This window comes from Candidatus Pristimantibacillus lignocellulolyticus (assembly GCA_023639215.1).
In the GTDB taxonomy this organism is placed as follows: Bacteria; Bacillota; Bacilli; order Paenibacillales; family Paenibacillaceae; genus Pristimantibacillus; species Pristimantibacillus lignocellulolyticus.
Map to the genome: position 1 here is coordinate 1,045,589 of CP097899.1, position 57,671 is coordinate 1,103,259.

48 protein-coding genes, 1 tRNA gene, 1 other RNA gene, 1 pseudogene and 1 riboswitch (1 of these 52 cut by a window edge) are annotated in these 57,671 nt (G+C 38.8%); of the genes and pseudogenes, 11 read left to right on the forward strand and 40 right to left on the reverse strand.

Annotated elements, in window-relative coordinates; translation table 11 throughout:
- The 5 genes from NAG76_04205 to NAG76_04225 form a co-directional block, all read left to right on the forward strand.
- On the forward strand, nt 1-64 hold the final stretch of the coding sequence (locus tag NAG76_04205) for a LysR family transcriptional regulator (protein URN95468.1). It extends 854 nt beyond the left edge of the window; only the last 64 of its 918 coding nucleotides appear in the window; its start codon lies beyond the left edge, outside the window; the stop codon is at nt 62-64.
- Between the two features lie 259 nt (nt 65-323).
- On the forward strand, nt 324-1,178 hold the full coding sequence (locus tag NAG76_04210; GenBank protein URN95469.1) for an ABC transporter ATP-binding protein: 855 nt from the start codon (nt 324-326) through the stop codon (nt 1,176-1,178).
- A complete protein-coding gene (locus NAG76_04215) occupies nt 1,171-1,824 on the forward strand; it encodes an ABC-2 transporter permease (protein ID URN95470.1) in 654 nt (217 codons plus the stop codon). The genes NAG76_04210 and NAG76_04215 overlap by 8 nt, the downstream gene beginning before the upstream one ends.
- Complete coding sequence (locus NAG76_04220; GenBank protein URN95471.1) at nt 1,824-2,189, forward strand: GntR family transcriptional regulator; 366 nt, start codon at nt 1,824-1,826, stop codon at nt 2,187-2,189. Before NAG76_04215 ends, NAG76_04220 begins: the two co-directional genes overlap by 1 nt.
- 430 nt (nt 2,190-2,619) lie before the next feature.
- Nucleotides 2,620-3,360: a hypothetical protein gene (locus NAG76_04225; protein ID URN95472.1), complete on the forward strand. Its 741-nt coding sequence runs from the start codon at nt 2,620-2,622 to the stop codon at nt 3,358-3,360.
- Between the two features lie 110 nt (nt 3,361-3,470).
- Here the strand turns inward: NAG76_04225 and NAG76_04230 are convergent, their stop codons facing one another.
- The 10 genes and pseudogenes from NAG76_04230 to NAG76_04275 form a co-directional block, all read right to left on the reverse strand.
- Nucleotides 3,471-4,112: a 2OG-Fe(II) oxygenase gene (locus NAG76_04230; GenBank protein URN95473.1), complete on the reverse strand. Its 642-nt coding sequence runs from the start codon at nt 4,110-4,112 to the stop codon at nt 3,471-3,473.
- A 181-nt stretch (nt 4,113-4,293) separates the two neighbouring features.
- Nucleotides 4,294-4,623, reverse strand: a complete 330-nt coding sequence (locus NAG76_04235) for a hypothetical protein (protein ID URN95474.1) — start codon at nt 4,621-4,623, stop codon at nt 4,294-4,296.
- 217 nt (nt 4,624-4,840) lie between these two features.
- Nucleotides 4,841-5,617 carry a hypothetical protein gene (locus tag NAG76_04240; GenBank protein ID URN95475.1) on the reverse strand — a complete coding sequence of 259 codons (777 nt, stop codon included), beginning with the start codon at nt 5,615-5,617 and terminating at the stop codon, nt 4,841-4,843.
- A gap of 167 nt (nt 5,618-5,784) precedes the next feature.
- Complete coding sequence (locus NAG76_04245; GenBank protein ID URN95476.1) at nt 5,785-11,604, reverse strand: DUF4430 domain-containing protein; 5,820 nt, start codon at nt 11,602-11,604, stop codon at nt 5,785-5,787.
- Nucleotides 11,605-11,753: 149 nt separating this feature from the next.
- Nucleotides 11,754-11,938: riboswitch (cobalamin riboswitch) on the reverse strand.
- 116 nt (nt 11,939-12,054) lie between these two features.
- Nucleotides 12,055-13,143, reverse strand: a complete 1,089-nt coding sequence (locus NAG76_04250; GenBank protein URN95477.1) for a beta-lactamase family protein — start codon at nt 13,141-13,143, stop codon at nt 12,055-12,057.
- 329 nt (nt 13,144-13,472) lie between these two features.
- A pseudogene (locus NAG76_04255) lies at nt 13,473-13,613 on the reverse strand (EamA family transporter).
- A 241-nt stretch (nt 13,614-13,854) separates the two neighbouring features.
- Nucleotides 13,855-16,239: a polyprenyl synthetase family protein gene (locus NAG76_04260; protein ID URN95478.1), complete on the reverse strand. Its 2,385-nt coding sequence runs from the start codon at nt 16,237-16,239 to the stop codon at nt 13,855-13,857.
- 226 nt (nt 16,240-16,465) lie between these two features.
- Nucleotides 16,466-17,203, reverse strand: a complete 738-nt coding sequence (locus tag NAG76_04265) for a MerR family transcriptional regulator (GenBank protein ID URN95479.1) — start codon at nt 17,201-17,203, stop codon at nt 16,466-16,468.
- 9 nt (nt 17,204-17,212) lie between these two features.
- Entirely contained in the window at nt 17,213-17,947 is a 735-nt protein-coding gene (locus NAG76_04270) for an ABC transporter permease (GenBank protein URN95480.1), read from the reverse strand.
- Nucleotides 17,944-18,663 (reverse strand): ABC transporter ATP-binding protein, encoded by a 720-nt coding sequence (locus tag NAG76_04275; GenBank protein URN95481.1) that lies wholly within the window; start codon nt 18,661-18,663, stop codon nt 17,944-17,946. The genes NAG76_04270 and NAG76_04275 overlap by 4 nt, the downstream gene beginning before the upstream one ends.
- Nucleotides 18,664-18,891: 228 nt before the next feature.
- Between NAG76_04275 and NAG76_04280 the strand changes: the two genes are divergently transcribed.
- On the forward strand, nt 18,892-19,248 hold the full coding sequence (locus NAG76_04280; protein ID URN95482.1) for a collagen-like protein: 357 nt from the start codon (nt 18,892-18,894) through the stop codon (nt 19,246-19,248).
- Between the two features lie 298 nt (nt 19,249-19,546).
- On the opposite strand, the gene NAG76_04285 is transcribed toward NAG76_04280, so the two are convergent.
- From NAG76_04285 to NAG76_04300, 4 genes are all read right to left on the reverse strand, one after another.
- A complete protein-coding gene (locus NAG76_04285; GenBank protein URN95483.1) occupies nt 19,547-20,305 on the reverse strand; it encodes an ABC transporter ATP-binding protein in 759 nt (252 codons plus the stop codon).
- A 4-nt stretch (nt 20,306-20,309) separates the two neighbouring features.
- Complete coding sequence (locus tag NAG76_04290; GenBank protein URN95484.1) at nt 20,310-22,619, reverse strand: FtsX-like permease family protein; 2,310 nt, start codon at nt 22,617-22,619, stop codon at nt 20,310-20,312.
- A 40-nt stretch (nt 22,620-22,659) separates the two neighbouring features.
- A complete protein-coding gene (locus NAG76_04295) occupies nt 22,660-23,286 on the reverse strand; it encodes a TetR/AcrR family transcriptional regulator (GenBank protein ID URN95485.1) in 627 nt (208 codons plus the stop codon).
- A 348-nt stretch (nt 23,287-23,634) separates the two neighbouring features.
- Complete coding sequence (locus tag NAG76_04300; GenBank protein URN95486.1) at nt 23,635-24,438, reverse strand: esterase family protein; 804 nt, start codon at nt 24,436-24,438, stop codon at nt 23,635-23,637.
- Between the two features lie 284 nt (nt 24,439-24,722).
- Between NAG76_04300 and NAG76_04305 the strand changes: the two genes are divergently transcribed.
- The gene (locus tag NAG76_04305) at nt 24,723-25,454 is read left to right on the forward strand and encodes a metal-binding protein ZinT (protein ID URN95487.1); all 732 of its coding nucleotides are present in this window, start codon (nt 24,723-24,725) and stop codon (nt 25,452-25,454) included.
- A 508-nt stretch (nt 25,455-25,962) separates the two neighbouring features.
- On the opposite strand, the gene NAG76_04310 is transcribed toward NAG76_04305, so the two are convergent.
- The 16 genes from NAG76_04310 to NAG76_04385 form a co-directional block, all read right to left on the reverse strand.
- On the reverse strand, nt 25,963-26,772 hold the full coding sequence (locus NAG76_04310; protein ID URN95488.1) for a glucose 1-dehydrogenase: 810 nt from the start codon (nt 26,770-26,772) through the stop codon (nt 25,963-25,965).
- A gap of 266 nt (nt 26,773-27,038) precedes the next feature.
- Complete coding sequence (locus NAG76_04315) at nt 27,039-27,653, reverse strand: TetR family transcriptional regulator C-terminal domain-containing protein (GenBank protein URN95489.1); 615 nt, start codon at nt 27,651-27,653, stop codon at nt 27,039-27,041.
- Between the two features lie 552 nt (nt 27,654-28,205).
- Nucleotides 28,206-28,991 (reverse strand): nucleotidyltransferase domain-containing protein, encoded by a 786-nt coding sequence (locus NAG76_04320; protein ID URN95490.1) that lies wholly within the window; start codon nt 28,989-28,991, stop codon nt 28,206-28,208.
- Between the two features lie 684 nt (nt 28,992-29,675).
- Nucleotides 29,676-30,476 carry a class I SAM-dependent methyltransferase gene (locus NAG76_04325; GenBank protein ID URN95491.1) on the reverse strand — a complete coding sequence of 267 codons (801 nt, stop codon included), beginning with the start codon at nt 30,474-30,476 and terminating at the stop codon, nt 29,676-29,678.
- Nucleotides 30,477-30,730: 254 nt separating this feature from the next.
- Nucleotides 30,731-31,095: a transfer-messenger RNA gene (ssrA, locus tag NAG76_04330) on the reverse strand.
- 251 nt (nt 31,096-31,346) lie between these two features.
- Entirely contained in the window at nt 31,347-31,829 is a 483-nt protein-coding gene (gene smpB / locus NAG76_04335) for an SsrA-binding protein SmpB (GenBank protein URN95492.1), read from the reverse strand.
- Between the two features lie 149 nt (nt 31,830-31,978).
- Complete coding sequence (locus tag NAG76_04340; protein ID URN95493.1) at nt 31,979-32,179, reverse strand: cold-shock protein; 201 nt, start codon at nt 32,177-32,179, stop codon at nt 31,979-31,981.
- Between the two features lie 243 nt (nt 32,180-32,422).
- Nucleotides 32,423-35,182, reverse strand: coding sequence for a ribonuclease R (rnr, locus tag NAG76_04345; GenBank protein ID URN95494.1), 2,760 nt, complete (start codon nt 35,180-35,182; stop codon nt 32,423-32,425).
- Nucleotides 35,183-35,397: 215 nt separating this feature from the next.
- Nucleotides 35,398-35,634, reverse strand: a complete 237-nt coding sequence (gene secG, locus NAG76_04350; GenBank protein ID URN95495.1) for a preprotein translocase subunit SecG — start codon at nt 35,632-35,634, stop codon at nt 35,398-35,400.
- Between the two features lie 88 nt (nt 35,635-35,722).
- Nucleotides 35,723-36,688 carry a sugar phosphate isomerase/epimerase gene (locus NAG76_04355; protein URN95496.1) on the reverse strand — a complete coding sequence of 322 codons (966 nt, stop codon included), beginning with the start codon at nt 36,686-36,688 and terminating at the stop codon, nt 35,723-35,725.
- Between the two features lie 204 nt (nt 36,689-36,892).
- Nucleotides 36,893-38,185, reverse strand: a complete 1,293-nt coding sequence (eno, locus tag NAG76_04360; protein ID URN95497.1) for a phosphopyruvate hydratase — start codon at nt 38,183-38,185, stop codon at nt 36,893-36,895.
- A 70-nt stretch (nt 38,186-38,255) separates the two neighbouring features.
- Nucleotides 38,256-39,791: a 2,3-bisphosphoglycerate-independent phosphoglycerate mutase gene (gene gpmI / locus NAG76_04365; GenBank protein URN95498.1), complete on the reverse strand. Its 1,536-nt coding sequence runs from the start codon at nt 39,789-39,791 to the stop codon at nt 38,256-38,258.
- A gap of 1 nt (nt 39,792) precedes the next feature.
- Complete coding sequence (tpiA, locus tag NAG76_04370; GenBank protein ID URN95499.1) at nt 39,793-40,548, reverse strand: triose-phosphate isomerase; 756 nt, start codon at nt 40,546-40,548, stop codon at nt 39,793-39,795.
- Between the two features lie 212 nt (nt 40,549-40,760).
- On the reverse strand, nt 40,761-41,942 hold the full coding sequence (locus NAG76_04375; GenBank protein URN95500.1) for a phosphoglycerate kinase: 1,182 nt from the start codon (nt 41,940-41,942) through the stop codon (nt 40,761-40,763).
- Nucleotides 41,943-42,081: 139 nt separating this feature from the next.
- Complete coding sequence (gene gap / locus NAG76_04380; protein URN95501.1) at nt 42,082-43,086, reverse strand: type I glyceraldehyde-3-phosphate dehydrogenase; 1,005 nt, start codon at nt 43,084-43,086, stop codon at nt 42,082-42,084.
- A 67-nt stretch (nt 43,087-43,153) separates the two neighbouring features.
- On the reverse strand, nt 43,154-44,203 hold the full coding sequence (locus NAG76_04385) for a hypothetical protein (GenBank protein URN95502.1): 1,050 nt from the start codon (nt 44,201-44,203) through the stop codon (nt 43,154-43,156).
- Nucleotides 44,204-44,436: 233 nt separating this feature from the next.
- Here NAG76_04385 and NAG76_04390 point away from each other — a divergent pair.
- The 4 genes from NAG76_04390 (at nt 44,437) to NAG76_04405 (ending at nt 47,494) form a co-directional block, all read left to right on the forward strand.
- Nucleotides 44,437-44,511, forward strand: a tRNA-Arg gene (locus NAG76_04390).
- Nucleotides 44,512-44,960: 449 nt separating this feature from the next.
- Nucleotides 44,961-45,545: an ATP-dependent Clp endopeptidase proteolytic subunit ClpP gene (gene clpP, locus NAG76_04395; protein ID URN95503.1), complete on the forward strand. Its 585-nt coding sequence runs from the start codon at nt 44,961-44,963 to the stop codon at nt 45,543-45,545.
- Between the two features lie 223 nt (nt 45,546-45,768).
- Complete coding sequence (locus tag NAG76_04400; GenBank protein ID URN95504.1) at nt 45,769-46,572, forward strand: formate/nitrite transporter family protein; 804 nt, start codon at nt 45,769-45,771, stop codon at nt 46,570-46,572.
- Nucleotides 46,559-47,494 (forward strand): L-lactate dehydrogenase, encoded by a 936-nt coding sequence (locus tag NAG76_04405; protein URN95505.1) that lies wholly within the window; start codon nt 46,559-46,561, stop codon nt 47,492-47,494. The genes NAG76_04400 and NAG76_04405 overlap by 14 nt, the downstream gene beginning before the upstream one ends.
- Before the next feature lie 259 nt (nt 47,495-47,753).
- Here the strand turns inward: NAG76_04405 and NAG76_04410 are convergent, their stop codons facing one another.
- From NAG76_04410 to hisH, 10 genes are all read right to left on the reverse strand, one after another.
- Nucleotides 47,754-48,023, reverse strand: coding sequence for an HPr family phosphocarrier protein (locus tag NAG76_04410; protein ID URN95506.1), 270 nt, complete (start codon nt 48,021-48,023; stop codon nt 47,754-47,756).
- Between the two features lie 94 nt (nt 48,024-48,117).
- Complete coding sequence (gene whiA, locus NAG76_04415; GenBank protein ID URN95507.1) at nt 48,118-49,059, reverse strand: DNA-binding protein WhiA; 942 nt, start codon at nt 49,057-49,059, stop codon at nt 48,118-48,120.
- A 6-nt stretch (nt 49,060-49,065) separates the two neighbouring features.
- The gene (locus tag NAG76_04420; protein ID URN95508.1) at nt 49,066-50,052 is read right to left on the reverse strand and encodes a YvcK family protein; all 987 of its coding nucleotides are present in this window, start codon (nt 50,050-50,052) and stop codon (nt 49,066-49,068) included.
- A 12-nt stretch (nt 50,053-50,064) separates the two neighbouring features.
- On the reverse strand, nt 50,065-50,907 hold the full coding sequence (rapZ, locus tag NAG76_04425; GenBank protein ID URN96763.1) for an RNase adapter RapZ: 843 nt from the start codon (nt 50,905-50,907) through the stop codon (nt 50,065-50,067).
- 58 nt (nt 50,908-50,965) lie between these two features.
- Nucleotides 50,966-51,916 (reverse strand): ROK family glucokinase, encoded by a 951-nt coding sequence (locus NAG76_04430; protein URN95509.1) that lies wholly within the window; start codon nt 51,914-51,916, stop codon nt 50,966-50,968.
- Nucleotides 51,917-52,136: 220 nt separating this feature from the next.
- Nucleotides 52,137-53,879: a tetratricopeptide repeat protein gene (locus tag NAG76_04435; GenBank protein ID URN95510.1), complete on the reverse strand. Its 1,743-nt coding sequence runs from the start codon at nt 53,877-53,879 to the stop codon at nt 52,137-52,139.
- Nucleotides 53,880-54,021: 142 nt separating this feature from the next.
- The gene (locus tag NAG76_04440) at nt 54,022-54,972 is read right to left on the reverse strand and encodes a ribose-phosphate pyrophosphokinase (GenBank protein URN95511.1); all 951 of its coding nucleotides are present in this window, start codon (nt 54,970-54,972) and stop codon (nt 54,022-54,024) included.
- Between the two features lie 127 nt (nt 54,973-55,099).
- The gene (gene hisIE, locus NAG76_04445; protein URN95512.1) at nt 55,100-55,762 is read right to left on the reverse strand and encodes a bifunctional phosphoribosyl-AMP cyclohydrolase/phosphoribosyl-ATP diphosphatase HisIE; all 663 of its coding nucleotides are present in this window, start codon (nt 55,760-55,762) and stop codon (nt 55,100-55,102) included.
- Nucleotides 55,759-56,517, reverse strand: a complete 759-nt coding sequence (gene hisF, locus NAG76_04450) for an imidazole glycerol phosphate synthase subunit HisF (GenBank protein ID URN95513.1) — start codon at nt 56,515-56,517, stop codon at nt 55,759-55,761. The genes hisIE and hisF overlap by 4 nt, the downstream gene beginning before the upstream one ends.
- Nucleotides 56,518-56,781: 264 nt before the next feature.
- Nucleotides 56,782-57,402: an imidazole glycerol phosphate synthase subunit HisH gene (gene hisH, locus NAG76_04455; protein ID URN95514.1), complete on the reverse strand. Its 621-nt coding sequence runs from the start codon at nt 57,400-57,402 to the stop codon at nt 56,782-56,784.
- Nucleotides 57,403-57,671: the final 269 nt, after the last annotated feature.

Below are 57,671 nucleotides of genomic sequence, written 5' to 3' on the forward strand. Positions count from 1 at the left end.
CGAAGCGAAGCTTTACATCGAGGGAATTAACCAAACTTTGATTAAACATAGTAGCATGATCTAACTAACTTCAAATCGTCGATTGATATCACTTCATTCCACTCTTATAAAATTACTATCATCATTTCAGTTAGTAATTTACTACGATATCATCTTTATAAACAACACAAAACACCATCCACATGTGGATGGTGTTTTTCTAGGTGAAGGCGATAAGCAATTCACTTCATAAAAAATGGTTTTCAAATCAATTGTTGACAGCATAAATTCCGGGTGATATATTGTGTATATACGGTATACACAGTTTTAAGGGAGGTTGTTATATGTTAGCCTTAGATATTAAGCATCTGAACAAGAAATATGATAGTTTTCAATTGAAAGATGTATCTTTGCAATTAGAAATGGGCTATATTATGGGCTTTATCGGAGCCAACGGTGCAGGGAAAACAACAACGATTAAATCAATACTGAATATAATTCAAATCGATAGTGGTGAAATTAGCATTTTAGGCAAAGATGCCATAAAGCATGAGATTGAGTTGAAGCAAGAGATTGGTTTCTCATTCGGCGGCATTGATTTTTATACTCGCAGCAAAATCAAAACATTAACTAATGTAATTAAGAAGTTTTATAAGAATTGGGATGATGAAACCTATTACAGCTATATAAAAAGATTCAATTTGGATGAAAATAAAAAAATAGTCCAGTTATCGACTGGTATGAAAGTAAAGTATAGTTTGGCTCTTGCTTTATCCCACGGAGCTAAAATTCTCATATTAGATGAACCAACAAGTGGGCTAGATCCAGTTGCAAGAGGTGAACTATTAACTATCTTTCAGGAGTTAGTAGAACCGGGTTATATTAGCATCCTCTTCTCAACTCATATCACATCAGATTTAGAAAAGTGTGCTGATTATATAACCTTTATCCACAAAGGACAAATTATCAATAGCTGCGAAAAAGAAGATTTCATTAACTCGTATCGCTTGATAAACGGTAAAGAAAGTCAACTTTCTGAAGTCAAAGACCAATTAATATCCTACAAAACAAATTCATTTGGCTTTACAGGATTGATTCATACTAAAGATCTTGATCCTTCTTCCGATATTAAATCAACTTTGCCTAATCTCGAGGACATTATGATCTATGTATCAATGAAGGAGGATTTGAATGTATAACTTACTAATGAAAGAATTAAAACTCGGAGTAAGTCCTTTTTTTTATGCATTACCCTTTTTGACTGGAGCCTTAATGCTCATTCCAAGTTGGTTATACTTTCTTGTCATCTTATACTTTTGTTTTATTACGGTTCCTAATATGTTTGGTGTGTTTAAATCACAAAATGATTTGATGTTCACGATGATGTTGCCTGTTACAAAAAACAATATTGTAAAAGCAAAGATAGGTGTCGTAGTCATTCTCGAATTATTGCATATCGTTGTTGCAGTTATCTACGGAATGATAAGTACTCGCTTATATCCTAATTTGACCTACTATTTCTTTGAACCAACTTTAGGTTTTTGGGGACTATGTTTTGCCATGCTTGCAATCTTCAACATTATCTTTTTCTCCATGTATTACAAGACAGCTTACAAGTATGGCGCAGCAGCGTTCACATCTGTTGCAGCAGCTATACTATTTGCTGGTGGGGCAGAATGGTTGGCAATACAAAGTAATGTAGTGTTTGACCTTTTCAAGGGTAGTGGTGCCGAGAACATTCCATTACAAATATCCATCCTAATTGCAGGAATTGTATTATTCGCAACATTTACCATTATCGCTTATACTATTTCTATTAAACAATTTAAGAAAGTAGAAATATAATGAACATCGCACTTTCCAACACATCTGAAAAACCAATCTACCAGCAACTTTTCGAACAAATTAGCTCTCAAATTCTAAAGGGTGAGTTAGAATCCGGCTATAGTTTACCACCAATACGACAAGCAGCTATAGAACTTGGGATTAGTATCATCACCGTAAAAAAAGCTTGGGAAGAACTTGAACGTTCTGGACTTATCTATACAGTAACGGGAAAAGGATGCTTCGTAGCTGAACTTTCACCCGATGATATGCTTCAAAAACGCAATGAAATGATCTTGAAGCAAATGGTCGAGAGCGCTTCATATTATAAATCGTTTGGCGTTACCATAGAAGAAGTAATTGAGTTATTGAAGAAGATTTATTGATAAAAGTTTTGGTTACCACCCTTCTATCGGATATATAACATGTTATTACTTCAAGCCTATTCAATTCTCATCTCAATATATATCTAAGCTATTATACAGAGAATAAAAAACACCCTCCTCATAAGGCTGGTGTTTTTTATTGGTCACAGAGGAGTTGTAATCCTGTCCGAAGACTACAGTACACAAGTTTCTGAGAATGTAAACAGAGTTTTGATGTCACTTTAAGATAATTAAAAATATCCGTTTAGATAATTTTTCTAGTTCAACTGGACAATGCTATCACTATATATATCTTTTGTTCAACTGAATTTATGGTTTAAGCATATCGAATACTATATAGCATTTCACATTGTAATTTTCATCTTCAAATGCTAGACTTATGGATAATTGTATAATATTTTATTAAATGTATTTTCCAGGAGGGTTATTCATGAAAGTTTGTCAAAAATGCGGAACTAAAAACGTTATCGCAAATAATTTCTGTGAAAGTTGTGCTTTTCCATTGAATGCAACCGCCACAACACCCACTCCATCTCAAATACCACAATATTTTGAGGGACCAGTGCAACAAGAATTAATTATAAAGCCCGGTAAAAAGAGAAGGATTGGTTGTCTCGTTTTTATTATACTCATTCCTTTAGTAGCAATGATTGTAGGCTTAGTGGCAAATAATAACTCTAAAAATCAAGACCCTAATGCTAGCCCAACCCCAACTACTTCTGCGTCCGCTGCTGAAACAAAAGCAAACATTGGTGAGCAGGATAAAATCGTATGGGAATTTTTTAACAAAGTTAAGGATGCTCATAATAACTTAATGGAGGCAATGGAGTCTTACGCTGAAGGTAATGCAACTAAACTTGATTTTTATAATTATTGTAAAGATGTAGAGGCCTTTCAGGCTAGTATAAACGTCGCAACCTTTAAAGATACACCTGATATAGCACCTGAGTACATAAGATCAATTAAAGATATGGCATTGAAGTCTCAACTTACTGCAAAAAAGTTAATGCAATATTTAGATAGCGGTAAAACAAGTGATTTATCAGAAGCACAAGTAGAAATCAAACTTGTAAATGCATCTATTAACATTATTGCACAAAATCGTGTTAAAGTTTTGAGCGATGCTGGGTATACTGTGGATGAGATTAAAGTATTGGCAGAAGCAGAATGATAAAAAAGCTACTTTTTCTTGGTACCTAACTACAATATACGTTTGAATAAGATTTTCTAAGCAAAAACACCATCCTAATGCGGATGGTGTTTTTGCTCATATATCCCAAACTAACGAAAAGATTGCCTTCTCATCCACATCGTAGCAACCCACTTTTCGCCCCTAATCACTGGTGTACCTGCATGCAAAGTTAATTTATTCAATTCATCATTATTGTAAAAATATTCGAAGTAGACTGCCATCCCTTTACTAGGAAAAACTGATATATTCAGCATCGGAAAAGCCGTTTCTCCGCCTTCCTCCACATCATTCAAATACATCACTAGTGTACTAATTCGATTGTTATCACTTGCTCGACTCGTTTCTGCGAAAAAATCATAATGAGGTTGATATTCTTGACTAGGTGTATATCGGAGAACTTGTAAGCCATCTCCATGTTCGATAGGAATATTCATAATTTGAGAGAGTCTTTTCTCGATTTTTACAATCGTCTCATTCTCCTCAACGAACACCCCACTACTCGTTCTAATTTGATTAACTTCATGATTTCCAACTATTTTAGAACTTTGTAATTGTTCCCTAGAATGAGTAATTAGCTCGTCACATTCCTCATAACTAAGCACATTTCCTAGTACAACAATTAGAGGTGCCTCGTATTTGGCGACAATTCGTATTTCTCGATCTTCTGTCTTAATTGTATTTCCAACATGAGCAAATATCGTCTGTTCTTTCTCAATTGTATCCCCTATCATCGTTATACACCCCCATATTATGACACTCATCAGAATACCATAAAATGGTACATAATACTCTATTAATTTCTGAATAATCAAAATATTTTACTGGTTTCCAACTTGAAATGTTATCTCTAGAAAAAAAGCTCCGCATCTATAGAACATAGAAGCGGAGCTAAGGCTAATGTTATGTAAGTAATTAACCTTGGAAATGCGAAACATTTTGATTTTGATTTTGATTTCTGTTTTTTTGAGCAGCAGTTACCATAAGGAAAATTGCTGTTAAAAGATGCATTATCCATCCTAAGATAGGTATCCAAGCTAAAAGTGAAGTTATAATACCGAGAATTGAACCATACTTTGGCTCTCTATTAGAAGCCGAAAGCACCAATGTTACGATGTGTAAAATTAACATTACACCTAATACAGAATAATAACTTGAAATAACAATTGCGCCTCCGATAATAGGTATTGCTAAAACTAATTCCAATGCACCTGTTACCCATTTCATAATTCTAGAACCTGACAAATTAAAACCTCCCTAGGTAATATATACTATTTATTGTAACAAATTTGTCACGATTTGGATATACCTTTTTACCATATATACCAACATTTATTATATAAAATTTAGTTCTAAATTTTTCTAAGCACATCAATTCATTGATCCTTTAAGCCAACCATACTATTAGGAGATTAATTTAGAACATTTGATCTAACTGACTATATTATTGATTACTTTCCAGCTACGCAATTTTCGATCTTATACTGCCTTCCACTTGAATATAATGCATCACGAAATGTATCACCAGAACGATTACAAGTGCTTGAGGTCTATCGGAATAGCAGGAAAGGATTAGTAAGAAGATAGTTATCGTATGAAAGCTAATCGTAACAATTACTTTCCTTTTACTCCATCCTTTATTAATGACTCCAGAGCGTGCTTTCCTATAAAAGTATATTGCGGTCAATAGAATATAGATAAGACCCTCAATTAGAAAGGTTAGAAATGAGAAGGTATGCTTAATCGCATTACCTTCCTGATCGGTAATTTGCATAAGGTAATTAGAATACTTTAAGTAGTGGACCGTAACCTTATCGCCGATGTGGATAGAATCTAGCTTTAAGCCCTCAAATGCGAATTGTTCACCATCGAGCTTTACATAGTCAAACCCCCACGATTTTCTCGAATTCCTCTCCCAGTCATATGCGATATCAGTAACTGTATCTGTTTTCTCTTCATATTGCTTGAAGACAACGGCTGGTACGTCCTTCCAGTGAGGCATTGCAAACGACCAAGTTAGAATAATAAGACCTAACATCACACCAAAAATGAAAATAGCTATAACGATATTACTTACTATCGATTTTAGACTTTCCTTCTCTTTCTTTTTCTTGTGGGGTAGAGGTTCCGGATACCACCTCTTATGTTGGATTGGCTTGACAATTAAAGCATAGACGAGAACAAATGGTACAAACATGCCTAACATTATATTAATGCATAGTATAGTTAGAAATAACATACAAATCCCTCCAGTTTCCAATAATAAATGGCTATACAATATCTGTCAAATTATGTCCCAGCCGGAGATTGGTTATCTCTTTGCAGTTCCCTCCTAATGTTCAACTAAGTCGGTCGTATACAATTACACAACAAAACCTCGACCGCATGGTCGAGGTTTTGTTCTTTCTACTTCACGCTTTGACTCTCATTATATTGATACGCTCTCATTACTATAACAATAGCCATTTCTCTAGTTGCAATTGCCTTCGGATTAAATTGATTATTGTAACCAGTCATAATGTTTAACGCGGACATATCAGCAACCTGTCCCTGTGCCCATGACGCAATTTGGTCACGGTCTTGATAGCTAACGATTGATTGTACAAGCTCCCGCTTCATTGCTCTTGCAATCATAACCGCCATTTCTTCTCTTGTAATCGTGTCATTCGGTAGAAATTGACCCTGGTACCCTGTCACAATTCCAGCTTCATACGCGGCGTTAACGTATGGATAGAACCAATCCGTAGCTTTAATATCACGGAATGAATTAACAGCCTCTTTATCTACTTGAATGTTAAAGGCTTCGACAAGCAACTTGGTAAACTCGGCTCTAGTAATCTCATCTTTTGGACTTAGTTTGCCATTATTCCCTTGAACAAACCCTTTCTTTGTTGCTTCCAAAATGAGATCATAAGCCCAGGAAGATACGTTCGCACTATCCGTATAGTAGTCTGCTAGAACCTTTTGTTCCTGCTCAGGTTCGTTCGTACCTGGCTCGCTTCCTCCGTCACCTGGATTAATTCCTCCCGTACCCGGACCATCTTCCCCTCCCGGGCTACAATTATTACCCAGATCTTTACCTAAATTGGTCGTATAGCGCCATTCTACCTTGTCACCTTGTTTCAGCTTATACAAACTCGCGCCGTAATTCGGGCAAGCATTATTAACACTATACATCCAACCGCTACCACTGCCATGATCAAATTCTCCATCGCCAGCAATAGACTCCACATAAACACTGCTGTATTTATCTGAGAAGGAGTTTACATAAGCTATACCGCGACTATCTAACTCTCTCTTCAAAACATCCCAGACCGATTCGCCCGGTGTAAATTCAACCGTTGTTGGTGACAATACATACCCTTTATTAATGGTTAACTTGTCAATTGACAATTGAATTGTTCCTTTTGCAGGTTCTGGACTGCCTCCACCATTGGTATTGTCCTTAACCGAATAAACGACAAAGTCTGTAAAGTGATCTGTTTTAACGATGAGATCACTACCACTTTCATACGCATATTCATGTTTTCCGCTCGCCAATCCTTCCTTGTCGCTAGCAAACTTTTGAATTGGGGTAAGTTGACCATTTTGAATAAACGCAGCTTCCTTGCCTTTCATGCCTGCAAAGGTGATCTGCACAAAACCTTTGACGAAGTGAATCGAACGATCTCCACCCATTGTAAAGTATTCGTGAATTTCATCTAGTTGTTGATTTGAACCAATTAAACCAATCAGGCTCGTATTAAGTGCCGTATCATTTTTATTAATGAAATTAATCAGACCTAGTGTTTCTTTCGACCCACTATTCATTGTAATCCCTTGAGGGAATTCCGCAGTGATGCCTCCTCTTGAGATACTCAGGTTTGGCAACGCCACATTGGCTGGCAATTCAATAAATGTTCTAGATTGTGCAGAATCAGGCAGTTCGATGGACACCTGTTTCTCGCGATCCGATTCTTTCACGCGTATCGTATAGTCATTGCCATCATTCGGAATAACGACAGTCTGACCGTCGTCTGGAAGACTAATCGTATCATCCGGTTCTGTCACATCAATAACAACATCTGTCATATCGTACAGACTAGTTTCTCCGTTCAAATAACGGCTATAAGCGACAAGGGCATATGTCCCTTGGTCCGTTGCCATCCCATCGACTTTGCCGCCTTTCGGATGAACAAATCCACCAGTCGGTACCGCATAAGTCAGCAAATTGTCAACTGCGGAATGGCCGTTCTTGTTGAATCTATGATCGGTATGCGGATCAATACCGAGACTAGTTAAAGCAACGATGACTTGGGCGACACTTTGGACATTTTCTGCACCAGCACTCGTGTAACCACCAGCCCCATTCTGAACCGAAGAAAGCCAAACAACTGCACGATCTACAGCAGCTTTAACCTCTTCCTGCTCCCCGTAATAAGGAGCTAAAGCTTGAAGTGCCATTCCCGTAATATCCGGATCGGCAGCACCATACAAGGACCAACCTCCGCCGGCAACTTCCTTTTTAATAATAAAGTCAATTAGCTTGTCTCGTGTTGTTGCATTTGTAACCCCATTTTGCACGGGAATATCATATTGATGGCTATCGAGCGCAAGTAGCGCAAAGATCGGCCCATTAATTCCTTGCTTGGTAACGTAATTAAAATCAGCTAACGCTGCGCTAATATCATATCCCGCTACGTTAGTGATGTCTTTGCCGATAGCCGTTAGGCCTAAGATCAGTCTGGAGTGCTCCGTGCCTTTAGCAGAATGTAACTTTCCTGCTGGCATTAATTTTTCTACTTCACGAACCACATTATTGTAATAAGTGGTGTAATAACCTTCCGGTACCTCATATTGCGCGCGAGCAAGAGCAAGAATACTCCATTCCCCGCCGCCTGTGCCGAATGTAGGATTGTTTACGCTGTTAATCAAATAAGCCAACTGCTTATTCAATTGTTCGTTTACATTGATAACTGCTTTTTTCGAACCTAATTGTTTAACATTGTTAAACAATTCTAGTTCTTGGTCTAGAGCAAGTACTTTGGCATCAACTTTATTCTGACTAGCATTTTCATCCGCTATTATTGCTTGGGCAGATTCAATAAGTTGTGATAATTGACTGTATACTTCTCCCGTCACCCAATAGTCGCTTTGAAGTACATCGCTTCCGTCTGTGCTTACAGAAACCGATCCCAGTTGTTCATGAGCCTCATCAAGGGCAAGCTGTAGGGAAGCTTTATCCGCTTCCTTAACAATTACAATTTTCGGAAAAATACTATAGTATCCTTCTCTACCCAACGCAGTGAAATTAGGATTAGCCCCTACTAAAGGATCAATATTACGATGATCGCCAATAGGACTACCGAAGAAGCCTAATTTAAGATGCCCATCATTAAGGCTATAACCGCCTTCCAGATCTTGAGGCACTGTGAATTCCACGCTATTGCCCTGTGTCGTAATATTATATTGTTTAGCAGTATTGGTAATTAGTGTACGATTTGATCCCGCAAAAAAGTTAAGCTGTGCATTAAAATTGTATATACCAGATAGTTTGTTGGCAGGGAACGATAAACCTTGAAATACAACTTTGACTCGATCTCCCGGGCCAACTTCTTCTTGTGGTCGAGTTAAGTTTTCTATCGTCACATTGAGCGGTCTTGCCGTCATCACCTGATATTCTGCCTGACCGTCTCTTTCGATCTTAACAATGTTGCGCCCTTCCTTTAGTAGCACACTGAACGATCCGTCAGGATGGGGAGTCACATCGTCTGCAGAGAATGTGCCGTCTCCATAGGATACCGTTCCAGCCGCATGATTGATGTCAGGACGAAGAACACTAACTTCACTACCTGCAGAAGGGGTAAACGTATAAGTAGCACCCGGCTCCGTATCCACATAGTACACGCTATCTATATCCGCATCGAAAGCGCCATTTTGAAGGTTCATCACTTGATTGCCCGTCTTGCCTTCATTGGCCTTTTGATTACGTTCTTTATTGCTTTCAATTCCGGTAGTAATAGTTGTCTCGTCTTGACCAACCGTGACAACAAACAAACCGACATTTTCCGGCCATATTGAGCTAAATGCATTGTTTGCTTCACTAATATAATTCGACCCATTTACTTTAAGAGCATCATAAGTTACTTTAACAATTGCTGTTCCGTTGTCTTTCGCAAGAATCGTTGAATAGCTGCCAGGTTCCCCCTCAGCAATTGCAATGACGTCCTGACCAGAAATAATTTCATAATGAAAATCAGGTTCAAAGAAGTAGTTACCAATACCTTCAGTTAAAGCCTGCCAACTCCGCAAACTTAATAACTTGAACTCATCACCTGGCTCTGAAAGCTTCAAATGATTTTGTTCATTAATATTGAGATAGATATTCCCTTCCAGGTAGGTTCCTCGGTTTAGAATCGAATTGGGTGGAAGAACATCTAATTGTTGTTCCGTAATCTCCATTGCTGCATTCGCTTCAGTCGCATTAAATATCCCGGTGTTTGTAAGCTTACCTTCTTGACTTACCCGGTAGTTATATTGCTGACCGTTCATCAACTTATAGCGAGATACTCGCTTACCGTCCTGAATCGTCGTTTCCGTAGGTTCAACTTTTTCAAACGAAACAAAATGTTTGATTTTACGACCTACGAACAAAGTAGCTTCCTCAGGTACCGTAAATGTAATCATTCGAGATAAAGGAATTGCTCCAGTAACCGATTGTGCTTGCGTCGATAAAGTAACCGTGACGCTGTTGCTAAGTGTAATATAACCTTCGATTACACGCGCTTCACTTGGCTCAAAAGAATAAAAATATGTATTTCCTGTAAGAACGAGTGCCGGATATTGACTCGCTGAAGTCTTCGTTCCTAAAGTTAGAGATGTGTCACTTGGGCTGTTCTGACCGATCCTTACTGTATAATCAACATCAGCGTTCCATCCAGAATTGCTAGCTTTTAGGTTTAATTGACGGAATTCAAACTTCTGATCCTGATCCGACGTTACCGTTAGCTTCCCTTCGCCAACATTGTTTCCACTAGCGTCAATTCCTTTGTAGCGATAGTCACCGACAGGCAAAGTAGCTTTATATACTTTATAAGTTCCCGCTTCCCCTGCACCAATATCAACGAGTTGATCTTTAGAATTATAAAGCTCTAATTGCGTCGCTTTAGGAGCTACTGTAAATGTAATATTAAATGTAGGTTGAATTACTTCTCCTATTAGCCCTTGTTTCTTAGCATTATTGAAGGACGTTTGAGCTTGATCAAGTGCCAATACTTTTGCATCAACTTCTTCTTGTGAGGCATTCGAATCTGCAACTAACTGCTGAGCCGATACAATTACTTCGACCAATGCGTTAAGCTCATCTTCGACAACCCAATAATCTGTTGGGCCTACATCGTATCCATCTATACTTACTTTAACAGAAGCTTTATTTAGCTCTGCAGCTTCTATAGATGCAACCAATTCAGCCGTATCCAGTTCATTACTCTCATCCAGTGCTTCAACTAATTCTCCTAGTGCAGTGTCAACGACATACTGACTGCTTTCCATATCCGTTAGCGCATCATATGCGTTATCATAAGCAAGTCGTACAGTATCATCGGCAAGTATTTCTATTTTATCGATGGAGCTGTTAATCTCTGCTACTTTTTCAGTTAATGCATCCTTGTTGGCAAGGTCAAAAAGCTCACCTTTACTTCCTACGTCTTCTCCCAACCCATAAATGGTATATTGCCAACGAACGACATCACCGTTTTCAACAGGGGTATCCGAAGCTCCGACATTTGGGAAGGAATTGTTGACAGCGAACATCCATCCCGACATTTGGGTATAATCAAATTCACCTAACCAATCCGCGTCTTTCCGATCGCCGATATGCCCTACTCCTCCAATGGCTTGTAAGATGTAGGCTGGAATATTAACTGCACCTGCGCCCGGGTCGTATATGCTAGACAAATAGAAACTGCTCTCTATGCTGCCTCCATGTTTGTAGCGGTTTTCTCCTAAAAGTTCAGAAATAACTGCTGCTACATTGTCTCCTTCTTGGAAAGGTACACGAACCGGCTCAACGATATAGCCTTGTCCCAATGTGAACTTCTCAACCGATACTGTTACATATCCCTTGATCCCTGCTGCCTCTGAAATACCCGCTGCTGCCATCGCAGTTGTGGGGCCCAGTAATGAAAATATCATTAATAATGTTAAGCATAATGCCATTAATTTCTTACCTGTTTTTTGCAGTAACATGTTCCATCTCCTAAATCTTAATTTATTTTTGTACAACAAAAAAACACCTCTCACTAGTTATTGTGAAAGGTGTTTGACACACGGACATAAGGACATGCGAATGCCCATATAAATGCACAGTTAAACATCTCTCCTTTCATCCTCGTGAAATCGTAGAAAAAGTAAATGGCATGTATCCTGGCTTAGCTTCATCGTATAACTAACTCCTTCCCGTATATCATACAGTGGAAACACGTTAGCATACTCAGCGTTACAGTGGCGGGACCGCGTCAGATTTGCACTGATCTTCCATTTTAAGCTGTGTAAAAACAGCACCATTTACTTAAGTGTATGAAGTTGTAGTTGAATATGTAGACTTGCTAGAATCTACTAATTGGAATGAAACTCAAAAAATACTAATTGGTCGCTTATTGAAGAATACCCCATTTATGGAGGGAGTGCAATCGTTAATTACTCAAGTTCGAAAAGCATTTTTGCCAAATCTGTCTGGACTTTGTCATCATGCAATTTCGGTGGCACCACATTCCGAATAACTATAATGAGCGCTTGTTCTTCTGGATATCTAACGATATTTGACACTATCCCATAGACAATACCCGAGTGTTCATAAATTGTTCTCTGCTGGTTATCCTTATTAATGAACCAGCCATAACCATATCCTTTGCCGTAGTCAGTATACATGCTTTCTATTAATTCCTTTGAAAATACATCATCTTTATAAAGCATCTGATCCCACAAAAATAAATCATGAGTATTCGTATATAACCCTGCTGCACTGTTATAATTCAGGAAAAAAGGCTCTTTTTTTGTATTCCCTTGCTCGAACTTCGTGTATCCCCAAGCACGATTTTCGAATACTTTGTATTCTTTGTGCTCTATACCACTAGAACTCATACCTACCTTATCAAATATATTCTTTTGCAAATATTGCTCATAAGTCATTTGTGAAACTTGTTCTATAATATATCCCAGAATACCGTAGCCAGTATTACTGTATGCGAATTGATCACCTGGCTTGAAGTCTAGCGGCTTCTTTTTGTTTTGCTCAATAATCTCCTCAATATCACCACTTGATGTGACCACTTCTTGATTTTGTGGCGTGCCAGAGGTGTGGGTAAGTAAGTGTGCAATCGTCATTGCATCACCATCTGGATATCCATTTATGTATTTACTTATAGGATCTTGTACATTTAGTAATCCTTCTTCCTGCAAAAGCAATATCGCCATTGCTGTAAATTGCTTAGTAAAGGAACCGACTCTAAATACCGTATCCGAATTATTGGGGATGCTTTGTTCTAAATCCGCCATCCCATATCCTTTATTGACAATAATGTTGCCTCTTTGAGCAATAAGCACAGCCCCGTTAAATTCTTTGCCCTCTAAATACTTGTCTACACTATTCTGAAAATCTGTATAATCTAATGTGATTTGGTCGTCTCTTTTGATGAATATGGTCAGTTCAATGATTAAAATTAATAGAATTAAAAAACCGTAAAAACTCACTCTAATCCTGTGAGATGATTTATTTTGACTATCCATTCAAAAATCCCCTTAACTGTATTTTTATCCAATGAGATCATATTACTTTTTAATTATCTCTTATTTACCATTACACTCAAATTTTCAATAATTCAATTTATACATACATATTTATTATCTTTTTTCCGTTCTTATGACTAGGTTTGTCTGCAATTTTAGCAACACAAAAATACCATCCTCATGCGGATGGTATTTTAATCTACTACATAATCAGCCAGCTGATTGTTTAACTCGCATTTTCCGTTGATAAGTAGATAACATAACTCCTGATAGAATAAACAAAGCCCCTAGTATACTCGCTTGAAATGCTTTTTATACGATGTTACGCCAATTAAAAATAATACAATAAATAAAAGTCTTAGCGATGTTAACAGACTAGGGGAGAAGTCCTGGACTAAAATCTTTCCAAAAACAAAATTACTACCCCATATGACTACACATAAAGTGAGCCATCTATAAGCTTTTAACATTATTAATCACCTTTCAATAATTGCTGCTATTTAACCTGTCCCATAAACGCTCTTTAAAACAAAAAAATAGACCACCCATCGAAAGGTACCCTTAATGCTTTATTCATGCACCGCACTTAATATGGGAATAATGAACAAAAAAAGGATACCTATAAGGTATCCTAATCCATCGTATTGGTGGAGGCGCCCGTAGTTGAGCTAAACCACAATTCGCGTAAAAATTATTACTTAATCAAAACACCTAACGGTCCCGATGAACCATATAGTTCAGTAAATGCTTAAGAAATACGTTGTCACGCTGCCTCTTACTCAACACTTCCATGGCCAAACAGTAGTGTTCCCACATTTGTTTGCTAGCACCTTCCTGACCAAGGATCGTTACGAAAGTAGAACTATTATTTTCCATATCCTTGCCAACAGGTTTCCCTAGTAACTGAACATCTCCTACTACATCTAGCAGATCATCTTTAATCTGAAAGGCGATACCAGCATGATAAGCAAATTTTTTCAAAATAGTGATTTCCTGCTCATCAATCTGTGCGAGAATAGCTGGCATAACTAGAGCAGCCTCAAATGCAATTCCGGTTTTGTAAAAGCAAATCGAATTCAATTGCTCGAGCGTTAATACCTTTCCTTTGGAGTTCAAATCCATCACCTGTCCCATGCATAGGTCCTCAGCAGTTTGGGCTGAATATTTTATCAAGGCAAGCACAGTTTTAGCATCGAATGATTTGAGTGATGCTTGTTCCTGAATTGCCTTCTGCATCAGTAACAGACCGGTTATTTCTGCAGTGGCACTATTATGTACTTGATGTAGCGTTGGACGCCCTCTGCGGGTAGGCGCGTTATCCTGGGTTGGCAAATCATCGAAAATCAGAGATGCAGTATGCATATATTCCAATGATCTCAGTAAGGGTGCGATTGCTTGTGCTTGCAGTCCATAATCTTGTACACTCATAACCCATGTCAATATTGGACGAAGACGTTTCCCATCCCCTTCGAGACTGTAATTTGCTGCATCAATCAGTATCTCTTTCATCGGCGGCATCCCGTCAGACTTGACAATTGACAAGTTGTTGTTGATTTGCTTACGTGCCATTTTGATAGTCTCTATGAACTCTTCTTTCTCCTTGCGGTTGTTTTTCAGAACGGTAACTAGTTGATCACGAAGCAATTTATCCAAAAAATCTACATCACTCGCATGTTGAACCATATACTGGACGAGCCGTTTGAATTCTGGGCTTCCGCAAGCAAATATCTCCATAATGCTGTTGTACTTTTCATTGCCTATCCGTGCTTTACAACGTTTCAAACCATTGATTGCACGGTCGAGGATCACCTCTCGTGCCTTTCTGTCGGAGTGATATACTTTATGAATCAGATGGGAAATGACGGCCCAGTATAATTCAAAGGGATTAATAAGATCCGAACGCTGATCATGGTAAGTTAAATAGTAAGTATAAGGAGTTACCGCGCCATCTCTCATATCATCAAACATATCTGCAAAATCGTCAGCAAGTTGGTTGTAGATACCATAAAAGAAGGTCCGATTCTCAAACCCCTCGTCATCACTAGCACTTAGAACCGAACGAGCGATCAACCTTGAAGAAGCCGACTTTATGATGACGGGAATATACAGCTCTTCGTTGGTGTACGTTGGATTAGATAGAACCTTGGCACGGTCTGATTCCTGTGAGTGAAAGAAAACGTAAGTCTGCTCGAAAAACAGCTGTTGAGTCTCTGGTAGCTGATGACTTTTAATATATTCAAAAGCCTCTGTCAGCTCGGCATGCATGAATTGAATCATTGCTTTGTTAGTCCCATTCCACTCGCTTAATTCTGGTACCGTACCTGTCAAAAGCGCGACCCGGATGATATAGGAATATTGTTCTTTCTCTTGAACTGTTAAGATCTGCGAATCCAGAAGATCGTCAATGAATGGATAGGTCAGACCATAGGAATAACCAAGTCTAATGGCTTCGTCAAGTTTCTTAGCTCGTTCCGCAGGCGATCGTTCGTCAACCAATTCTTCAAACGCATGCAGGACCACTCCAATAATGATCTTAATCAGCTTGCGCTGAGCGTGCTCGGGGTTCAATTGCTCTGGGATATGGTCCGATACATTCTTAAGCTTACCGATCACCCATATTACAGCCGTTTCAATACCTTCCTTTTGGGCCCACCGATATATGCCTGCCAAACTAATAAACTCTGGCTGGTCATCTTGGTTCGAATCGGTAGAATGAATCAAACGTTGCTTGATGTAAGCAGCTACACTCTGAATTCTAGCCTGTGTTTGGGGTGACTCCATCGCTTTTCCTAGATCTCTCATATACATATACGACACGCTTCGATCAAGATAATCATCTAATTTTCCCGTATGATTTAACCACTGGATATGTCGTTGATAACCCCCGTCATCAGATGTTCTCTTTCCCCGAGACAAGAAAGACAGCCATGACCAACGATGAATATGATCTCGTTTCCAAAGTTGAATATCGTCAGATAAAGCAGGCACATACGTCTTTTCTCTAACTTGCTCGAAAAGCGATGCAAAGTATTGGGCTGCCTTCTGCTCAGCCATCCGATAATAAGTATCAGCATGAACTCTTAATTCCTCATTCATAAAGTTTATACCTCAACTTCTATAGTTGTTATATGAAAATTCTTATTTGATAGATGTCGTTTCTCCATAACTATTAGGGATTCGTCCGATTCATTTCGTATCTTAAATACGGAATAGGATTTTTAAGGTTGCGAATAATTTCTTCTTTTATTTATCAGCCAGAGTACTTTTTACTGAATTGATATTACTGTCCATATATATGAAAAAGAACATATAAAAAGGACACCTACAAGATGTCCTTTTCTCTCAATAAAAATATAAGCTCCTTCGCTGACACAATGGCTTGCTCTAAAGAATAGGTTAATCGATCTGTCACCGAAATCATATCTTCATGATCTTCAGGTGTTTCGAGTACTTTCTTAATATCTAAATCAGTTGCTCTCATCATCTCTGCTTTATTCATCAACCGAAGTATGGCACTCATTGAATAATGTGCTGCCCTTAGCGTACGAATAATTTTTAAGCGATTTATTTCATTCTCTGTATATGAGCGCGATCCATTTGAAAGTCTAGGGACTGTTATCAAGCCATTCCGTTCCCAATTTCTTATAACTTCAGGTGAGAGGTCCAGTAGCCGAGCAGCCTCATTTCGTGTATAGGTTTGAATAGATTCATATTCTAATCCATACATCCACTGCTCCGAAAGCTCAATTGCCTCTAATGCCCGATCATATTCTTTTTCTAAATGTAACAGATAAGATTGTGCATATTCCAGTGCTCGAGCAAAATCCTCTTTGCCGCTAGCTTCTACAATAGCTCTTGCCTTTGCCCGAATGAGTCCTTGAACAATTTCACAACGAAAAGCGACTCTAGCTATTTTTAGTTGAAATAGATGCAAGTCTGAATACATGCGGTAGCCATTATCGCCTCTTGGGACAGATGAGATGTATGTCCAGTCTTCATAAATCCGTACCGTATTGGGATGCACACCAACTAATGCTGCGATTTCTTTCGTTTTGTACATCCCGCTACCCTACTTCCATTTAAAGAATTTGAACGCCCCAACCAAACTAATAACAGTACAAACAGCTAGTATCAACAGGGGAATTGCCATTCCTGCCGTGGCTCCACCTGTAGTCACCATTTTTAATAAATGAATACCATGTGCCAATGGTAGTATATCCATTACCCATTGAACGAAGCGCGGCATCACTTCATATGGTATCGTCGCACCTGAGAACAACAACATCGTAAAGTAAGCGATAGAACTCCACATATTCGCTGCTTTTTGATTCGGTACGACACTACCTATGAAAATACCGATACTATACATAGCTAATATAACAAAAGCATATACAATCAAAAACATAAACCAGGAGCCTGCTAATCGATAATCAAAAAGTAAATAATACACCAATGTAACACCTATAAATGAAACAAGGGCAGAAGAAAGCTGAATTAGACCTTGCGCAAATAATATCTGTAAAGGCGATACTGGCGTCACTTGGAATCGTTTCAGAATGCCTCGGTGTCGATAATCAGCAATGGTTAATGGTAAACCCATTACCCCCGTTGCAAGTACGCCAATAGTTATAACAGCCGCATAAGATAATTCAAAGTTTGAAGAACCTGCCGATGCATCTTTACTAAGCAAGTAGCCAAACAGGGCTGCCAAAATAATCGGAAAACATATCCCGAATATTAATATATCAATACCTTTCCATACTAGCTTACCTTCTATTTTCAAAAGTGCAACCATTGTACTCATCCCCATTGTTCCCCCTCACCTGAGAAAAGTAAATATGCGTCTTCAAGCGTTGTTTTCCCACTAGCGATTAAAGCTTCCTGGATTGTGCCATGAAAGACGGTTTGACCTTCACGCAGAATTAATATCTCATTACATAACGCTTCAACCTCATCCATGTAATGTGATGTTAAAATAATCGCTAAACCATTTCCTTTCATGGTTAAGAGCTGTTTCCACAACATACGACGAGCTTTAGTATCGAGCCCTGTCGTCAGTTCATCTAGAAACACAAGCTTCGGTTCAGCAATTAGGGCAAGCAGTACAGCTAGTCGCTGTCGCTCTCCACCAGAGAGCAATTTTATAAGTTGCTTTTCCTTACCTTCCAGCCCAAAGGTTTGTAGTAAAACCGATAAGTCCGCCGTTTTTCTATAAAGTGACTGCCACTGTTCACACGCTTCAGAAACAGTTAATTTATCTTGGAAATTAGTTTCTTGAAACTGCACCCCTACTTGTTCAAATACCTCCTTCCGATTACGCACTGGTGATTTATCAATAATGATCAGCTCATCATGAGTGCTTTTTTCAATACCTAGCACTGCAGCAATTGTTGAAGATTTCCCTGCTCCATTGGCGCCTAGTAATCCTAATACTTGCCCAGGCTTCACTTGAAAACTAATCCGATCGACCGCCGTTTTCTGACCGTATATAACCGATAAATTTCTGACCTTCAATACCATGCTTTACCTCCTAAATTAATCTTAGGACGTAACTATAACAAATGAACTATAGGGTGGTGGCTTAATGGAGGGTTTGAATGACATGAATGATAATCGCCTGTTCCAAATATGTAGAATTTAAGTTGGCAGTTAGTATAAAGGTGTAAAGAAAATATAGAATATGCCCACTCACATATCTCCGCTCATACATACAATGTTTTAGCCCATCAATTAAGGAGTGACAAGATCATGCCATTCTCACCACCTCCAGGCCCCCCAGGATTTCCGGGATTTCCGGGATTCCCAGGATTTCCAGGACAACCGGGTCCGCCCTCAGGACAGCCTAGTCAAATGGGGCCTCCTAGTTCACCCCCTCCGGGATTCATCCCTCAGCAACCAGCGGTTTCTCCATTTGCTGTCGACCCTGGAGCGATTGTTCGTTGTTTATTTCGGAATACGTACGTATGGCTCGAGAATAGAAATCAATTCTGGTTTTACCCAGTTTTTGTGGGTCGCAACTCGGTCGCGGGTTTTCAGTGGAACGGTAGGTTTTGGATGTATACTGGATTGAGTTTGCAGTCGATTCAATCATTTACATGTTTCTAAATGAGCTTGAGAAAAAGCGCTCCATTCCACTAGGGATGGAGCGCTTTTTCATGTTTGTTTACAACCAACTTTTTCGCAAATAATCTCTCTTCATCCTTACACACTTTCTTTCTGAATTAATCGTACAGAAAAAAGTTACTTGTCTAAGCTTGGATTGAAATGCATCTTCCATACTTTTTGTAACAAAGAAAAACTGACCTCATTCGTTCGGGCTTATTATCGTGGAGGCGAGGGGAACTGAACCCCTGTCCGAAGACTACGCCACTCTAGATTCTACGCATATAGTTGTCTTAACTAATCATATCCCTATCTCCAACATTTTCACCGTAACCTTCTCGACCCTGCCATCCATATTTGTACCGTCAAACTTTGGAAGGTTCAGTTCGCTTACGATTTTTCCGTCACGCATAAACATAATGCGCTCTGTCCGCGCTGCAACCTTTGCATCGTGAGTTACAAGCATAACCGCAGTACCCTCCGCGTTAATTTCAGAAAATATATCCATAATCATATCCGCAGATTTTGAGTTAAGTGCACCCGTCGGCTCATCACCAAAAATAATTTTTGGACTGTTCATAAGCGAGCGGCATATTCCCGCACGTTGAAGCTGACCTCCCGAAACTTGTGTAATATCTCGATTTTCAAGCTCCGAAATGTCCACTTTTTTCATAAGCTCTCTTGCCTTCTCCGAAATTTTTATGACGTTTTTTCTGTTGTCGCGCATTGACGGAAGAATTATATTATCAAGGATATTCAAATTTTTCAGCATGGTCGGCTGTTGAAAAACAAATCCCATTTTTGTTCTACGTATATCTGAAAGCTCATTCTCAGAGACCTCTGAGAATTCCTGACTGTCAAAAACGACCTTCCCTGCGTCAACTTTGTCCATTCCACTCAACATAAACATTAAAGTCGATTTTCCCGATCCAGAAGGTCCCATAACTGCAACGAATTCACCCTCGTGTATTTCTACGGACACTTCATCAAGAATTTTATGCTGTTCATCGCCCTCGCCGAAAGACTTTACAATATGATCACCGATAATAATCTTCTTCATATGTCTACTCCTTTATATTTTCGGATATTTTTATTTGACCCGCGCCCGATGTTCCAAGCATTGTTGCGATAAGAACCGCGCAAATCATCATTAGCGGACTAAGCAAATACGCCGAAATGGGATTTACTGCAAAATTAAAAATCGACGCTCCAAATGATGAAATAGCCAATCCCGCAAGCATCTCTCCGAGAGTGTTTGCCAGAAGTGTGCCAAGAACAATTCCGACAATGAGAACGAATACAGTTCGAGAAACATACTGCGCCTTTATATCCGAGTTTGTAAAACCGAATGCTTTCATTACTGCAATAGAATATCTGTCCTTTGCCACAAGCATTTTCATAAATAACAATGTGACTAGTACCGTTATAACTAGTGCAACGATAACCGCTACGTAGGAAGCCATTTCGACGGAGCTTATTGTCGAGCCAAGAGTTTGTGTAACAAATTCATCAATGTCTGATATTTTTGCATCATCAAACTTGTCTGTATATTCCGCTACCTTCGCGTCAACGAGTGATTTATCCAAAAGTTCAGCGCTGACAATGCTCCACATAATGACCTCTGAATGGTCGGTGAATGTGGCCTTGGCAGTTTTTCCGCCATTGGTAATATCAGAATAGATTCCGCTTACCGTTAGATCTTTCTCCATTTCATCAATCACTAGCGTAATGACATCGCCGACCTTTTTGCTCATCTCATCGGCGTATATAGTCGAAAGCGCAATTTGATCGTCTACGGTTGGTGCTTTACCCTCAGAATATTCGATAGGAAATATAGAATGGTCGCCGAGTTCAATTTTAATATTTTCCTCTGTCCCCACACCCGTTATTGCCTTGAATGTTTTTGTTGTAAGGACAGCAACCTTTGAAATCTCTTGATCGCTTTTCACGGTCTGTTCGATTTCATAGATATTATCGATATTGCCTGACAACTGTATGCGCAGGTCGTAGTTTCCAATCCCCATATAACTAATGAAGCTTTTTGAGGAAATCGTGTTGTACAAGTTCTGCGGAACAATCAAGATAAATGACGAAATTACAAGCACAGCTAGCATTGTGGCGTAAAGTTTTTTCCTTGAGAGAACATCTTTAATACCTAGAAAAATATTCGTGTTAAATTGCTTGTTTCTGCTTAAGGTAAAACGCTTAGCACCCGTGTTATTATCCTGAGAAGTGCCAAATCGTATGGCTTCTGCGGCTGAAATTTTCTTAAAGCGTTTCAGTACTCCGTTAACATAGGCAATAATGGCAAGGAAAACTAGCAATATACCGATAATTCCTAATACATTAGCAAAAGATAAATTTTCACTTACTCCCATATAAAGCCGTATATTTTTAAGAAGCATATCTTTAAATACAAAAGAAAGAGCATAACCGACAATAGAACCTGCTGCAGCAATTGCCGCGTATTTCGCTAAATAAACCTTTTTAATATCGGAGACACGCAGCCCTATGGCTTTCATAACACCAATTTCACGATAATCGTCTTCAATTTTAGCAAGGAGCGTAAAGCGTAAGCACATAAACGCAATGGAAACGACAAGCAGACTTACGAGAAGGATAATCCCAATCATCATACCGTCGGAAATTGCATTCATCATTCTAAAAAGCGAATATGTAACCGTTGGCCCGTTCATTTCAAGTCCTGCGGAGGCATATGCGGTTTCAAATGCGCCTAATGCCGACATATCCTTTAATCTGAACTCGATCAAATACTCTTCAATTCCAACATTTTTTATCTCCGCATAATCATTGCTGCTTACAAGAAATCTCTTTGAGGCAGCAAGTGAAGAATTCATTGTTGAATCACGGAGAAATCCCGCAACGATAAATTCTTTACCGCTTATTACAGCCTTGTCACCGATCTTTGCACTGTTATCTTTCATATAACTTACCGGAACATAAATCTCGCCGTTAGATACGTTAATGACGTTGCCATCCAAATCAAGAAGATAATCGAATTTTTCGCTCTGTACGCTTAAACCATTGTCCTGAACGCTATTTGCAAGTGAATTATCGCCCATTATTATCCGAGTACCGTCAATGTTCAGAAATTGTACGACTTGAAATTCATCGACGTTGCTGTTTTGTTCCGCAAAAGCAGTAAGTCGCGAAGTATTAATCTCACCCGAATGCATTTGCATAAAATGTGGAGTTTTCGCTTGAGTCATTAATGTATCCAGCGCGCCAGAAAGATTAACGATCAGTATGGCCGCGAGTGAAACAAGCATTGCTGAGGCAGCGACAAATATCATTGTGGTAAGTGTAATGGCTTTGCTCTTTAAGATGTCATTGCGGATTATTCTGTAAAACATAAGTCACCTCTGTTTTCACGAATGATTAGTTGCCACTCTATTAATTACCAAACATTTGCATTACGTCTATAAGACTTCCGCTTTCGACACCAAGCAGTCTTTCTACATTAAAAACAAAAGCCTGTATGCGTGAAGCGCGCTCCTCGTTAGTCATTTGAACCATATCATCATCAAAAATAGTATTCGCATAAATCACAACCATTTCCATACATTCATACGGGTAAGGCGTATGGAATAGTCCCTGCTGGATGCCCTCGTGAATGATACCCGTCAGTATTGGCGTAACACCATTGATGATGACCTTTTCTATTTTCTGATGCATAAGTGCGTTCTGCGGCTTGTGAATATGCTCCATAATTTCCTTACTACTTCCGCCATTTAAGTTCAGCGCCATAACTACGCGGATAATGCGCTCCACTACAGGTATGCTCTTGTCTATTGCAATTTCTTGCGCTGTGCCTAGAAGACGAACACTATACCTCTCAATCAGCGCGTCCATTAAATCCTCCTTCGATTTGAAGTGATGATATAACGTTCCTCGTGCAATTCCGACCTTTTCAATAATATCGTTTGTACTTGTGCCGTCAAAGCCTTTCTGACCGAAAAGCTCATCAGCTGCGTCAATGATTTCGTTCCTGCGTTCCTCAGCTTCTTTTACAACTCTCATCTTTACACCTCCTTTACAAACCGACCGACTGTCTGTCTGTATACTTATTAAATAATATCACATTAATGTATCATTTTGTCAATATGCCTTATTAATAATAGGCAACTTAAATTCAAGTGATCAACCTTGGATAATACAGTAACTTCAAACAGTCAGTAGTCAAAGTGAATCTTTGATCATGTTATTAAAAAAGCGATTAAAATTATACTCCACATTTTTTTATAACACAGAAAAGTCAAAAAACCCGACATCAAGCTGTCGGGTTTAATTATGGTGGAGTGCATACACTGTTGAAGATCCTGTTATGTGTTGTAATTGGGCTACACTCATTGAATTGGAAAAGTCACCCTAAAGGTTTACATTGGCAATCCAATTTAGTGCATCTTCAATTCCTTCATCCCAATATTCCCACGTATGTGCACCGGACTTTTCAATATACGTATGCTCAATAGCTTCGTCTAGTAAAAATTGATGATAACGTCTGTTCATGTCAATAAGAAAATCCTCCGTTCCACAAGATAGAAAAATGTGTGGAATAATTTCCTTATTATCACGTAGTTGTTTTATTAACGCCTCTGGATCTTTATCACTTCCAAGAAGTTGTGATAAATCACCAAATACACGTTGCAAATAAGAGAATTTAAACGTCCTATATTCAAACCCTGGTTTTGCATTCGCAATTCTATATGGCAGTAATGCTGAAGATAAACCAATAATTGCGCCGAAACGTTCGGCATATTTCAACCCATTTCTAACCGCCCCATATCCACCCATCGATAAGCCACCAATATAGGTATCTTCTCGTTTATGAGATAAAGGAAAACATTGCCGTGTAAACTCAACTAATTCCTCACCGACAAATTGTCCATAATATTCCTCTCTTTCTTCATCATCTACATAAAAATGATTTTCACCTCCTGGCATAAAAACTGCTATATTATGTAGGTTTGCTAGCTTTCTAATTCGCGTATAACTAACCCAATCCGTATGGTTACCTGTCAATCCGTTCAACAAATATAATGCTTTTAAAGGTGCTTGCGAAGATCTACTTGAATAGTCTGGTTTATCGGAACCATCCAATGGTAACAAGGCATTAATTGTTACGTCTCTATTAAGACGCTTTGAGAAAAAGTTGATTGTTAAATAAGCCATAATGATCCCCTTTCAATTGTATTTATTAGTTATACCATATCATGTAAGCACGTAAAAGTAGTAACTTGTGTACTATAGATAAATAAAAGAGGACAACTTTCACCTACCATACGAAGCATGCCTCTGAGCAAGCAAACTCTGATTAATTCTATGAAATACTATGGGTTTAGAGTTAATAGAGTATCAAAGTCAATATAAATCGTAACGTTTACGATTTATATTGACTTTGATGCGAAAATGCACTATTGTTTAAATCGTAATTATTACGAATTGGAGGAAGAGAAATGAAAAAAGTTATCACTTGTTTTAGTCTCTTAGCTTTATCTGCTATTTTGTTTGGATGTAGTGAACCGAAAAGTACAAGTTCAGTAAATACCAATACGAATATTGAGATTGAACATCAACAGCATCAAGGACAGGAACTTGACCACAATCATGGTGATGATCATGAACATGCTCATCAATTAGACGAGGAGCAGAAAAAAATCTATAATGGATATTTTGAAGATGAGCAAGTACAAGACAGACAATTAAGTAATTGGGAAGGTGACTGGCAATCTGTATATCCTTACTTAGAAGATGGTACGTTAGATGAAGTATTTGAACATAAAGCTGCCCATACTGAAGAACAAACCTTTGATGAAGTTAAAGCTTATTATGATATTGGTTATAAAACTTCGACCGATCGAATTGTCATTAATAATAATTTTGTAACATTTTTTGATCATGGCCATGAACATAAAGGAGAGTACGAATATGATGGATATGAAATTTTAACATACGCCAAAGGGAATAGAGGAGTACGTTACATCTTCAAACATGTTGGAGATGAAAAAGGAGTACCAGCATACATACAATTTAGTGATCACATTATCGCACCTCAAAACTCTAATCACTTTCACTTATACTGGGGGAACGATCGTAAAGGATTATTAGAAGAGATCACTAATTGGCCAACTTACTATCCCTCTAATATGGATGGTCATGCTATTGCTCATGAGATGATTTCTCATTAATTTTCACCTTTATATGTCTTTTTCATAAATTATTTTAATTATCTTTGCATGTTGATATCTTTTAAAACAAAAAACCCGACCTCATGCGGTCGGGTTTAATCGTGTTGGAGGCGAGCCATGGCTGTGCAAAACCACAATTCGCCTCCATCTATTCCACCCCTTAGTTGATTATCCAGTTGTAAGGTGAATACGGGTTCAACTTAAGAAAAGTTAAAGTTAAGTTAGATTGAGCGTTTGGCCTTATTACGATAATCTCGATAATGAATCATATTGCAATGTGCTAATCATGTAACTACTCCGCGCATCGAAATAGTAAATTAATCATTATTATTTCCTCCATTATACAAGAAAACAGGACACCCTTCCGCTTATAACACCGGGATTGGTATCCTGTTTATGAGTTTCGGACTTTTTCAGAGGCTCGCCAAGCAGCTATGCGGTTAAGCATGACAAGCATTAATAATCTCTGAGGCAAATCAACATTTTCTGCAGATAATAAATCTTTAAATTACCAATTCAAATTTTGTTTTTGCACTTCGGCAACAGCTGGATTTTTTATTAGCAAACCACCATCTGCACTAATGATTTGACCTGTAATAAATGTAGATTCATCACTAGCTAAAAACACAGCTAAATTAGCAATATCTATAGGATTACCAATACGAGGTGTACATTTTACATCTGTATAGATATCTATTAATTTTTTTAATGGCTCTGGCGCATGTTCTACAATCGTATCGCTTAGTACCATACCTGGTGCAATTGCATTGCAACGAATATTTTGTTTACCATATTGAACTGCCGTTGACTTAGTTAATGATATAACCCCCGCCTTTGCAGCTGCGTACGCGGATTTTCCAAGCTCACCAACTAATCCTCCCATTGAAGTAGTATTAATTATCGAGCCACCACCCGTTTCAAGCATGACAGGAATCGCATATTTTGTTCCTAAAAGAACCGATTTTAAATTAAATCGCATCGTTTCATCCCATTCGAACAAATCCATTCCCACTACATCTACATCACCTTTAAAATTAAGGCGAGCTGCATTATTGTGAAGAATGTCTAGGCGACCAAATTCATTCTTAGCTACTAAAACCATTTCTTCTATTTGTTCAGGCAAACCAATATCAACGTATTGTGCAAGTGCTATTCCACCGATAGCTTCAATTTCTGCAACAACTCGTTTTGCACTCTCAATGTTAATATCAGCAACAACGACTTTAGCTCCTTCGTTTGCAAACAACTTAGCTGTCGCTTCTCCCATTCCAGAGGCTGCTCCTGTTACGATTGCTACTTTATTCTCTAAACGACCCATATTAATTCCTCCCATTGACGGTTTATTAGCATATATAATATACATAGCATATCATCTAATTTACATTGTGTAAACTAATAAGCGCAGATATTTACGCAATAGATAATTTAATAAATCAACTTAAAATTATAGTAAATAACATTATATCCACTGGTGGCGAACATTAGTGTAAAACATAATGTAACTTCCAATGAAAATTGGAACCTTGTGATTACAAAAAAAATCCCTTGATGACACGAAAAAAATTCGTGTCATCAAGGGATTTTTTATTTTTCTAATTTAAACAATCGCTGAATTTCGTCCGTGAATGGACCTTTTAATGATATTCGTAGCAATAATATAGTCATTTCGTCGGCAGAAAATTTAAAGTTATTCTGTATCCACCATAAAATACTCTCAAAATAAGCACCAACTGCATAATTAATTGCAAATTCCAATGGTATACTTAACTTATTTTCTTCCGAATCTGCAATGCGAAGTCCGTCCTCAATGTAATTTTTTAATATGCTCTTTAATTCATTAATGAAATCAGAGTCTGGACTTATAAGTAGGAATGAATGATAAAATATAGCATTATCTAAAATATGTTGAAATAAATTCACCATATTAATCGGTAAATTTCCAACTCTAACATCTTCCACTCTCATCTGTTCTTTAATCACTAACATTTGATTTAACTCATGTAACATTTCCTTATACATTGCAGTTCTCAAAGAATAGACATCATTATAAAGCTTATAAAAGGTTGGCCTTGTCACACCTGCTTCATCACATATTTCTTTAATTGAAAGAGTTGATTTTGTAGCAGTTATTAGTGCTAGATACGCTTCATGAAGCTTCTTCTTTGAACGTATTTGTCTTGGATCAAGTTTATCACTCAAAGCACTATCCTCCTATAATCTAACGTAAATACTTTTACTGTATTATATCATTCAACAATCATTTTATTAAACACTCTATAATTTATATACACTTGGTGGTAGGTTTCTTGTCCGAGAAAACTTACAATACAGTCTTGCAACATCAGTTGATCGAACTAATAGATCATCATTAATTTCTAAACCAACTAGCTTACGATAAACAAAAAAAATAAATAAAGACCTATATCTCGGCAGTTCTGAATGTAATGTGTGATGGTCGCGAACCCTTGCATGCCCTAAATAAACCTTTAAGAATTTCCTCTTTGTCGCATAGACAAGATGGCTATGTTCATAGGTCATAACAAAAAACCCGACCTCATGCGGTCGGGTTTAATTATGGTGGAGGCGAACCGTGGCTGTGCAAAACCACAATTCGCCGCCGCATGATGGTCAGGATTTTGGTGAGGTGGCATAGATCTTCAACAAGTCTGGCCGTTTCCTCATCGAAACAATGCCTCATCCTGCTAGCCATGAAGCTATCTATTCAACTGTCATTCCCGTTAGCGGAACAGTTTATAAATCGAGAACCGGAACCGGTCCGTCCATCCAGTTCAGCTGGCTATCCATCATGAACTGAACCGACCAATGATGCTCTGCCTGATACCAGTTATTAAATTCCACAATACTCTCGTACAGATTCTCGACGGCTTCCGGCGTTCGTTCTTCCAGCACCCGATGGATGTCCGCCAACAAATTCTCCGGCTTCTTTTCAACCCCTTCCAGAACCTCAAAGAACCACTTATAAGAAGGGAACAGCGTTTCGTTGTGTACCAAAATCAACCTACCTGCGAAAAAGGCATATTGGGTCAAACAGTAGTCGATTAATAAACGATTGTTGCGTTTTAGTCCTTCGTAATAATACCATTTCCAGGTTTCGAATTGTGCATAGAACTTCTGCATGTTCTCTGCCTTTTTCTCCACCGGATATCGGGGAGCGTCTTGGACCAACTGTTCCAACCCCTCGATATTGGAATAGGTGACGAACGCATCCTGGAATGCGAACTTAGCAGGATCGCTGCCGGATTCGGCCACTTGCTTGATGTAGGAAGCGGATACAACTTTCCCGTCCACGTAACCGCCTTCATAAGAACAGGATTCCGTTTCGAAATACCCAAGATTATGGATGGAACAAGCTTTCTTGTAATCCTCTTCAGAAAGGACGATCATAATGTCGATATCAGAGGTTTCGTTGGCAAAGCCATGCGCCACGGAACCTCCGATGATGATCCCTTGTACGTCGGGTCTGGCTTTAAGCTTGTTGGTGATGGCATCAATAGCAGCTTGATGATGGGGATACATAATACATCCACTCCGATAAAATTAATATAAGCATTAATTAGTAAGCAAATATGTTAATCATAAGTAAATAATATTCCATTTTTGAAATTTCCGCAATCCCCCGAATGAATCAATCGTCTTATAGATAACTGCCAGTTAGTTTAGTTCCATCTAAAAATCAACCAAGCTCCAGAGACATTTCCACTTTGAGTATAACAACGAGAACCCCTAATTGTCCCTAAAAAAGCGACGGTAGCGACCGGAGCGAAACAAAACGCAGCCGTCAGTACCGCCACTATTTTTGACCCAACCGAGTTGAACTCCTGTCCCCATAAGCGGATTAAACCCTTGCTGGGAAAGGGATTCAGGAATCCGAGGGGATTTGAACCCCCGTCCGAAGACTACGCCACACAGGCTTCTACGAGTGTAGTCACAGTTTTATTGTCGATTAAGCAAACTCCCCGTAACCGGCTTCTGCAGGAACCAGCCTGATTATCTTCTTCAGCACACCCCAGGCGGAGATGTGACAGCGTATCCGACTATGAGTTAGCCCCTATCCCGATCACATGGGCGATGCCGAGGAGGAGCACGCTAACAGGTTATCTTCATGTGTGAACAATGTAATCAAAATTTACAATACTCCGTCAGGATTATAATTGAAATGTAGAGGAGTTGCTAATATATTGTATTCATTTGTATTTTTCACTATTTTTTCTGTGCCATTAAGCTGAGAACTAATGGCAGTTTCCCCTCTAATTCTGGATAGTAAGAAAGTCCATTTTCATCCCTTTCATTACCACCCATTCCAGGTGCACAACGATCATATTCTTTAAAAAAGGTTACATATAAACCTCCACTTAAAAGCCCATTTATTATTGTGCTTAACATATGTCCCCAAAAGTAGTTTTCTGCTGGTTTAAGTTCTGATGCGTAGCCTCCAATAGATGTATCTAAATCAGCTGTCTTTTCAAAGTATGGATACTTCGGCACTAAATGTCCATTAGGTAACTGACTCTCATCAAAAATCAACATAAATGGATGTGAGTCGTGTAAATAGAAAAATCCATCCTTCTTCAGAAAATGTGATACTACTTTTCCCCATTTATTTAAATCCGGTAACCAACCAAGTACACCGTCAGTAGTCATAACTATGTCATACTCTCCTTGGTGGACATCCATTAATTTTAATACATCCGATTCAATAAACTCTGCAGTATTTATTCCGAAGTCTTCAGTAAGCTTTTTGGCGTAGTAGATATTTTCAGGAACTAGATCTACACCAGTAACAATTGCTCCTTTTCGTGCTAAGTGAATTGAGTCTGCTCCTATGTTGCACTGTAAATGTAAGATTCTTTTTCCACGTACATCTCCTAATTCTTCTTCTACTATTTGGTTAAGCTTAAAATCATCTTGATTTAATCGCGTCTTAAAATGTTCGTAGTGATCTTCAGCGACTTTACCCCACGCCACTTTATTTGCTTCTATTTTATTTTCATCCATATTCATATATTTCACTCCATTTTTTGTAATTATAAACAAAATGAACAATAAATGTCTATACAATATTTTTTGTTTATTTATAATGCAATAGTCATTTAATTTATTTAACCTAAATACATTAACTGTGATATCTATACTCACTTAAAAAGCACTAGACATTTTGTCTAGTGCTTTAACATAACTGGAAGTGTATTAACCCGATGTCTATTTTTCCACATAAAAAAACAAAAAACCCGACCTCATGCGGTCGGGTTTAATCATGGTGGAGGCGAGGGGATTTGAACCCCTGTCCGAAGACTACGCCACACAGGCTTCTACGAGTGTAGTCACAGTTTTGTTGTCGATCAAGCAAACGCCCCGTAACCGGCTTCTGCAGGAACCAGCCTGATTATCTTCTTCAGCACACCCCAGGCGGAGATGTGACAGCGTATCCCACTATGAGTTAGCCCCTATCTCGATCACATGGGCGATGCCGAGGAGGAGCACGCTAACAGTTTCTTAGGCTGCTAATGCGTAGTTTGTTTGTTGTTTGCCGTTTAATAGGCTTTAGCGTTTTAAAGTGGACGACTCCCCACTACTCGCGACCCGCGCTCGTCCAGTCCCCGTCGAATCCATAAACGCCCCCTAAATGGCATAAAGCTCACTTAAGCTTTAGCTTAGGAGCGCTCGCTTCAACAAGAAGTAAGCACGGATTAATGTACTCATTAGCCACCGACTAATAAGATTTGATAATTGATAGTATATGCAAACATGTATCAATTTCATGCATAACCGATTCAATACATTTAGTATATCATGATTTTCGTCAATTCACACTGTATGATCATTGGAAAACAAGAAATTCATTACTAAATAATCAGAACGTTTACACTCTACTTAACGAATTACTTTCTGCTTCTCACGTAATATACGTTGAATATCACGCTGGGAATCACGTTTGGCTGCAGTATCACGTTTATCGTATTGCTTCTTACCTTTACCAAGTCCAATCAAAAGCTTAGCATAACCATTTCGCACATATATTTTTAAAGGCACAATGGAGTATCCTTCTTGCTTTGCTTGACCCAGAAGTTTAACAATTTGAGACTTGTGGAGCAATAGCTTTCGAGCGCGCGTAGGATCAACTGGATTATGAATATTCCCTTGCTCAAACGGACTAATATGCAAATTGTGTACAAAGATTTCGCCATTGCGAATCGTTGCAAATGCATCATTAATATTAGCTCTACCAGTGCGCAGAGACTTGATCTCAGTACCTGTTAGAACCATTCCAGCCTCCAAGGTTTCTTCAATAAAGTAATCATGAGATGCCTTCTTATTTTGTGCTAACGGCTTACTCTCTGTTACTTTTTTACCCATACCAATCACCTCTCTACTTCTAATCTCATGGAATTATATTGTAGCAATTAAACTACACAAAAGCAATATTGTCCTAGAGACAAGAAGAACCGCCTAGCCATAAATGGTCTAGGTCGGTTCTTCGTTCACGCATTAGCGTAAGTCAGCTATTAAAGCTTAACTACGTTTTCTGCTTGTGGTCCACGGTTGCCGTCAACTACGTTGAACTCAACTTGTTGGCCTTCTTCAAGAGTTTTGAAGCCTTCGCCAGTGATTGCGGAGAAATGTACGAATACATCGTTGCCGCCTTCAACTTCGATAAAGCCGTAGCCTTTTTCTGCGTTAAACCATTTAACTGTACCTTGTTGCATGTGAAATAGCCTCCTTTATGAATGAATAAATAATATGCGCCTATTTCGTTGTAAAACAAAAAATTCACACATTGAAAAAGGTTCATGAAGATGATGATACCCTTTTCAATATGTGAATACAGGTGAATCATATCAGTTAGCTTGAGTTTACTATAGGAATTGGGAAAAAGCAATAGTTTTAGCCCTATTGCTTTTTCCCTTTATTCATATAAATGTATTAATATTCGGTAAAGAAATTATGCATTATTTCTTTTTCCGAACAAAACCACCCATAGCTTTCTTAGCTTTATCTTTTTTCTTCTTTGCCTTTTTCTGTGCGGGGTCTAATACAATACTTGATGACTTAGAACTATCTTTACCGCCATTGAACACACCGCTTGATGATGTCTTCTTACGTAACTTCTTATTGCCACCTTGAGATGAACCAGATTTTTTCTTTTTTGGTGGCTTGCCAGCGAATGGATTAGAGAAATATGTTCCACTTTCTTCACGATCTGATGGAGTGGTTCCCTTTTCTTTGTCCACTGCATCAAAATCTAGAACTAAGCGAGTGTCTTCAGTCCATGGATTAGTTGCCTGACCTTCAGTTACGGCGCTTGTACGTGGCCCACGTTTGAAGTCCTTTTTCTTCCCTTTAATACCTCGTGCATCACTTCCTACAGAGCGCTTATCACCTTGACGAGGACGATTGTCTCCCCCTTCTCTTGGCTTACGTCGATCTGTACTATTCCCTCCAGTAGCTGAGGCTGGTTTGCGACCGCGAGCTGGTTTGCGATCACCTGACCGATCACCTGCTGGCGCTGCATCTTGGCGTTTACGACCTGCTCTACCAAAGTAGCGGTCACTATTACCTTTCGTCCCTGCAAACACGAAGTCAATCGTATGGTCGCTCATATTCACGCGATTTACGGTAATTTCTACTTCATCACCGATTCTATATATTTTGGAAGTACGTTCACCAACAAGAATCATATGATCTTGATGGAAATTGTAATAGTCGTCTGTCATATCGCCAAGTCGAATTAATCCCTCGACAGAATTTTCAAGTTCTACGAACATACCGAAGCTTGTTACGCTCCCAATAATACCAGTGAAAGTCTCTCCTACTTTATCAAGCATATATTCACATTTTTTCAATCGATCCGTGTCACGTTCAGCTTCTACAGCAATACGCTCTCTTTGCGAAGAATGTTGCGCAACATCCGGCATACGAATCGCTAAAGCTTCCTGACGTTTAGCGCTTAGCGTACCCCCGCCTTCAATGACCTCACGAATGATGCGGTGTATGGCAAGATCGGGATAACGACGAATTGGTGATGTGAAATGAGAATAATACTCTGCTGCAAGCCCGAAGTGACCTAAACTTTCCGCATCGTATTTCGCTTGCTTCATAGAACGAAGCATCATCGTAGAGATTACTGTTGCTTCCTTCGTACCTTGAATTTTATCAAGTAGCGTCTGCAACGCACGTGGATGAACAGAATTACCTTTTCCTTTCACTACATGACCAAAGTTCGCAGCAAATGTCATAAATGTTTGTAGTTTTTCTTGATCTGGATCCTCATGGATACGATATAAGAAAGGTACTTTCATCCAGTAAAAATGCTCAGCTACCGTTTCATTCGCAACTAACATAAACTCCTCAATAATTTGCTCAGCAACGGAACGCTCACGTTTCACGATGTCTACAGCCTTGCCGTTTTCATCAACAATAATTTTCGACTCTTGGAAATCAAAATCAATTGCACCACGTTTCATGCGACTCTTACGTAATCTCATTGCCAGATGTTCCATAAGCTCAAACATATCTAATAATGGCGCGTAGCGCTCTTTCAATTCCGTCTGAGGCTCTTCCTCTGTAGCTGTAAGAATATCACGTACATCTGTATATGTCATACGCTCTGTTGTACGAATAACACTTGTAAATATGTCATGTCGAACTTGCTTTAATGTCTCTGCATCGAATTCAATTTCACAAGAAAGCGTCAAGCGATCAACTTGTGGATTCAATGAACATATACCGTTAGACAATCGATGTGGTAACATCGGAATTACTCGATCGACTAAATATACACTGCATCCACGAAGGAACGCCTCTTGATCAAGTGCAGAACGTTCTTTTACATAGTAACCTACATCAGCAATATGTACGCCAAGCAATAAGTTACCGTTTTCTAAACGCTTCACATGAACAGCATCATCAAGATCTTTAGCATCTGCGCCATCGATAGTTACGATTACTTCATTACGCAGATCACGACGATTTTGACTCGTAATTTCTTCTTCAGTAATGACATCAGGAGCAGCTTCAGCTTCTGCCATAACTTCCTCAGGGAATTGTTCCGGAAGTTGATGTTTGCGAATGATCGACAGTATATCTACACCTGGATCATTTTTATGACCAAGAATTTCAATAACTTCACCTTCAGCAGCAGATCTCCCTTCAGGATAAACATTGATTTGAACGACAACTTTTTGTCCAGAAACTGCACCTTTAGCTTTGCCTTTAGGAATAAAGATGTCTCGATTAATACGTTGATCATCTGGCATAACGAATGCGAAAGCTTCGTGGTGCTCAATAACACCTACGACTTGAGTAACCGCACGTATCACAATACGTTCGACTTCTCCTTCCATTCTTCCACCATTTTCACTTTTACTTGTAATACGGATAAGGACAATATCGCCATTCATTGCACTTTTCAAATCGTTGGCATGAATATATACATCGCCATGTTCCTTATCATCTGGAATTAAAAAGCCAAAACCTTTAGCATGTGCTTGTATCCGTCCACGTAGTAAATTCATTCGTTCAGGTACACCATAACGTTCAGAACGCGTTCTAAGTATTTTACCTTCATCTTCTAATGCAACAAGCATTTTCAGAAACGCTTTGAAATCTGAAGCTTCACTAATTTGAAAATGCTGTTCTAATTCTTGATATGTCATCGGCTTATAGGCGATTTCTTTCATAAATTCGAGCAATTGACCCTCGTTCACCATAAATTTGTCTCCTCATTCTTATATATAATTGTATTATTAAGTGCAAGTTCGTTTCCTATTCGATAGCGATTAACCTTTCTGCATTATTTCGTTATCGCATTCTACAATTTGATCTACTACTATAAGTATACACAACATGTGTTTAAATCAATCCTATTATATGTACATCACCAACAAAAAAAAGCGAGGGAATCCCTCGCTTTTCAATGCTTTAATTATACACCTACAAAATACGATACTACCAACGCCAAAATAAAGAAACCTGCAGCCAAAACCACAGTAAGACGCTCCAAAAATAGGTCTAAACCACGAGCCTTTTGCTTACCGAATAAATGTTCAGCACCACCAGTGATTGCACCAGTAAGTCCCGCGCTTTTACCTTTTTGCAGCAATACTGCTCCAATCAAACCAATAGCAAAAACAATTAGTAAGATTTGCAAAGCAATTTCCATTTCTTCCACCTCCAGCATAGCCAATCCATACAAAAATAGATAATATGATTCTAACATATATTAGGCGTCGATACAATAGGACAGGTTGTTATGAAAATTGGTATTGCTTTGGTGATTGACGTCGTTGGATTTGCTCTTTAACAAATTCAAAATTATCCCGAGCATGCTCTAATCCATGATTCTTATCAAATTGTTGTTCGACATACAATATTTTGTTATCTAAATGAGGTAATTGATGTAATTGATTCACATAATCTATTTTCCCTTGTCCAAGCTTACAATCTCTTCTTCCTATCGTCACATCACGTAAATGTATCAATGGTGATCGATCCTCATATTCTCGATATATTTTAAAAGGATCAATACCTGATATATAAATCGTTCCGAAATCAAGTTCCAACTTTAATTGATCTTTATCAAATGGACCTATTAACTCTTTTAATACAAATTCACCGTCAATTAATTTAAATTCTCTGGAGTAATTATGAAGAACAAGCTGCAATCCATTTTTTTTCGCTACCGAAATACAAGAACCGATTAAATGCACAAGATATTGCACTTCATTTTCTTTGAATTTCTCACTAATCGGTAGCCAAGGAATAACAATGTACTTTGCACCAATCTCTGCAGCAAATTCTGCAGACTTCTCGTAATCGACCATTATTTTTTCTTCATCATAAATACGTAACGGAACGTGTACAGATGGAATTTTAAGATTGAAACGTTTAGCATTTCTTCTTATTTGTTGAGGAGTATAGGTATAATATCCAACTAACTCCACTGCTTGATATCCTATTTTTGCAATGTCTTCTAATGTTTTAGTCATATCATATTCAGCAAGTCGAATCATCGAATACATTTGCAAACCGATTATTGGTTCATTATGTTGTTCGTTATTCTGCTCATTATTTTGTTCGTTCGTTAGTGCTGTCTTTTGATCACTTACTGATTCATCTTTATGTTCTTTGTTATTTACATTGTCAGATGCTTTATTTTGTTCATTGTTAGATGCCTTATTAGATGCATTATTTGGATCATTCTTTTGCTCATTCATCGTTAATCACCTACTCATCAGTATTATTAGATTCATTATTACCTAGAGCGGTGCTTTTCATGTGATAAATAAGGATTATACAAAGGAAACATTTATTAACACAATTCACTGATAAGTAAACCAGACAACTAAAAAGGGAAGTACTCCCTCATCCGTTAAGATGTAAGAAATACTTCCCTTATTTATAATAAGTTAAAAATTAACTTATTTGAATTTTTTCAAGTTGTAGAATGCAGTTTTACCAGCGTATTGAGCTGTAGAACCAAGTTGATCTTCGATACGAAGCAATTGGTTGTATTTCGCAACACGGTCAGTACGAGAAGGAGCACCAGTTTTGATTTGCCCAGCGTTAGTCGCAACAGCAATGTCAGCGATTGTGCTATCTTCTGATTCACCCGAACGGTGAGAGATAACAGCTGTATAACCAGCACGTTTAGCCATTTCGATTGCATCGAAAGTTTCAGTCAATGTACCGATTTGGTTAACTTTAACTAGGATTGAGTTACCAACGCCTTTTTCGATACCATCGTATAGACGCTCAGTGTTAGTAACGAACAAGTCATCACCAACCAATTGAACTTTCTTACCAAGTTTGTCAGTAAGAAGTTTCCAACCTTCCCAGTCATCTTCAGAACAACCATCTTCGATTGTAAGAATTGGGTATTTATCAACCCATGAAGCCATTAGGTCAACGAACTCAGCTGATGTATAAGATTTACCTTCGCCAGCAAGAACGTATTTACCATCTTTGTAGAACTCAGTTGAAGCTACGTCCATACCAAGGAATACATCTTCGCCTGCTTTGTAACCAGCACGCTCGATAGCTTCGATGATTGTAACGATTGCTTCTTCGTTAGAACCAAGGTTTGGAGCAAATCCACCTTCGTCACCAACAGCTGTGTTAAGACCTTTGTCATGAAGAACAGCTTTAAGGTTGTGGAAGATTTCAGCACCAATGCGTAGAGCTTCTTTGAAAGTTTCAGCACCAACAGGAAGAACCATGAATTCTTGAACGTCAATGTTGTTATCAGCATGCTCACCACCATTGATGATGTTCATCATTGGAACTGGCAATACTTTAGCGTTGAATCCACCAAGGTATGTGTAAAGAGGTACATCAAGAGCATCAGCAGCTGCACGAGCAGTAGCCATAGATACCGCAAGAATAGCGTTAGCACCTAGTTTAGCTTTGTTAGAAGTACCATCTAATTGAATCATTTTACGGTCGATAGCAACTTGATCAAGTGCGTCAAGACCAATAATTTCTGGAGCGATGATCGTGTTAACATTGTCAACAGCTTTCACTACACCTTTTCCTAGGTAACGAGATTTGTCGCCATCACGAAGTTCAACAGCTTCGTATGCACCAGTAGATGCACCAGATGGAACGATTGCGCGGCCTTTGCCACCAGATTCAAGAGAAACTTCTACTTCTACAGTAGGATTACCACGAGAGTCAAGAACTTCACGTGCGTATACGTCAACGATGATAGACATTAAGTTACAACTCCTTTAGTTTATAAGTATTAATTAATTACTTTATATTTATATTGTACATGTATTGGTACTACTTAATCAATGTAGAACCTGTCATTTCTTCTGGTTTTGCTACTTCAAGTAATGTTAGCATTGTTGGTGCGATATCCGCTAAGATTCCGCCTTCACGTAATTGCACATCATTAGAAGTCACGATAAATGGAACTGGGTTTGTTGTATGTGCCGTATGAGGACGACCATTCTCATCAAACACCATATCAGCATTACCATGGTCAGCAGTAATTAAACATACGCCACCTTTTGCAAGAACAGCGTCTACTACTTTACCAACACACTCATCAGTAGCTTCTACCGCTTTAATTGTCGGTTCAAGCATACCAGAGTGACCAACCATATCTGGGTTTGCAAAGTTAATGATAATAACATCATGTTTATCTGATTCAATCTCACGAACTGTTGATTCTGCTAGTTCATAAGCACTCATCTCTGGTTGCAAGTCATATGTTGCAACTTTTGGAGAGTTAATCAAGACACGAGTTTCACCAGGAAGCTCTTTGTCACGACCACCACTGAAGAAGAATGTTACATGCGGATATTTTTCAGTTTCAGCCGTACGAAGTTGTTTCAAGTTGTTTTGCGCTAAAACTTCACCAAGTGTATTATCAAGGTTTTTCGGCGAGTATGCAACTAATCCTCCAACTGTCTCACTGAACAATGTCAAACATACATAGAATAGATCTTTTGGCACTTTTTCACCACGATCAAATCCAGGGAACTCTTCATTCGTAAATACTTGCGAAAGTTGAATAGCACGGTCTGGACGGAAATTAAAGAAGATTACGGAATCTCCAGTTTCAACTAGTCCAACAGGGCTACCATCTTCTTTAAGCATTACAGTAGGAACGAAGAATTCATCGTATACGTTAGCAGCGTAAGAATCTTTAACAGCTTGCAGTGCATCTGTTGCAGAAGGGCCATCACCATACACCATAGAACGATAAGATTTCTCTACACGATCCCAGCGTTTGTCACGATCCATTGCATAGTAGCGACCTTGAACTGTTGCGATTTTACCAACGCCTACTTCTTGAATTTTCGCTTGTAGTCTCTCTACATAGCCAAGTCCGCTATCAGGAGCTACATCACGACCATCTAAAAACGCATGAATATATACTTCAGAGAAATCGTTACGTTTCGCAAGATCAAGTAACGCGAAAAGATGATCGATATGGCTATGCACACCACCATCGGATAATAATCCATAAAGGTGAAGTTTTTTGCCGTTTTCTTTGGCATGAAGCAATGCTTTAAGCAAAGTTTCATTTTCAAAGAAATCGCCATCACGAACAGATTTCGTAATACGAGTCAAGTCTTGATATACAATACGTCCAGCACCGATGTTCAAATGACCTACTTCAGAGTTACCCATTTGGCCCTCTGGCAGACCCACTGCTTCACCACATGCTGTTAGAGTTGTATTCGGATATTGAGTCAAGTAACGGTCATAGTTCGGCTTATTAGCTTGTGCAACGGCGTTACCAACAACATCATTACGAAGACCAAAGCCATCCATAATAATAAGTGCTACAGGTTTACGATCAGCCATCTTACTTGGCCCCCTCGACAAGTGCGATATAGGAGTTTGGCTCAAGACTTGCGCCACCTACTAGTGCTCCGTCGATATTTGCTTGACCCATATACTCAGTTACATTTTCCGGTTTAACACTACCGCCGTATTGAATACGAACAGCATCCGCAGTTGCTTGATCATACAATTCAGCAACAACGCTACGTACGTAACCGATAACTTCCTCGGCATCAGCAGAAGTTGATGATTTACCAGTTCCGATTGCCCAAATTGGTTCGTATGCAATAACGATGTCCGCTACTTGAGCTGCAGAAAGACCTTGAAGCGCTGCTTCAGTTTGAACTTTACATACATCTTTAGTAGTACCAGCTTCACGCTCTTCAAGCTTTTCACCAATACATACGATCGGTACAAGGTTATGTTTAATTGCAGCATGAACCTTTTTATTAACTGTTTCATCAGTCTCAGCGAAATATTGACGACGCTCAGAGTGTCCGATCAATACATATTTCACGCCAAGATCTTTTAACATAACACCACTGATCTCGCCAGTGAATGCTCCGTTATCTTCAAAGTGAAGGTTTTGTGCTCCAATAGCAATAGATGTGCCTTTAGCAGCCTCAACAAGAGCTGGTAAGTTTGTGAATGGTGCGCAAATTACGCTTTCTACTCCAGCAACTTCAGCTTTACCTTTTACAGCATCGAAGAAAGAAACCGCTTCTGAAATCGTTTTGAACATTTTCCAGTTACCTGCAATAATAGGTGTTCTACTCATCATATACCCTCCTAAAAACTTTTAGAGTTTCTTGATATACTTCCTTACAACGAAAAGTTATTTCGGAAGCTTAGTCAAAACTTTCATTGCTTCTCGATTAACTTCTCGGTTAATGAAAAGTTACTTCTAAAGCATAAAACATTCGTTAACAGTCTACAAGGATGCACAATCCAATTGTGGATCATGCATCCTCATCCAACCAATAAGGAAACTTATTTGTCGTTAAGTGCAACTACACCTGGAAGAGCTTTACCTTCCATGAACTCAAGGGAAGCACCGCCACCAGTTGAAATGAAGTCCATTTGATCAGCTAGGCCGAATTTCTCAGCTGCAGCTGCAGAATCTCCACCACCGATTACTGTGTAACCTTCAGTTTCAGCTGTAGCTTTAGCTACTGCTTGTGTACCATGAGAGAATGGCTCGATTTCAAATACGCCCATAGGTCCGTTCCACACTACTAGCTTAGAGTTTTTGATAACTTCAGCGTAGATTTCACGAGTTTTAGGTCCGATATCGATACCTTCCATGTCAGCAGGAATGCTGTCAACAGAAACAATTTTTGTGTTAGCTTTTGCGCTGAACTCATCAGTTACAACAATATCAACCGGTAAGTATAGGTTCTTGCCAGCAGCTTTAGCTTTTTCAATGAATTCAAGTGCAAGATCAAGTTTACTGTTATCAAGAAGAGATTGACCAATTTCATGACCTTGAGCTTTGAAGAATGTATAAGAAAGACCGCCACCAATAATAATGTTATCAGCGATTTCGATCATTTTTTCGATTACAGCAATTTTATCTTTAACTTTAGAACCACCAACGATAGCTGTGAAAGGACGAGCTGGATTGTTAATCGCTTTGCCTAGAACATCCAATTCTCTCTCCATAAGTAAACCAGATACAGCCGGTAGGAAGTGAGCGATACCTTCTGTTGAAGCATGTGCACGGTGAGCAGCACCAAATGCATCATTTACGAAAAGATCAGCAAGCTCAGCAAATTGTTTCGCTAGTTCTGCATCATTTTTCTCTTCACCAGCATTGAAACGCACGTTTTCAAGCAACAACACATCACCATTGTTCATATCAGCGATAAGTGCTTTAACAGCGTCGCCAACTGACTCATTAGCTTTAACAACTGGTTTGCCAAGTAACTCAGACAGACGAACTGCACTTGCAGTATGACGAAGTTCTTCTACTACTACGCCATCAGGGCGACCAAGGTGACTAGCAAGAATAACTTTAGCACCATTTTCAATTAGGAAATTGATTGTAGGCAATGTTTCGCGAATACGTTTGTCATCAGTAATTTTTCCATCTTCAAGTGGAACATTAAAATCTACACGAACAAATACTTTCTTACCCGTCAATTCGATATCACGTACACTTTTCTTATTCATTAGACGTTCCTCCGCACCATTTATATTGTCTATAGCTTACATAGCTTTGTTATGCTTATATGTTGAAACTTCACGAAACGATGATATATAAAGAGCGGAAACAATATCACTGTTTCCGCTCTTTGATATTGCTCAAATATTACTTGATAAGTTTTGCGAAATGTTCAACTGTACGAATCAATTGAGAAGTGTATGACATTTCGTTGTCGTACCAAGATACAGTTTTAACCAATTGTTGGTCGCCAACAGTTTGAACTTTAGTTTGAGTTCCATCGAATAAAGAACCGTAAGTGATACCAATGATATCAGAAGATACGATCTCGTCTTCAGTGTAACCGAATGATTCGTTAGCAGCAGCTTTCATAGCAGCGTTAACTTCATCAACTGTTACTTTTTTATTCAATACAGTAACAAGCTCAGTTAGAGAACCAGTTGCTGTTGGTACACGTTGAGCAGCACCGTCAAGTTTACCGTTAAGATCAGGAATTACTAGACCGATTGCTTTAGCAGCACCAGTTGTGTTAGGAATAATATTTTCAGCCGCTGCACGAGCACGACGGAAGTCACCTTTAGGGTGTGGAGCATCAAGTGTATTTTGGTCACCAGTGTAAGCATGGATCGTTGTCATAAGACCTTGAACGATACCGAATTGATCGTTCAATACTTGAGCCATAGGAGCTAGACAGTTAGTAGTACAAGAAGCACCAGAGATAACTGTTTCAGTACCATCTAGAATTTCATGGTTAGTGTTGTAAACGATAGTTTTCATATCGCCTGTAGCTGGAGCAGAGATAACAACTTTTTTAGCTCCACCTTTAAGGTGTTTTTCAGCAGCTTCTTTAGTTGTGAAGAAACCTGTGCACTCTAGAACGATATCTACGCCTAGCTCGCCCCATGGCAATTCTTCAGGGTTACGGTTAGCAAGAACTTTAACTTCTTTACCATTTACTTTGAAGAAACCATCATGTACTTCAACATCGCCATCGAAACGACCTTGAGTTGTATCATATTTAAGCAAATGAGCTAGCATTTTAGCATCAGTTAAGTCATTAATTGCTACTACTTGAATACCTTCTACGTTTTGAATACGGCGGAATGCCAAACGACCAATACGTCCAAATCCATTAATACCTACTTTAATCATGAGTAAATCCTCCTAAGATTGATTTGTTTTTGAAAAGATTTAATATGTTTAAGACGAGTGTAATAAATTACACTTCGCCGTGTTGCCCCTTGGCCTCGTACATCTCAATAATCCGCAATGCTGCCCCTTCATCAGTGACAAGTGCGTGATCATAACCAAACTTCATAATTGCGTCAATAGCTTCAGCCTTACTGGCACCACCAGCAACTGCTATCAACACCTCAGTTTTAGCAATATCCTCAAGTCGCATACCTACTGTTTTCATTTTGTGAATGAGTTCACCATTTCGGTTAAAGTAAAAACCAAATGACTCAGCCATTGCACCTTCATCCAACATAGCTTGCAGTTCTTCAGGATCAGTCTTTCTTCTTCTAGCCATTACAATAGCGTCACCAATGCCATGCACAATAATTCGTGCATTTCGAATAACTTGAACAATTTCCTTAATGGAAGGTTCTTGAATCATCGACTCATACGCGTCAGAGCTAATATGATCAGGCACATGTAGTAAACGGTAATGTCCACCAGTCCGTTTGGCCATCATTGATACGATCGTGTTAGCTTGATAATCCAAGCTTTCACCAAGACCGCCACGCGCAGGAACAAATACAACATCTTTGATAGTATTTGGTAAACTCATGTACTTGGCAACTTGTGCAGTTGTCGTTCCACCTGATACCGCAATAACATCACCAGAACGTATCGCATCCTTAAGCAGCAAACCTGTTGCACGACCTAATTCTTTCTTAGCAATCTGAGATTGTTCTGAATCACCTGGCACAACAATGACTTGTTTTAAGCCATACATCGACTTAAGCTTTTCTTCTATCTCTGAACTACCGAAGACAAAGTCACCAAGTTGCTCTATTTCTTCAAGCATTTTCTTGCCGTCTTCACTTAATTGCATACCAGAAGATTGAATAATAAGGAGTCCTTGTTCTTTCAATAACTCAGTCTCAGCTCTTAGTACTCGTTCGGTCATCGATAATGTTGTTGCTAACGCTCGTCGACCAATTGTACCTGCAAGCATCACTTGCTGCAAAATTCTATACCGCTTTCTCATAACATCCAAAAGCTCAGGTACTAACTGCCTTTGCAGTTCAATAAGCTGACGCATAAATACCATCACTCCATCGGAAAGAGTCCACGACTACCACATTAATCTCAGGACCTGTTGGACTTTTTTTGTCCCTGTGGTGTGTTTTAAGTCCCACTGTTATTTTACCTAATATTTTTACGTACTGCAAGTGCTGATTCACCATGTAAGCGATTGCTCTATTAATTTAATTTAATTTTAAACTTGCTTCGCATCATTTTATCCCATATAATCGACAATGTTATCTCATATTAGCGCCCGTGGTCCAATGGATATGACGTAGGCCTCCGGAGCCTGAGATCTAGGTTCGATTCCTAGCGGGCGCGCCATAGCACTTTTAAACTTTAAATAGTACTTACATTATCATTTCAAAGCCTGTACAAGTATATAACTTGTACAGGCTTTTCTGTTTTTATAAGCATACCTAATTCATTTACACATAAACTAACTTAGTTCAAACAAATAGTGGACTTTGATAACGAAGAAACGCTGCCACATCCTAGTATCATTTCCCCTAATTTATTATGTTTATATACTACTCATATTGGTAACAATGGAGAAGTAAAAATAAAGTTTGACTATCTTTGACTTTTGATTAAAATTCTATTATGATATTTACACAACTTAGTTGAAGAGAAACTTTCAATGTCACTTTTCACCTACAAGTTGTTGTACGAAGTTGTTAATGAAAAGTTAAGTCATGCTTTCGATGATACTTTTCATCTACACGTTGTTGTACTAAGTAGTTAATGAAAAGTTTTAGGAGGATTGGTTAAAAATGAACTTTGTACCAATGGTTATCGAGCAAAGTAATCGCGGAGAACGTTCTTATGATATTTATTCTCGACTTCTGAAGGATCGCATCATCATTCTTGGATCTGGTGTAAACGACGTCGTTGCCAATTCCATCATTGCTCAAATGCTTTTCTTAACAGCGGACGATCCAGACAAAGACATTCATCTATACATTAATAGTCCAGGTGGCTCAATTACCGCAGGTATGGCTATCTACGATACGATGCAATATATTAAACCTGATGTATCTACCATTTGTGTAGGTATGGCAGCTTCAATGGGTGCATTTTTACTTACAGCTGGAGCGAAGGGCAAACGTTTCGCACTTCCAAACAGTGAAGTAATGATTCATCAACCGCTTGGTGGTGCTGAAGGTCAAGCAAGTGATATTGCAATTCGTGCTAACCGTATTATTAAAATGCGTGAAAAATTGAACGGGATTATGGCAGAGCGTTCTGGCAACCCGATTGAACGTCTTGAAAAAGATACTGATCGGGATTACTTCATGAGTGCTCAAGAAGCTATGGAATATGGCTTAATTGATAAAGTTATTGAACGTGTAGAATAATTCATAACAAACACATAATGCATCTATAGGGACGACAGCAATTGATTCACAGTGAACAAATTTTTTGTTCACTGTGAAGTCATGTGCTGTCGTCCTTTTTATTTTTTTTAATTCTTATGGCTCATCCTTGGTGATATATATCACATACAATATTAACCTGTTCACATTATGATACACATATCAAACAACTAGCAGATTTTGCTTTACTTGGAGGAATTGTAATATGGAAACAGAAGCATTAGCCAAAGTCGAACAATTAGCTGCAAAAAAGTTATCTATTTTTCAACAAAATATATTTCGTTCCTTATTAAGATCCATTATGGCAAGTATGTTCATCGGTTTCGGTGTTATCGTAGCATTTAAGACAGGAGCACTCTTCTATCAAGTTGAATCACCAATGGCATATCCTGCTGCTGCATTAACATTCGGTATGGCAATTATACTTATTTATTATGCTGGAGGAGATCTATTCACAGGCAATACCTTTTATCTCAGTTATGCCACATTGCGTCGAAAAATGACTTGGGTAGATACACTAAAAATGTTATTATCTAGTTATATAGGTAATATTATTGGAGCTATTTTGTTCGCTATTCTTATTTGGTTGACACAGCTTTTTGCTGATGCTAAGGTTCATACATTTTTATTAGAAGTAGCTCACAAAAAAGTTGACGCTTCAACAATAGAAATATTTTTCCGTGCTATCTTATGTAATTGGCTTGTATGTTTAGCATTTTTCATCCCATACTTTATGAAAACTGATGGGGCTAAAATGTTCGTCATGATATTGTTGGTATTCAGCTTCTTCATCGCTGGATTTGAACATAGTATTGCAAATATGTCTGTTTTCGCTTTATCTATAGCGGCTCAAGGCTGGGGAGCAATTAGCATCGGAGATATACTACACAACCTCATCCCTGCAACATTAGGTAATATAATGGGCGGTGGTGTGCTTATGGCCACGTTCTATTATTATCTTAACAAACCATATTTCAAAGAAAGTGGGAATAACAATGAAAACACGTAAACTTGTTATGATAGGTACAGGTGCGGTAGGATCTACAACGGCATATACGCTATTGCTTCGTAATCGCGTCGATGAATTAGTTCTTATCGATGCAAATCATGCTAAAGCAGCTGGTGATGCACTAGATATGAACCATGGTATGCCTTATGTTGGTGGAGCAAAACTTTGGGCGGGTACTTATTCTGATTGCGTAGGTGCGGACATCATTATTATTACTGCAGGCGCTGCACAAAAACCTGGTGAATCTCGTACTGACTTACTTCAACGTAATGCTGATATTTTTGATAGCATCATTAAACAAATCTTACCTTACAACCAGGATGCGATTCTTCTTATTGCAACTAATCCTGTTGATATTATGAGTTATGTAGCACTTAAGAAATCTGGCTGGCCGGTTAATCGTGTCATCGGATCTGGTACATTGCTTGACAGTGCAAGATTCCGTTACTTGTTAGGTCAAGAATTGAAAATCGATCCTCGTAGTGTTCATGCACATATTATCGGGGAGCATGGAGATTCCGAACTACCAGTATGGAGTTTAGCAAATGTGGCTGGCGTAGATCTAGAGCTTGCAGACGATGTTAAAGAACATATCTTCACTCACACACGCGACGCTGCATACGAGATCATCGAGGCAAAAGGCTCTACTTACTACGCTATCGCACTTGCCCTTGATCGTATAGTAACTGCAATCTTTGATGATGAAGGTGCTGTATTGAACGTATCTACACTACTTGATAACTATTGTGGTGTATCCGATGTCTACCTAGGGGTTCCATGTATCGTTGATCGCAGTGGTGTTCGCCAAACACTTCGATTGAATCTAACGCCGGAAGAGCAGCAATTATTCGAGAAATCAGCAAATAAACTTAAAGGCATGATTGATAGTTTGAACCTTGAACTTGATCCTAATAAAATGTAATGAATGATTAGTACAATATAAGACAGCCTGCATGAAGAGAAGAAGTTTACAATCTCTCTAACATGCAGGCTGTTTTCTGTTATTTACTATGTATAAGTGTAACAGTACTTTCCCAATCATTAGAAAAATGCAAAAAGGATACAAAGCTATATTCGCATGCGAATATAGCTTTGTATCCTTCTATAGCTTGTCATCCATCCACATATAAGTTCAAATGACTTATTGCAACGATACATGATTGGCTTAAGAAAACACAATACTATTGGTTTTCCAATTCTTCTTTGCTAACTAATGCGATTAAACCATTAACTGCCTGTTCTGCATCAGAACCCTCTGCACTAATCGTAATTTCCGTTCCAGAGCTAATTGCAAGACTCATAATACCCATGATCGACTTAGCGTTCACTTTTTTATCGTCTTTTTCAACAAATACCTCGGAGGAAAATTTGTTTGCTTCTTGTACAAATAACGCAGCTGGTCTTGCGTGTAGTCCTGTTTTCAAACGAACAACAACTGGAAGCCTTGCCATGATAAACATACCCCCTATATAATTAAGTCATTAATTCATAATCGTTCATAAATAGAGCTTTACAAGTTATTATACCATTTTCGTCATGTTTCTACTAGGATAAAGTTGAACCATTCCGTATTTTTTCAGCAAGTTCGTCTATTTTGCGTAATCGGTGATTAACACCCGACTTACTTACTTTCACCTTAAGCATTTCTCCAACTTCCGTCAAATTAAGATCTGGATGCTGCAAGCGAACTTCTGCCACTTCACGAATCTTATCAGGTAAGTTATCAAGTCCAAATTCTCTTTGCAAAAGCTTTATATTATCGATTTGTCTAACCGCAGCACCAATCGTTTTGTTCAAATTAGCTGTTTCACAGTTGACGATACGATTCACTGAGTTACGCATATCACGCATTATTCTAACATCCTCAAATTTGAACAAGGCTTGATGCGCACCGATAATGTTCAGCAACTCAATAATTTTTTCGCCCTCTTTGATGTAGAAAATAAATCCCTTTTTGCGCTCAATGCAACGAGCATTCAAATAAAACTTATTCGCAAGATCGACTAATGACTTACAATGTTCCTCATACATAGATGATATCTCTAAATGATATGATGAACCTTCTGGATTATTAACTGAACCACCAGCAAGAAATGCTCCTCTTAAATAGGAACGCTTACAGCAATTTTTCTTAATAATATCCTTGTCGATATCTGAGGTAAACATAAATCCTTCAGATACAATTTTCAACTCACTCAATATTTCTTGCACTCGCTCAGGCATCCGAACAATGTAGACATTATTCTTTTTCAAGCGCATTTTTTTACGAACAAGCAGTTCTACGTGTACCGCAAAATGCTTCTTCACGAGTGTATATACTCTACGAGCAATCGCAGCGTTTTCCGTTGAAATATCTAATACGACCTTGCGGCTCGATAAACTGACAGATCCATTCATTCGCATAAGAGCCGCTAACTCCGCTCTTTCGCAACAGTCATCTGTCTGTATCATCGTTAATTCCTTCTTGGTCTGTGCCGCAAAAGACATTTCATCTCACCTCTTTCTAAGCATCCAGTTCTCAACTAGTTTGTAAATATGATGACTTAATCTTTCAGCATCATGTCTTAGAAAAGTACGGAATAATACGAGCTGATCCGCAATGACATGATAACCACGTTTTGTTACTTCATCAATATCTAATTGAACTGCTTTTGCACCTATCTCAGCGTATTTACTTTCTACGTGAGGAGGTATTTCACCATTATTTACAATAACATAATCAAATAAATGATGACCAATATGATCATAGATTGCATCCAGATGATCACTAACCGAGTAATTATCTGTTTCACCTGGCTGTGTCATGACGTTACATACAAACAATTTTACTGCTTCCGATTCAACGATAGCTTGAGCTAATTTCGGAACCATTAAATTCGGCATGATACTCGTGTATAGACTTCCAGGACCGATAAGAATCGCATCTGCCTGCTCGATCGCCTCAACGGCTTCTGGCAAAGGCTCAACATCTTGCGGCTCAAGAAAGACTCGCTTAATTGCTCCTCCAGCCTTAGGAATCATCGACTCTCCAGTAATAATTGTTCCATCTTCCATCTCAGCCTTTAACACAATAGCTCGATTGGCAGCTGGCAACACACTTCCTCGTACAGCTAGAACTTTACTAAGTTGCTTAACTCCCGTTACAAAATCCCCAGAAATGTCTGTCATCGCTGCTAACATTAGATTACCCAAGGTATGCCCTGCTAATCCTGTACCTGATTTAAAACGGTATTGTAATACATCTGCAAGTAAAGGCTCTGCATCTGCTAACGCGGACAACACATTTCTAATATCGCCGGGCGGAGGGATCTGTAGTTCATTTCTTAGAACACCTGAACTACCACCATCGTCGGCAACTGTAACTATAGCTGTAATATCAAGCGGTTTTTCTTTCAAACCTCTCAACATTACAGATAAGCCAGTTCCTCCACCAATCACAACTATTTTAGGGCGTCTGACAACCTTCTGCACGATGAGCATGCTCTCCCCTCATTAATGCCTGTCGCGCTCTGAATCACGATGACTAACACGTATCTGTTCTGACGCTTTAAGTTTCAAAGCTGTACCTAAGTACTCAGAAATAGCTACTGAGCGATGCTTTCCACCCGTACACCCTATTCCGATTACGACCTGACTTTTTCCTTCCTCATCATACTGAGGAATAAGATATTCTAACATGTCTACTAATTTAGCCAAAAACTTTTGAGTTTCAGGCCACTTCATGACGTACTCATATACATCTGGATGTTGACCAGTATTAGGACGAAGCTCATCGATGTAATGAGGATTTGGTAAGAATCTAACGTCGAATACAAGATCTGCATCGAGCGGTATTCCATACTTAAACCCGAAAGAAGTAATATTTACAGTTAATGATGTAGACTGTGTCTGACCAAAGTGATCAATAATACGTTCTTTTAACATTGCCGGCTTCAAATCACTCGTATTAATAATTAAAGAAGCTTTGCCTTTCAGGTCCTCTAGCAACGTTCGTTCTGCGCGTATACCTTCTAGTGGCATACTATGCTGAGACATAGGATGTCTGCGTCTACTTTCTTTGTAACGCTGAATAAGAGTTTCATCTTTCGCATCTAGAAATAGGATCTCACAACTAATCGTATGATGCTTATCAATAAATTCAAGTGACTCGGATAAAGAAGTGAAAAATTCTCTACCGCGTAAATCGATAACTAATGCTACCTTACCGATCTTTCCATTAGATTGCTCTATTAATTCGGCAAATTTGGGAATAAGCACTGGCGGTAAATTGTCTACACAGAAAAAGCCTAGATCTTCTAAGCTTTGAACTGCAATTGTTTTACCCGCACCAGACATCCCTGTAATTATAACAAGTTGTGACAAAGCCGTTGTCGCTTCCACTCAGCAACACCTACTATCCTCTTAGAATTAGACCAGCAGCACCAACTACACCAGCGTTATTACCTAGCACCGCAGGTACAATCTTAACTCCATCTTTTGAAGCATCAAGCGTATACTTCTCAAACACTTCATTAATTTGATCAAATAAGAAATCACCAGCTTTAGCTACACCACCGCCGATAATGTAATATTGTGGATTAAGGATAACTGACATCATAGATATGGAACGACCAAGATAATAAGCTGCACGATTAACGATACGTGTAGCTACTTCGTCCCCTGCTTTTGCTGCATCAAGTACATCTTTTGCCATAATATCTTCAACATCTACTAAAGAAGTACGATCTCCACGTGCAACAGCTTCCTTAGCCATGCGAATAATACCGGTTGCAGAAGAAACGGTTTCAAGGCACCCCATCTTACCACAACCACATTGAATTGCTTCAAGATCAGGTACAATTGCCATATGGCCAATCTCGCCAGCAACGCTTTGGAATCCTTCAACAATCTTACCTTCAATAATAATGCCTCCGCCTACGCCAGTACCAAGTGTATACATGACGCAATTAGCGATACCACGTCCCGCTCCAGCCCATGCTTCTCCAAGAGCTGCAACATTTGCATCGTTGTTTACTTTTATTATTGTATTAAGCTCTTTCTCTAAAAAGCCTTTTAGATCAATATTATTTAAATTCAAGTTAGGTGAATTTTTCACAAACCCATTAGGGATGTCTAAGAAACCAGCAATACCAATACCAACACCGCCAACTTGAGACCATTCATAAGAAGATTCTTCTACAATTAATTTAGCATATTTCGCAATATTATGAAGAATAGCATCCGGTCCTTTACTAACCTCTGTTGGTCCTTCATATGTTTGTAATAATGTACCCTCTGAATCGCAAATTCCTAACTTTACAGTCGTACCTCCAACATCAACGCCAACATAAATTCTTTCAGACATGACAAAGCCACCTCGTTCATAATATAAAGTTCAATTTCAACTATAAGCGTTGTAAACGCAATGGTCAAGCATCTCAAATTGCCATAGGATATCACCATAATAGAAAAAGCAAAAGACTATTGCCAATGGAATTTCTCACAATAGCATAGTCTCTTCATTTGTACTAATACTTCTATTTTTACGATGACCATCGTTTACGTCAGGTTTGTAGCTACATCTACTAAGTAACAAACCAAGAAGACGTAATTGACTTCATCTTGCTTTTTACTTCACATAATTCATCAATCTGTTTAACACGTTTGCTAACTGTAGAAATACTTGTGCCATATCTGAGCGCGACATCATGGTACGTTACTGGCCGATTGTACATTTTAGCAGTTAGATACTCAATGGCTGCAGCCCAAGCTTCAATCTTATTCAACTTCGGAGCAGTTCTGGAGCTTTTACTCAAAAAATTAATCCACAATGTAATCATATCATGCTGCTCGATCACATTATATTGTTTTGCTGTTTTTGTAATAGCAAGTTGAGCGACTTCTTCCCAGATCAGATCGTTATAGATTAGCTCCATTGGTGGCATTGCAGGTATGCGCTCTGCTTCAACATTTACTCTCTGTCCACTAAGCATAACTTGAAATGCTTCATTAATGCCCATCGAACGAAGAAAAAACATTGTAATTTTTTTCAAATAATCATCTTCATCTGGTAATAATAGAAACTGTTTCATTGCCGCAGTAATATGTTCATCCGCATAAGGTTCCATGGCTTGAATACTTTTCAATTTCACATTGTAATCACCGTATTGCAGTGCCCAATAGAAAAATGCCTTCATAAATTGCGGTTCAATAGCTACACCACGCTCACGAGCTTGCTGCTCCCATACAGTCATCTGTTCTTCAACCGAAGCATAGAAGCTATATGAAAGAGATACTTTTAATGGGTCAGTCTTCATCATATTGAGTAATATTAAAAAATATTGCGGTATGGATGACTGCTCATCTATCACCTTATACATATCCCAATATTTTTTCGCTTCATCATATTTTCCAATATTACATGAAGCTACTGCCGCAAAGTGACATACACAAGGGTCTTTCTTCGCTTCCCCTTCTTTAATCAAACGAGCAAAGTGACGAAGTGCAATACGATGTTCTTTCAAAATGCCCATTGTAGTTGCCATCTTGAACGTATGCTCCTGATAAAATGGATCTACATTTTTCAAAGCTTGAAGTAAGGAATTTAATGCGTTCGTCTCACCTTCGTAGTGATAGAACAAAGCCAAATTACATAATGCATGCAAGTTACCAGGATCCTCTTCAAGCACTTCTTCAATCGCTTGTTTCCCTTCTACCTTAAAGCCTACATAATAATAAGCTAGTGCTAGATTATTTCGCGCAGCAAGAAAGTCAGGATTTTCTTTCGTAATCGTTTGAAGCAATTGAATGGCGTCAGCATACTGACCCTTCTCCAGTAGTTCACGTGCACGAATATGTTCATATACACCTGCTCTTGCTTTTACTTTAGTGATTGAAGTTGGTCGTTCAAGTTCTAGCTCAAGAAATTCAATCATTTCTTCAGCTTCCTCTAAATATTGACCTTCCTCGTCTTCTTGCAAATATTGAATAAGTTCTCGTTCTGCATCTTCAAAGAACTCCATATTCGCAAAATTATTCGCCATGTAGAAATGACACTCTGTCATATTCGGATCTATTTCATCAATTACTTTTTGTAAAATATGATTGGATTCACCGTATTTACCTATTTCAGATAACACACCGGCTATATTGCAGTAGTTAATAGGATTGCTTGGCTCATAATCGACGGCTCTTTGAAAATATTTGAGTGCCTTGTCATAGTGAAATCTATCCAAGGAGCGTAGTGCTCGCTCATAGAAAAAGTTAGCATCCATTTGTATCGAAATAATATTACGATCTTCTCCTACTACCTTTTTGTTTCTATTCATCTACAAGGCACCTCCTTATTCTGTAATGATTCGATTATAACATAGTCGCTCTTGAAAATTACAATTTGAAAACAAAAACCGCGGATGACTAGTCGTCAATCCGCAGTTTATATGTTTAACTCATTTTTTTGAAACGCTGTTACTAGACACCATTATTTTTGAATAGTGTACTAATTGAACCACCATCTAAAATAATTTTTGTAGCTTCCGCTAATAACGGTGCCACCGTCAGAATTTTAAACCGATCTGGTGTATTTTCTGGTAAAGCAATAGTATCCGTTACGATCACTTCTTTGATACTAGGGTGATCTAATCTCGAAATCGCATTACCTGAGAATAACGGGTGTGTCGCACATACGTACACATCTTCAGCACCATGTTCTTTCAGACTTTCCACAACATTAACAATTGTGGTACCAGTATCAATCATATCCTCTATAATGATTGGTGTTTGACCTGCAACATCACCGATAACGTGAGTAATCGATGATTCGTTATGAGCCGTACGCTTCTTAATCATAATAGCAAATGATGTATCCAAATAGTTCGCAAGCTTTTCTGCTGTAGATGCACGACCAGCATCTGGCGATACGACAACAGGGTTCTTAATATTCTTATCTTTCAAATAAGAACTAATAAGATCTAATGCCGTCATGTGATCAACAGGAATATTGAAGAAACCTTGAATTGCAGGTGCATGTAGGTCAATTGACAATACACGAGTAGCTCCTACAGTTGTTAATACATCAGCTAACATTTTAGCTGAGATCGGTTCGCGCGGAGCTGCTTTTCTCTCCTGACGAGCATAGCCATAGTACGGCATAATAATATTAATCGTACGCGCTGAAGCACGCTTCGCTGCATCAATCATAACTAGCAATTCTACGAAGTGCTCGTTAATCGGATGAGAAAAAGATTGTACTAAGAACACATCACAATTCCGAATTGTCTCTTCATAGTGGACATAAATTTCACCACTCTTAAAACGGGAAATTTTAATAGCCCCTAACGGTACACAGAGTTGTTCACTAATCTTTTGAGCTAGAGCGGGATTGGATGAACCCGAAAATATACGCACCTTGTCGCTTAACATGATACCCTCCTGAGCGTTTCAACCATATAAATTAAATGTAAACATGTGCTTACTTCTTGTCTTATTATACATTGATTTGTCAATAATTCAAAAAGAGAATACTACTTTTTTTCGACAAAGTTTTAAACTAGCGCATTTTATTCGTTGTTTGCTTACCTTCACGTGATTTTAGCTCACTCATAATATCATCCCAAGATAGCCCGCGCTCGCGCATTAACACTGATAAATGGAAGATAAGATCGGTAGCTTCAGAACGTAATTCATCATTATCATCTTTTTTCGTTGCGATAATAACTTCAGCACTCTCTTCGCCAATTTTCTTCAAGATTTTGTCGACGCCTTTGTCGAATAAATATGTCGTATATGATCCTGCTGGACGTTCTGCATGACGCTTTGCAATAGTTTGCTCAAGTTCACTAAGCATACTGAAGCGGTCTTGCTCGCCGATTGCAACTTGCGCACTCATCTGTGCAAGTTCAATCTCATTCGTAAAGCAACTATAGCTACCAGTGTGACATGCAGGACCTGATTGAATAACCTTTACAAGTAGAGTGTCTCCATCACAATCATAAGACATACTTACTATACGTTGCTTATGTCCACTAGTTGCGCCTTTATTCCATAACTCATTTCTAGAACGGCTCCAAAACCAAGTGTAGCCTGATTCTTGAGATAATGTTAATGATTGTTCATTCATATAAGCAAGCATTAGCACTTCTTTACTTTGAGCATCTTGGACAACCGTAGGTACTAACCCGTTACTATCCCATTTAATATCATTAAGACTCATCGTACCTCTACCCCTTTTGTACGCAGATCATCTTTCACTTCAGCTATCGTCATTTCCTTGTAGTGGAATATTGTTGCTGCTAGTCCAGCATCTGCATTTGCTTCTTTGAACACTTCAGCAAAATGTTCAACTTTACCCGCTCCACCTGATGCAATAACAGGAATACCAACAGTTGCTGCAACAGCCTTAGTTAACCCAATATCGAATCCATCTTTCGTACCGTCTGCATCCATACTCGTTAACAGTATTTCACCTGCGCCAAGTTCTTCCACTTTGCGGGCCCATTCTACTGCATGAATGCCAGTCGGCTTGCGTCCACCATGTGTGTAGACTTCCCAGTCTTGCCATTCTTCATTATAGCGAGCGTCGATTGCAACAACGATACATTGCGCCCCAAAACGACGTGAACCTTCAGTAATAAGTTCAGGTGTAAGGACTGCCGCAGTATTGATTCCGATTTTATCGGCTCCTGCGCGCAGTATACGTGTCATATCATCAACGCTAGATATACCACCACCAACTGTAAATGGAATCGTAATTTCTCCTGCTGTGCGGCGAACAACTTCTATCATCGTAGCTCTGCCTTCTACTGAAGCGGAAATATCAAGAAATACTAACTCGTCAGCACCCTCTTGATCGTATGTTGCAGCTAGTTCAACAGGATCTCCAGCATCACGCAAATTAACAAAATTAATGCCTTTTACAACACGACCATCCTTTACGTCCAGACAAGGAATGATTCTTTTAGCAAGCATCGTTACCCCTCCTAAAAACTTTTGTGTACTTCTCAAAATACTCCTTGCAATGAAAAGTTGCATCGGAAGCATGGACCTTACTTTATGTGGAGTTAATATTCTACTTATAATCGAGGTTCAAAAAGTGGGATTTCAGAATCGAGAAGATGGAGCTAATTTTAGGAAGGAGGAAACGTAAATGTCCGTTATTGGTACATGCGTACCGGACTTCCAAAATTCGCTTCATATTCGATGTCGAATCCACTACGAAGCCAGTCATCGTTATCAAAGCCCTCTTTTTGAACTTCCTGTTAATGTTAGAAAATTTTGTAGTAATTGCATACCTAGCTCACCACTTTTTTCTGGATGAAATTGCATACCGTACACATTGTTTTTCCCTACTATTGCGGTTACTGGTCCGTAGTAATCTCCTGTTGCTAGCAAATTTTCTTTATTCTTCGGCAAAGCATGATAGGAATGAACAAAATATACATGCCCTTCTGTTAGATCAGTAAATAATGGAGACTCTTGAAGGAATTGAAGCTTATTCCATCCCATATGTGGAATTTTGAAATCTCCCTTAAAGCGAATGACCTCACCTTCTAGTAAGCCAAGTCCTTTATGGATTCCATATTCCTCACTCTGTTCAAATAACAATTGCATACCTAGACATATTCCTAGCAAAGGTTTGCCTGTAGCAGCAAACTGCTTCGTTACATCATCTAGTCCGGACTCACTTAAATGTTGCATCGCATCGCCATAAGCACCGACGCCTGGTAATATAACAGCATCTGCAGCAAATATCATCTCTGCATCTCCAGTTACTACCGCTTCATAACCTAATCGTTCAACTGCCTTACTTACAGAGTGTAAATTACCCATTCCATAATCAATAATTACGATCATAAAAAAGTCCCACTTTCTATATAGGTAGAGCGTGTTCGCTCCATATTTGACTCAGACTAAACTCCGTTAGCATATTCATAGTGAACACAAGCATTGAAACAAAACCCAGCAACGTGTACCGTAAGTGTACACCAGCGGTCAAATGCTCGAAACTTCAAATCAAAGTTCAAAAAGTGGGCGTTCAGAACCGAGTAGATGGAGTCAATTTTAAGAAGGAGGAAACGTAAATGTACGTACTTGGTACATGCGTACCGGACTTCTAAAATTCA

What these genes read in the sequence shown, in the direction of transcription:
- NAG76_04210 (URN95469.1), top strand. Translation starts at nt 324, where the DNA reads ATGTTAGCCTTAGATATTAAGCATCTGAACAAGAAATATGATAGTTTT.
- NAG76_04215 (URN95470.1), top strand. Translation starts at nt 1,171, where the DNA reads ATGTATAACTTACTAATGAAAGAATTAAAACTCGGAGTAAGTCCTTTT.
- NAG76_04220 (URN95471.1), top strand. Translation starts at nt 1,824, where the DNA reads ATGAACATCGCACTTTCCAACACATCTGAAAAACCAATCTACCAGCAA.
- NAG76_04225 (URN95472.1), top strand. Translation starts at nt 2,620, where the DNA reads ATGAAAGTTTGTCAAAAATGCGGAACTAAAAACGTTATCGCAAATAAT.
- NAG76_04230 (URN95473.1), bottom strand. Translation starts at nt 4,112, where the DNA reads ATGATAGGGGATACAATTGAGAAAGAACAGACGATATTTGCTCATGTT.
- NAG76_04240 (URN95475.1), bottom strand. Translation starts at nt 5,617, where the DNA reads ATGTTATTTCTAACTATACTATGCATTAATATAATGTTAGGCATGTTT.
- NAG76_04245 (URN95476.1), bottom strand. Translation starts at nt 11,604, where the DNA reads ATGTTACTGCAAAAAACAGGTAAGAAATTAATGGCATTATGCTTAACA.
- NAG76_04250 (URN95477.1), bottom strand. Translation starts at nt 13,143, where the DNA reads ATGGATAGTCAAAATAAATCATCTCACAGGATTAGAGTGAGTTTTTAC.
- NAG76_04260 (URN95478.1), bottom strand. Translation starts at nt 16,239, where the DNA reads ATGAATGAGGAATTAAGAGTTCATGCTGATACTTATTATCGGATGGCT.
- NAG76_04265 (URN95479.1), bottom strand. Translation starts at nt 17,203, where the DNA reads ATGTACAAAACGAAAGAAATCGCAGCATTAGTTGGTGTGCATCCCAAT.
- NAG76_04270 (URN95480.1), bottom strand. Translation starts at nt 17,947, where the DNA reads ATGAGTACAATGGTTGCACTTTTGAAAATAGAAGGTAAGCTAGTATGG.
- NAG76_04275 (URN95481.1), bottom strand. Translation starts at nt 18,663, where the DNA reads ATGGTATTGAAGGTCAGAAATTTATCGGTTATATACGGTCAGAAAACG.
- NAG76_04280 (URN95482.1), top strand. Translation starts at nt 18,892, where the DNA reads ATGCCATTCTCACCACCTCCAGGCCCCCCAGGATTTCCGGGATTTCCG.
- NAG76_04285 (URN95483.1), bottom strand. Translation starts at nt 20,305, where the DNA reads ATGAAGAAGATTATTATCGGTGATCATATTGTAAAGTCTTTCGGCGAG.
- NAG76_04290 (URN95484.1), bottom strand. Translation starts at nt 22,619, where the DNA reads ATGTTTTACAGAATAATCCGCAATGACATCTTAAAGAGCAAAGCCATT.
- NAG76_04295 (URN95485.1), bottom strand. Translation starts at nt 23,286, where the DNA reads ATGAGAGTTGTAAAAGAAGCTGAGGAACGCAGGAACGAAATCATTGAC.
- NAG76_04300 (URN95486.1), bottom strand. Translation starts at nt 24,438, where the DNA reads ATGGCTTATTTAACAATCAACTTTTTCTCAAAGCGTCTTAATAGAGAC.
- NAG76_04305 (URN95487.1), top strand. Translation starts at nt 24,723, where the DNA reads ATGAAAAAAGTTATCACTTGTTTTAGTCTCTTAGCTTTATCTGCTATT.
- NAG76_04310 (URN95488.1), bottom strand. Translation starts at nt 26,772, where the DNA reads ATGGGTCGTTTAGAGAATAAAGTAGCAATCGTAACAGGAGCAGCCTCT.
- NAG76_04320 (URN95490.1), bottom strand. Translation starts at nt 28,991, where the DNA reads ATGTATCCCCATCATCAAGCTGCTATTGATGCCATCACCAACAAGCTT.
- NAG76_04325 (URN95491.1), bottom strand. Translation starts at nt 30,476, where the DNA reads ATGAATATGGATGAAAATAAAATAGAAGCAAATAAAGTGGCGTGGGGT.
- smpB (URN95492.1), bottom strand. Translation starts at nt 31,829, where the DNA reads ATGGGTAAAAAAGTAACAGAGAGTAAGCCGTTAGCACAAAATAAGAAG.
- NAG76_04340 (URN95493.1), bottom strand. Translation starts at nt 32,179, where the DNA reads ATGCAACAAGGTACAGTTAAATGGTTTAACGCAGAAAAAGGCTACGGC.
- rnr (URN95494.1), bottom strand. Translation starts at nt 35,182, where the DNA reads ATGGTGAACGAGGGTCAATTGCTCGAATTTATGAAAGAAATCGCCTAT.
- secG (URN95495.1), bottom strand. Translation starts at nt 35,634, where the DNA reads ATGGAAATTGCTTTGCAAATCTTACTAATTGTTTTTGCTATTGGTTTG.
- NAG76_04355 (URN95496.1), bottom strand. Translation starts at nt 36,688, where the DNA reads ATGAATGAGCAAAAGAATGATCCAAATAATGCATCTAATAAGGCATCT.
- eno (URN95497.1), bottom strand. Translation starts at nt 38,185, where the DNA reads ATGTCTATCATCGTTGACGTATACGCACGTGAAGTTCTTGACTCTCGT.
- gpmI (URN95498.1), bottom strand. Translation starts at nt 39,791, where the DNA reads ATGGCTGATCGTAAACCTGTAGCACTTATTATTATGGATGGCTTTGGT.
- tpiA (URN95499.1), bottom strand. Translation starts at nt 40,548, where the DNA reads ATGAGTAGAACACCTATTATTGCAGGTAACTGGAAAATGTTCAAAACG.
- NAG76_04375 (URN95500.1), bottom strand. Translation starts at nt 41,942, where the DNA reads ATGAATAAGAAAAGTGTACGTGATATCGAATTGACGGGTAAGAAAGTA.
- gap (URN95501.1), bottom strand. Translation starts at nt 43,086, where the DNA reads ATGATTAAAGTAGGTATTAATGGATTTGGACGTATTGGTCGTTTGGCA.
- NAG76_04385 (URN95502.1), bottom strand. Translation starts at nt 44,203, where the DNA reads ATGCGTCAGCTTATTGAACTGCAAAGGCAGTTAGTACCTGAGCTTTTG.
- clpP (URN95503.1), top strand. Translation starts at nt 44,961, where the DNA reads ATGAACTTTGTACCAATGGTTATCGAGCAAAGTAATCGCGGAGAACGT.
- NAG76_04400 (URN95504.1), top strand. Translation starts at nt 45,769, where the DNA reads ATGGAAACAGAAGCATTAGCCAAAGTCGAACAATTAGCTGCAAAAAAG.
- NAG76_04405 (URN95505.1), top strand. Translation starts at nt 46,559, where the DNA reads ATGAAAACACGTAAACTTGTTATGATAGGTACAGGTGCGGTAGGATCT.
- NAG76_04410 (URN95506.1), bottom strand. Translation starts at nt 48,023, where the DNA reads ATGGCAAGGCTTCCAGTTGTTGTTCGTTTGAAAACAGGACTACACGCA.
- whiA (URN95507.1), bottom strand. Translation starts at nt 49,059, where the DNA reads ATGTCTTTTGCGGCACAGACCAAGAAGGAATTAACGATGATACAGACA.
- NAG76_04420 (URN95508.1), bottom strand. Translation starts at nt 50,052, where the DNA reads ATGCTCATCGTGCAGAAGGTTGTCAGACGCCCTAAAATAGTTGTGATT.
- rapZ (URN96763.1), bottom strand. Translation starts at nt 50,907, where the DNA reads ATGTCTGGTGCGGGTAAAACAATTGCAGTTCAAAGCTTAGAAGATCTA.
- NAG76_04430 (URN95509.1), bottom strand. Translation starts at nt 51,916, where the DNA reads ATGTCTGAAAGAATTTATGTTGGCGTTGATGTTGGAGGTACGACTGTA.
- NAG76_04435 (URN95510.1), bottom strand. Translation starts at nt 53,879, where the DNA reads ATGAATAGAAACAAAAAGGTAGTAGGAGAAGATCGTAATATTATTTCG.
- NAG76_04440 (URN95511.1), bottom strand. Translation starts at nt 54,972, where the DNA reads ATGTTAAGCGACAAGGTGCGTATATTTTCGGGTTCATCCAATCCCGCT.
- hisIE (URN95512.1), bottom strand. Translation starts at nt 55,762, where the DNA reads ATGAGTCTTAATGATATTAAATGGGATAGTAACGGGTTAGTACCTACG.
- hisF (URN95513.1), bottom strand. Translation starts at nt 56,517, where the DNA reads ATGCTTGCTAAAAGAATCATTCCTTGTCTGGACGTAAAGGATGGTCGT.
- hisH (URN95514.1), bottom strand. Translation starts at nt 57,402, where the DNA reads ATGATCGTAATTATTGATTATGGAATGGGTAATTTACACTCTGTAAGT.